Origin of the sequence: Streptomyces sp. NPDC048277, assembly GCF_040652235.1 — a bacterium.
In the GTDB taxonomy this organism is placed as follows: Bacteria; Actinomycetota; Actinomycetes; order Streptomycetales; family Streptomycetaceae; genus Streptomyces.
Genome location: NZ_JBEZLQ010000026.1, coordinates 1 through 57671 on the forward strand (window position 1 = coordinate 1; position 57671 = coordinate 57671).

Below are 57671 nucleotides of genomic sequence, written 5' to 3' on the forward strand. Positions count from 1 at the left end.
CGGCGGAAAAGGGGAAGGAACTGCTGGCGAGCCTCGCCGATTCCTTCGGCGCGGTTTTCGAACTGCTCACCGCCGGGCGGGAGTAGCGCAGCCCGGCGTACCAGCGGACCACCAGGACCACCAGACCCGGCAGGGCCGCCACGAAGCTGAGGACGCCGTAGACGACGGCGGTGGCGAGCCCGGTGTCCGCGCCGAGACCGGCCGCGGCGAACGCCCAGGCGGTGACGCCCTCGCGGGGCCCCCAGCCGCCGACGTTCAGCGGCAGGCCCATCGCGACCAGCGCCAGGACCGCGATCGGCGTCAGTGCCGCCACCGAGGCGCCGGAACCGGCGACCCGGGCGGCGACCACGAACATCCCGACGTGCCCGGCGAGGATGACCGCCGAGGACAGGGCGACGCCCGGCCCGTTCTCCCGCGACAGCAGCGCCCGGCGGGCCTCCGCGAGGGTCGCGCGAAGCGCCCCGCCGCGCTTGCCCGGGGCCTTGTTCATCCGCAGCGCCAGCACGACCGCGCACGCGCCCACCACGCCGGCCGCGACCAGCGGGGCGAAGCTGCGCACGTCGGCGCGGACCGGCGAGGGCAGGATCAGCAGCGCGCTCACGCCGAACACCGTCAACGCGACCTGCCCCGCGGTCCGTTCGAGGACGACCGCGCGGACCCCGCGCCCGATGTCGCCCTCGCTCTGCCCGTGCCGCACCGCCCGGTGCACGTCCCCGAGCACCCCGCCGGGCAGGGCCGCGTTGAGGAACAGCGCCCGGTAGTAGTCGCCGACGGCGGGCCCCAGCGGCAGCCGCAGGTTGAGGCTGCGGGCCACCAACTGCCAGCGCCAGGCGCTCAGTACGGTGGTGATGACACCGATCACCAGGCCGGCCACCAGGGTCGGGGTGTCGATGCGGCGCAGTCCGTCGAGGAAGACGCCGGTGCCGAGCCGCCACAGCAGCACGCCGATGATGGCGACTCCGGCGACCGTGCCCAAGTGGGTGCGGACGGCCCGGAAGTTGAGGCGCCGGGGCAGGCTCACGGAGGCGACGGGGGCGGTCTCCCGCACCAGCGTGGGGGTGGTCATGAGGTGCCTCCGGTCGGCCTGGCGAGCGCGAGCAGGTCGCTGTGGTGCAGGACGACCCGCAGGTCACCGGCCGCGTTGGCGGCGAGCCGCTCGGCCAGGTAGGCCTCGGCGCGCTCGGCCAGTTCGGGGCGCTGCTCGACGGCCGCGCCGACCCAGCCGCGCAGCCACTGCTCGGTGAGCGCCTTCTCCTCGGGGCCGAGCCGCCAGGGGCTGGGGTGCACCTTCACGGTGGCGCCCCGGTCGGAGAAGGCCTCGCAGGCGGCGGTGATCGCGTCCGGTCCGAGCATCCCGCCGTGCCGCTGGTGGGCGTTGAACGCCTCGGCGATCTCCTTGTCCAGCGGGTGGGACGGGGTGAGGTCGACGCGTCCGGCGACGGACAGGGTGAGCAGCGCGGGGCAGCCGGCCCCGGCGCAGGCCTCGGCGAGGGTGTCGACCTCCTCCCGGGTGAGCACGTCCAGGAGCGCGGAGGCGGTGACCAGCGAGGCGCCGATCAGCGCGTCGGAGGTGAGGCGGGCGACGTCACCGCGGCGGGTCTCCACCGTGACCCGGCTGCCGTCGGCGGCGGCCCGGGGCGAGGCGACGGCGGCGAAGTGCAGCAGGTAGGGGTCGCGGTCGTGCAGGATCCAGTGCTGGGCGCCGTCCAGGCGGGGTGCCAGCCAGCGGCCCATCGACCCCGTCCCGCAGCCCAGGTCGTGCACGACCAGACCGCCCGCCTTGCCGGGCAGGTTGGCGAGCCGGATCCGCAGCGGGTCCAGCAGATCGTGCGCGCGGGCGGCCGCGTCCGCGCTCTCCCGCAGCTCCAGCCACTCGGGGGCGTACCGCGGCGGTTCCTCGGGCCCGGACTCGCGCAGTCGTACGGTGGCCCGCTCGCCCGGACGCACCACGGGTCCGGCCCCGGGGATCACCTCGGCGGGCGGCTGTTCGCGCTCTCGTGCCACTGCTGCATCCGTAACATCCATCGGCCCCGGCTGCGCGGGGATCGCGCCGACCGGAGTAGTGGTCGTGGTCTCGCTGTTCATGCCGCCCTCCTGGGTTCGTCGGGGAGCCGCAGCAGGACTCCGGCCAGGCTGCGGGCGGTGGTCGCCCAGCCGTCGAGCGCCGCCCGCCGGCCGCGCGCGGCGGCCTTGAGGCGACGGCGTACGTCCGCCTCGCCGAACCAGCCGCGCAGTTCGACGGCGAGTGCGGCGGGGTTCTCCGGCGGCACGAGGATGCCGGGTACCCCGCCGTCGGGGGCGCGGCCGACCGCCTCGGGCAGTCCGCCGACGTCGGTGGCGAGCACCGGGATGCCCCGGGCGAGGGCCTCGGTGACCGCCATGCCGTAGGTCTCGGCGTACGAGGTGAGGACCATCAGGTCGGCGGCCGCGTAACTGGCGTCGAGTTCGGCGCCGGAGCGGGGACCGACGAGGTGCAGCCGGTCGGTCAGCCCGTGCTCGGCGATGAGCGACCGCAGATGGGCGACGTACTCGGGGTCCTGGCCGAGCCCGCCCACACAGGTGCAGGTCCACGGCAGGTCCCGGACCGCGGCGAGGGCCTCGACCAGCCGGTGCTGGCCCTTGCGCGGGGTGACTGCGGCGACGCACACGAGGTGCGAGACCCCGTCGGTGCCGCCGGCCAGCGGGGCGATGTCGGCGCCCGGGGCGGCGACATGGACGCGGTCGGGGGCCAGGCCGTGGTGCGAGACCAGCCGTCGTACCGCCCAGTCGCTGGTGGCGATCACGGCGGGCACGGCGCGCAGCACCGTGCGCTCACGGGCGTCCAGGTCGGCGGCCACGGCCGCGTCGAGCCCGGTCTCGTCGCCGAGCGGGAGGTGCACGAGGACCGCGAGGCGCAGCCGTTCGGCCTCCGGTACGACGATCTCGGGGACCCCGCAGGCGACCAGGCCGTCCAGGAGGACGACCGCGCCGTCGGGCAGCTCCCGCAGGGTGCGGGCGAGGCTGTCCCGGGCCGCCTGCTCGGGGCGCGGCCAGGAGCCGGAGGCCACGTGGCGGGTCACCTGCCAGCCGAAGCCGGGCAGGTCCAGGCAGACCCGCCGGTCGTAGGCGTTGCCGCCGCTCGGCTGGGCCGGGTCGTCGACGCCGCCCGGCATGACGAAGTGCACGGTGCGCAGGGACATGGGGAGGATCCCGATGTTCGCGGGTGCCGCGGCGCGTTGCGCGGGCACGTAGGTGAGGGCGGGCTTGCGGTCGATGGTCATGTCGGTCACAGGGCACGCTCGTAACTCGCCCAGGCAACATGCGACTCGTGGAGGGTGACGGTCAGTCCGGCGAGCCCCCTGGCGCCCTCGCCCAGGGCGCCCTTCTCGATCCGTTCGGCGAGCCGGTCGGCGATGACCTTGGCGAGGAACTCCGTGGAGGTGTTGATCCCCGCGAAGTCCGGCTCGTTGTCGAGGTTTCTGTAGTTCAGCTCGCTGACCACGGCGCCCAGTTCCTGGGTGGCAAGACCGATGTCGACGACGATGTTGTCGTCGTCCAGCTGCTCACGGCGGAAGGTGGCGTCCACGAGGAACGTGGCACCGTGCAGTCGCTGGGCGGGCCCGAACACCTCGCCGTGGAAGCTGTGGGCGATCATGATGTGATCGCGGACGGTGATGCTGAACAACGGACGACCCTCCAGGTGCGGCGCGTCTGGTCCCTCGGCTGATCCCTGCCGGGGGATGCCCTTAATACGGCTCTTGGCTTCCCCGCGTTCAGTCCACTCTCACTCTTTTCTCAGGTCAGGCGCTCTTGGCGGGCCAATTGGACGTTCCGTCAGCCGACATCGGTGTAGCGGACCCGGTGACAGAGGGCGGGGACCTCCCCGGAGGCGAGCTTCGGAAGCACCTCCGGCAGCTCTTCGAACTCGCTTTCCCCCGTGATGAGGGCGTCCAGCGCCGGATCGGCCAGCAGGTCCAGGGACAGGGCGAGCCGGTCGGCGTAGCTGCGGCCGGCCCGGCGCGGGGAGACGGTGCCGACCTGGCTGCTGCGCACGGTGAGGCGGCGGGAGTGGAAGGCCTCGCCGAGCGGAAGGGCGATCCGCCGGTCGCCGTACCAGCTCAGTTCGAGGACCGTGCCCTCGGGGGCGAGGAGTTCCAGGGCGCGGGTGAGGCCCTGTTCGGTGGCGCTGGCGTGCACGACCAGGTCGCAGTCGCCGAGGGCGTCCTCAGGGGCCGCGAAGCCGACGCCGAGCGCCTCGGCCGTCTTCGCGCGGGCCGGGTCGGCGTCGACCAGCTGGAGCCGTACGCCCGGGAAGCGGGCCAGCAGCGCGGCCACCGAGCAGCCGACCATCCCGCCGCCGATCACCGCGATCCGGTCGCCGACCAGGGGCGCGGCGTCCCAGAGGGCGTTCACGGCGGTCTCGACGGTGCCCGCGAGCACCGCGCGCGCCGCCGGTACGTGCTCGGGTACCACCGTCACCGCGCTCACCGGAACGACGTAACGCGTCTGATGCGGATACAGGCAGAAGACCGTACGCCCGATCAGCTCATCGGGGCCCTCCTCCACGATGCCGACGTTGAGGTAGCCGTACTTCACCGGTCCGGGGAACTCGCCCTCCTGGAACGGCGCCCGCATCACGGCGTGTTGGCTCTCCGGCACCCCGCCGCGGAACACGAGTGTCTCCGTGCCCCGGCTGACTCCCGAGTACAGCGAACGCACCAGGACCTCGCCCTCACCGGGCGCCGCGAGGGTGACGTCACGCAGCTCTCCATGGCCCGGAGAGCGGAGCCAGAACGCGCGGGCCGAGCAGTTCATCGGCATCCTCCTGAACGATCGGGAAGTGGTTCACGTACGGAGATGTGCACAGCAACAAGTGCACAGGCCGCGCACAGTACGCGGCGTTGATCGACTCTGTCACTCGGCCGGAGGACGTGCGGTGGCCCTGAACAACACTTACGAAGCCAGGCTGGTCCAGCAGGAGACCGCTGTGGGAGCGGGCGTACAGATCCTGTTGCTGGCACTGCTCGGCTCGGCGATCGGCATGGGTCCGGCCGGCTGGTTGACGGGTCTCGCGTTCGCGATAGCCACCTGGGCGGTGCTCTCCCGGGCCCTGCACCGCACCAGGCCGCGCTCCTTCGGCCCCGCCAACCGGGTCACCCTCGGCCGCGCGATCCTGGTCGGCGGTGTGACGGCCCTGGTCGCCGACTCCTTCGAGAGCTCCCCGCCGGTCACCCTCCTGGTCGGCCTGACGGCCGTGGCCCTCATCCTCGACGGCGTCGACGGCCAGGTGGCCCGCCGCACGGGCACGTCGACCGCGCTGGGCGCCCGCTTCGACATGGAGGTCGACGCGTTCCTGATCCTGGTGCTGAGCGTGTACGTCTCGACGCAGCTGGGGCCGTGGGTGCTGCTGATCGGCGGGATGCGCTACGCGTTCGTCGCGGCGGCGAAGGCCGCGCCCTGGCTGAACGCGCCGCTGCCGCACTCCATGGCCCGCAAGACGGTCGCCGCGATGCAGGGCGTCTGCCTGCTGCTGGCGGGCGCGGACCTGCTCCCGTACCTGGCCAACCTGGCCGTGGTGGCGCTGGCGCTGGGCTCGCTGCTGTGGTCGTTCGGACGGGATGTGCTGTGGCTGTGGCGGAACTCCCGGCTGGCGGTGCCCGCGGAGGTGGAGGCCTCCGTCGAGGAACTGGCGGTGCTGGAGCTGGCGGTGCGCTGAACTCGCCGCCAGACGTCAGGGGCCCGGATCGATCTCTCGATCCGGGCCCCTGTCGCATGTGCCTACGACCGTGCGCCGCGCGTCCGTACGAAGGTGAACGCGGCCGCCGCCAGGCCCAGGACGCCGACGATCAGGCCCGCGATGCCGAGGCCCCGGGCGGTGGAGTCGCTGGTGTCGGCGGAGGCGGTCGCCGCCTTGGCGCTGCTCTTCGTCGCCGACGCGGTGGAGGTCCCGGCCTCGTCGCCCGCCGCCGTCAGCTTGAGCGTCGGCGCCGGGTTCTCCGGCTCCTCGTCACCGCTCTGGGCCTCCTCGATCCAGCGGACGACCTTGCCGTCGGAGTAGGTCTGCAGGGTCTTGAAGGCCAGCTGGTCGGTGTCCTCCGGCAGCTGCCCGAACGCGATGTCGAAGTCCTCGTACTGGCCGGCGCCGATCTTGCCGCCGGTCCAGGTGACCTCGGAGACGGCCTCGGTGATGGTGCCGTCGTCGGTCTTCACGGGCGTCTTGAGCTTGGTGGTGGTCACCTTGGCGGTCCAGCCGTCCTGCGGGGTGACGAGGACGCCCAGGACCGGGTGGTCGGTGGGCAGGTAGACCTGGACCTTGGTGGTGGAGGCGGTGTCCTCCTCGTTGGGCACGCGGAAGGTGAGCACGCCGTCGGTGGCGCCCTTGGCGTAGCTCTCGGGGTGGACGGTGACATGCGCGGCGGCGACACCGGCGGCGACGAGGACCGAGGCGGCGGTGAGCGCGGTGACGGTGCCGACGCGGCGCAGGGTGAGGCGACTTGCCGACATGGCAGACATGGCAGACATGGCAGACATAGTGGACATGACTGAGCGGATCTCCGTACGGCTGAAGTGTGTGAGAGGTTGTTACTGCTGTTGGGCCGTATACGGGATCGGAGGGCCGCGTCGGTTCACGGCATGCCGCAGCACCAGCAGCCGGGGCCGGGCCGGGCGGGCCGGAGCGGGGAGGCGGCTGTCGAACGGCGCGGCCAGCGGGGCGTCACGCCACCAGGCGGCCAGCCCGGGCACGAACGCGACGGCCCGGCGCAGCAGCGACCACAGCGCGGCCTCGCCGCACCGCAGCCACCAGGAGGCGACCAGGGCGGCGAGGACGTGGGCGACGGTGGCGTGGGCGGTCACGGTGTGCGGCTGCTGCGCCATACCGGCCATGACATGACCGTGCATGCCGGCCATGCGCATGGGCTGCGCGGATGTGGCCGCGCGCGCCGCGTCGAAGCCGAAGTGCAGTCCGGCCTGGGTGAGGAGCATCCCGGCACCGATCTCCGGCAGCCCGCGCTCCCGCCCCGCGAGGGCGCGCCCCAGGGCGAACACGACGGCGAATCCCGCCGCGTCGGCCCACAGCGGCGGCATGTCCCCCATGGCGAGACCGTGCCCGGCGGCAGCCAGCAGCACGCACACCGCGGCGAACACCGCGGCACGCAGGCTCCGTACCGCCGGCGACGCACTCATGGTGAGCGATCCTCCCACGGTGGGGTGGTACGCAGGGCAAGGACGCCCCGTTCACTCCCGGATTGACCGGAGCGCCCCTTTACTGGAGCGCCCCGTTTTACTGGAGCGCCCCGTCAGGGGCGCGGGGCTGTGTTTGATCTGCGGCTGCCGCCGCGTGGGCGCGACCAGCCACGACGAGCCCGCAGCCGCAAACCGACCGCCGCCCCCTCCGTCCCCACCCGAGGCAGCAGACCCACGGCCACCCCCGTCACCCCGCCCAGCACCAGCCACGGCACAGCCGGCGGCAGCCACCCCGTATCGAGCAGCGTGCCGGTCGCCGCGCTCCCGACGAGGACGATCAGGCCGGAGACGGAGGAGAGCGCGCCGGTGTAGAGGCCGAGCCTGCCGTCCTCGGCGAGGTCGGGGACCCAGGCGCGGGCGACGGGCGCGACGAGCATCTGGCCGAGGGTGAGCAGGACCACGAGGAGCGCGGCGGGCAGCAGTCCGGCCGCTCCGGTCCAGCCGGCCGGCCGCGCCGCCGCGACGGCCAAGAACCCCGCGGCGGTCAGCAGCAGCCCGGCGGCCATGGACCGGCGCGGCGCCAGCCGCTCCCCCGCCCAGCGCGTGACGGGCAGCTGCGCGCAGACGACGAGCAGCGAGGACAGCGCGAACAGCCAGGCGAGCGGCGCCTGCGAACCGGCGGCGCGCTCCACCTCGGCGGGGAGGGCGAGATAGAGCTGGTTGTAGGCGAGCAGATAGGCGCCGTATCCGCAGCACAGGCGGAGGAAGGTCCGGTTGCGCGCCAGGTTCCGCAGGCCGCCGCGGACCTGGACGTGCCGTCGGCCGGGAATGTGCTGCGGGAGCAGCACCGCGTGCCCGGCGAGGACGAGGACGAAGACACCGGCCCCGGCGAGGCACACCGCGCGGAAGTCGACGGCGAGCAACAGCGCCCCGAGCAGCGGTCCGACGAACGCGCCGGCCTGTCCGGCGGCCGTGAACAGTGCGAGGACCCGGGTGCGCGGCCCCCCGCCCGTCTCCTCCCGGAGCACCGCCTGCCGGGCCACTTCGGACTCCACGGCGGGTGAGAACAGTGCCGCCGCGAACCCGATCAGCAGCACCGCCCCGATCACCGCCCAGGTCCGTTCGGCGTACCCGAGCCAGCCGAACCCGGCGATCCGCAGCGCGCACCCGGCGAGGACGACGGGCCGTACCCCGTACCGGTCGGTGAGCGCCCCGCCCACCAGGAACAGCCCCTGCTGGCTGAAGGTCCGCAGCCCCAGGACCAGGCCGACCAGCCACCCCGCCATCCCGATCGCCTGCCCGAGATGCTCGGCGAGGAAGGGCAGCACGGCGAAGAAGCCGATGTTGAAGGCGAGTTGGGTGAGGATCAGCAGCCGCAGCAGCGGGGTCACGTCGGCTCCCGGGGCACGGCGGACGTACGCAGACCGCCCGCCGCCGTCACCGCGAGCGCCCCGAGCAGGGCGAGCAAGGCGGCGGGGGCGAGGACCGCCCAGGGGGCGCGTTCGGCGTACGGCTGGTTCTCGGCGAGGAGTTGGCCCCAGGCCGGGGAGGGCGGCTGGGCGCCGAGACCGAGGAAGCCGAGCGAGGCGAGCGCCAGGGCGACACCGGGCAGCCGGAGCAGGGCGTGGCGGGCGACGGGCGGGAGCACGGCGGGGAGCAGTTCATGGCGGAGCAGATAGGGGCGGCCGGCGCCGAGGGCGCGGGTGGCGGTGATGTGGAGGGTGGCGCGTTCCTGTCGTAGCAGCGCGGAGGTGTGCGCGGCGAGGGGTGCCCAGGCCACGGCGGCGACGGCGGCGGCGGGAGTCCGCGCCCCGCCGCCCACGACCGCCGCGACCAGCAGGGCGGCCAGTACGGGAGGTACGGCGTTCACGGTGTCGGCGAGCGGCCCGGACAGCCGGGGCACCGACCCGAGGAGCACCCCGGCGAGCAGGGCGGCGGCGCTGATCGCGAGGGCGGGCAGCAGGGTGTCGAGGGCGCCGTGCGCGACGCGGGCGAGGAGGTCACGGCCGAGGGCGTCGGTACCGAACGGGTGCGTCGGAGAAGGGGGTTGGAGTCGTTCGCCGGTGTCGAGGACGAAGGGGTCGCGGGGCAGGCCGGCGGTGAGGACCGTGAACAGTACGGCGGCGAGCGCGACCGGCACGGCACGGGACGTCGCCGGGTGCGGCCGGAGTAGGGCGGGCAGAGCGCCGTCGCGCAGGGCGGGGCCGATGAGGAGCCGTACCAGGAGCTGGGAGATGGCCGCGGCGGTCGTGGCGAGCAGGAGGAGGACGAGGGTGCCGGCCTGGAGGACGGGCAGGTCCTGGGCGAGGGCGGCCTGGAGGGTGGTGCGGCCGAGGCCCGGGATGTCGAAGATCTGCTCCACGGCGACGGCACCGCCGGTCAGACCGACCACGAACAGCCCGGCGTTGGGGAGCAGTCCGGGCACACAGCGGCGCACGGCCTGGCGGGCGATGCTCCGGGCGGGCAGGCCGCGGGCGGCGGCGGCCCGGGCCCAGGTCTCGGCGAAGGCGCCGGGCAGCAGGTCGTCGAGGAGCCGGCCGAGCACGGCACCGGCGGGCAGGCCGAGGGCGAGCGCGGGCAGCACGGTCCACCGGGGGCCGTACCAGCCGAGGGCGGGCAGCCAGCCGAGCCGGACACCGACGACGGTGGCGAGGACGGACGCGATCAGGAACTCGGGCAGCGCGGCGAGTACGGCGGAGACCGTGCCGCCGGAGCCTCGCCTCCCACCCGTGCACAGGGTTCGGGCGCACACCGCGCCGGCGGCGCAGACGGCGACCGCGAAGGCGATCGCCATGAGGAGCAGGGAGGTGCCGAGTGCCTGGAGCACGGCCGGAGTCACGTCCGCGCCGGAGATCCACGACCGCCCGGCGTCACCGCGCACCAGCCCGCCGGCCCACTCCCGGAGAGGAGGGAACGGACCGGCGTCCAGGCCGAGTTGGGTGCGTATGTCGGCGAGCACCTCGGGCGTGGGATCACGGTCCTGCGAGCGCGCCTTGAGGACGGTGAGCGCCGGGTCGGTGCGGGTGAGCCAGGGCAGCAACCCGATCCCGCACACCAGGGCGACCGCGAGCCCGGCCCGCCAGAACAGGGTTCTCATCCGTCAGCGCCGTGTGCCGGTGGTGACGAGGGCGCGCTCGTACGGGTCGAGACGCACGCCCCGTACGTCCGCGCCGACGCCGGTGATCACGCGCTGGTGGACCAGCGGCACGACGGCGTCGGTGCCGAGGACCCGGGCCTCGGCGGCCATCGCCGCGTCCTGCCGCTTCCCCGCGTCGGCGGCGGCCTCGGCCCTGGCGACGGCCCGGTCGACGTCGGCGTCGCACAGTTGGGCGAGGTTGTAGCCGCCGTCGCAGGTGTAGTCGCTCGCGAGCACGGCGACCGGGTCGCCGGTGTCGACGAGGGTGTTGCGGGCGAGGACGAAGGCGTCGAACTTCCCGGCGAGGGCGTCGCTCTCCAGCCGCGCGTAGTCGCGTACGACCAACTGGACGGCGAATCCTGCCTTCTCCAGCTGCTGCTTCAACACCTGGGCGACTTCGGGGAGTTCCGGCCGGTTGTCGTATGTGGCGAGGGTCATGGAGGCACCGGCGGGCCGGGTGGCACCGGCACGCCCCACCACCGGGACCCGCCTGCCCTCGGCCCAGGTGACGGCGGGACCGTAGATCCCGGCTCCGGCGTCGGCGTGCCCCTCGTACACGCCCTTGGCGAGCACGGAGGTGTCGACGGCGGCGCGGGCGGCGGCCCGCAGTCCGGCGTTCTTGAACGGGCCGGTGGCGGAGTTGAGGAGGAGGCTGGTGGTGCGGGTGGTGGCGGCTTCGCGCCGGGTGCCCCGGTCCAGGGTGGCGGCCTGGGCCACCGGCACCGCCTCGGCGATGTCGACATCCCCGGTGCGCAGGGCGTTGGCGCGGGCGGTGCCGTCGGCGACGAAACGGACGTCGATGCCGGAGGCCTGGGCGAGGCCGCCCCAGTAGCCGTCGTACCGGTCGAGGGTGGCGGCGGTGGAGCCGGTGACACCGGTGAGTTCGAACGGGCCGGTGGCCGTGCCGACCGGGTCGACACGGCCCTTCGCCGCGTACGCCTTGGCGGACAGGACGGCGAGTCCGGGGCCGGCCAGCCGCAGCGGCAGCACGGGGTCGGTGGCGCCGGTGGTGACGCGTACGGCGTGGTCGCCCTCGGCCTCGGCGGTCAGGCTGACGCCGGTCAGGGCGGCGGGGGCCGGCTCGGCCCGGGCGGCGTGCGTGAGCGCGCCGGCCACGGCGGCCGGGGTGACGTCGGTGCCGTCCTGGAATTCGGCCTCGCGCAGGGTGAACACCCAGCTGCGCGGCCCCTCCCGCCGCCAGGACTCGGCGAGCGCGGGCGCGGCGGCGCCGTTGGCGTCGAGCGAGGTCAGCCCCTCGGTCACACCGAGCCGGCTGAGGATCGTGGCGTCGGCGCCGTACGGCGAGAGCCGCTCGGCGGGCGGGAAGGCGAGGGCGACCCGGAGCCGGGAGCCGCCCTTGCCGTCGGCGGCCGGTCCGGCGCCTGATTCCGCGAAACAGCCGGTGAGCAGCGGGGTGAGCAGGAGTGCGGTGAGCAGCCGGGGACGGCGCGTGGGACGCGGGAGCGACATGTTCCTCGGTTCGGTGCGAGACGGACGCGGGCGAGATCGATCACCACACTACATGACAATCATTTTCATCAAACCCTGGCCGTCCGCCCCAGCGGAATCTCGAAATGCACGATCCCCTGCCCCCCGCCCGGCGCCTCGCGCTCGTCGAGCACGACCTCGCCGAGCGACCGCCAGAACGCCTCCGCGCCCGGCACGGCGGGATCGGTGTGCAGATAGACGGCCCGGTAACCCCCGTCGGCGGCGGCGAAGTCGACCAGTTCGGCCACCAGTCGCCGGGCGATCCCCCGCCGGCGATGCCCGGGCCGCACATACAGCCGCCGCACCTGAGCGGTCTCCCCCGACGGATAGCGCTCGGCCAACTCCCGGGGATTCGGCGGGTGCAGAGGTCCCCGCGAGTCGAGCGCCCCGGTCCCCACGACCTGCCCGTCCCCGTCGACCGCGACCAACAGCGTGTGCCGACGGTCGGCGAGATAGGCCCGCCCGGGATCGACCAGGTCCCCGTGCCACCGGGGCACGTATCCGGTCCCGAAGTCCCGGTAGACGGTGTCGAGCATGACGGCACGCGCGCCGTCGAGGTCGCCGGGGTTCGCTGTCCTGATGCTATAGCTCTGCACTTGCACAGCATATGCAGTAAGGCCGTACCGGGACGGACGCCGGGGGTGCGGTGGGCGCGGAACTCCCCTGTGCCGCGCCCACCGCGGCTCGTGTCAGGCCGCCCGGCGGGCCGGGCCGCGGTGTTCGCGGATGATGTCCGCGTACCGGCGGCCGCTGCCCTTGATCGTGCGGACCTGGGTGTCGTAGTCGACGTGGACGAGGCCGAAGCGCTTTTCGTAGCCGTACGCCCACTCGAAGTTGTCCAGCAGCGACCAGGCGAAGTAGCCGGCCAGCGGGGCGCCCTTGCGGGCCGCCGAGGCGCAGGCGGCGAGGTGGGTGAGGAGGTACTCCTGGCGTTCGGGGTCGTCGACCGTGCCGTCGGGGCGGACCACGTCCGGGTAGGCGGAGCCGTTCTCCGTGACGTACAGCCTGCGGGCCCCGTACTCGTTCGTGAGGCGCAGCAGCAGTGTCTCGATGCCGGTCGCGTCGATCTCCCAGTCCATGCCGGTGCGCGGCACGCCGGGGCGGCGGACCGAACGGGCGTAGGGCGCGGGGCCTTCGGGGTCGTCCTCGATGTACGCCGGGAAGTAGTAGTTGAGGCCCAGCCAGTCCAGCGGGGTGGCGATGGTCGCCAGGTCGCCCGGCCGTTCGGGGAGTTCGACGCCGTACGTCTCGACCATGTCGGCCGGGAAGCCGCGGCCGTGGATGGGGTCGAGCCACCAGCGGTTGACGTGTCCGTCGTGGCGGCGGGCGGCGGCCTCGTCCTCGGGGCGGTCCGTCGTCGCGAACACGGTGGAGAGGTTGTTGACGATCCCGACCTCGGCGCCGGGCGCGGCGGCGCGGATCGCCTGGGCGGCGAGGCCGTGGCCGAGGAGGAGGTGGTAGGAGGCGCGGACGGCGGCCGTGAGGTCGGTCCAGCCGGGGGCCATCGTGCCCTCCAGATGGCCGATCCAGGCCGAGCAGGAGGGCTCGTTGAGGGTCGTCCAGTGGTGGACGCGGTCACCGAGGCGCTCGGCGACGACGGAGGCGTACGCGGCGAAGTGCTCGGCGGTGTCCCGTTCGGGCCAGCCGCCCCGGTCCTGGAGCGCCTGGGGCAGGTCCCAGTGGTAGAGGGTGACCGAAGGGGTGATGCCGGCCTCCAGCAGGCCGTCGATCAACCCGTCGTAGAAGTCGAGGCCCTTGGGGTTGACCGGGCCGTCGCCGCCGGGCCGGACACGCGGCCAGGCGATCGACAACCGGTAGGCGTTGGTGCCCAGTTGACGCATCAGGCCGATGTCCTCGCGCCAGCGGTGGTAGTGGTCGCAGGCGATGTCGCCGTTGTCGCCGCCCGCGATCTTCCCCGGGGTGTGCGAGAAGGTGTCCCAGATGGAGGGTGAGCGGCCGTCCACGGCGACGGCTCCCTCGATCTGGTACGCCGCGGTTGCCGTGCCCCACAGGAAGTCGTGCGGGAGTGCGGCGAGGTCGATGGTCACGAAAGTCCTTTCAAGGTCGGTCACTTGACGGCGCCCGCCGTGAGCCCGGCGACGAGATAGCGCTGGAGGAGCAGGAAGCCGGCCACCACGGGCACGCTCACCACCAGCGAGGCGGCCATGATCTGGTTCCAGTACACGTCGTTGAGCGTGGAGTAGCCCTGGAGGCCGACGGCGAGGGTGCGGGTGGTGTCGTTGGTCATGACGGAGGCGAAGAGGACCTCGCCCCAGGCGGTCATGAAGGCGTAGACGGCGACCGCGACGATGCCGGGGATCGCGGCCGGGACCACGATCCGGAACAGCGCGCCGAGCGGGCCGCAGCCGTCCACCAGCGCCGCCTCGTCCAAGTCCCGTGGTACGGAGTCGAGATACCCGATCAGCATCCAGATGGAGAAGGGGAGGGAGAAGGTCAGGTACGTGAGGATCAGGCCGCCGCGGGAGCCGAAGAGGGCGATGCCGGTGGCGTTGCCGATGTTGACGTAGAGGAGGAACAGCGGGAGCAGGAAGAGGATGCCGGGGAACATCTGCGTGGACAGCACGGTGACCGTGAAGACGCGTTTGCCGCGGAAGTCGTAGCGGCTGACGGCGTAGGCGGCGAACACCGCGACCACGACCGAGCAGACGGTCGCCGAGACCGACACGATCAGCGAGTTCACGAAGTACTTCGCGAGCGGGACCGTCGACCAGATGTCGATGTACGGGCGGACGGTCAGCCCGCTCGGCAGCCAGCGGAACTTGCCGGTGACGTCCGCGAGGGGTTTGAGCGAGCTGGAGATCATCACGTACACGGGGATCAGCACGAACCCGGTGAGCAGCGTGAGGAAGATCCGCCGGGACCAGAGGAAGGAGCGCGGCGGGGCCATCGGCGAGCCGGACGGGCTAGACATCGGCGGTCCTCCGTCCGCGCGAGGTGAACACCAGGTACGCACCGGTCACCACCAGCAGGAAGAGCAACAGGAGCACGGACATGGCCGAGCCGGTGCCGAAGTTCCAGGTGACGAAGGACGCTTGGTAGATGTGGACCGAGATCAGGTCGGCGGCCTCCGGGGCGGACTTGCCGAACAGGACGTACGGCGTGTTGAAGTCGTTGAACGTCCAGAGGAACAGGACGAGGACCAGCACCTGGTTGACCGGGCGCAGGGACGGGAGCGTGATGCGGCGGATCTGCTGCCACATGCCCGCGCCGTCCAGGGCGGCCGCCTCGTACAGCTCCCTCGGGATGTTCTGCAGACCGGCCATCACGATCAGGAAGGCGAACGGCCAGCCCTTCCACACGGACACGATGAGCAGCGCCCAGAAGCTGTTGTCGCCGATCAGCCAGAAGGACGGCTTGCCGGTGAGGTGCAGCTGGTCGTGCAGGACGTGGTTCACCAGGCCGTTGTCGTGCTGGAACATGAACACCCAGGTGATGACGGCCGCGTAGACGGGCAGCGCGTACGGGATCAGGAACAGGGCGCGCAGCAGGCCCCGGCCCCGGAAGGTGTCCTGCATGAAGACCGCCGCCGCCGTGCCGATCAGCCAGCACAGGCCGACGGAGAGCAGGGTGAATTCGACGGTGACGAAGAAGGAGTGCAACAGGGCGTTGCCGACAGGGGCGTTGAAGTCGACCGACATCCTGTAGTTGTCGAACCCGGACCAGGGGGCGGTGCCCCAGTCGCGGATGTAGAACTGGGTGAGCTCCTTGAAGCTCATCACGACGCCGATGACCATCGGCACGAGATGGACGAGGAGTTCGAGCAGCAGCGCGGGCAGGAGCAGCAGGTACGGCAGCCCGATCCGGCGGATCCGCCCGGGGCGGCGGCCCGAGCCGCCCGCCGCCCCGGGGGAGTTCGCACGCACCGGCTCTTTCACAGCGGTGGTGGTCGTCGTCATCGTGCTCAGGCCGCCGGCATCTGCTGCTGGGCCTTCTCCAGCTCGGCCTTGACGGAGTCGGCGGTGACGGCGCGTCCGGCGGCCGCGTCGGCGAACAGGTTCTTCACGGCCGTACCGACCGTCGTCTCGAACTGCGACTCCGAGGCCACCTGGGGCAGGGCCGCGGCGCTGGTGGCGAGGGTGTTCTTCAGGACGGAGTTGGCGGGGGTGTTGAAGGCCGCGTCCTCCTGAGCGGCCTTGACCGGCGGGATCGAGCTGTACGCGGTGTTGAGGACCTTCTGTTCCGCGTCGCTGGTCATGAACTTCACGAACTTCGCGGCGCCGTCGAGGTTCTTGGTGTTCTTGAAGACCGCCAGGTTGATGCCGGCGACCATCGAGTTGACCTGGGTGCCGGTGCCGGGGGTGCCGGACTGCACGGGCACCGGCGCGATGCCGTAGTCGCTGTCGCTCATGCCCTGCGACTTGAGGTTGGCGGAGGCCGACTGCCACAGCAGCATGGCCTGCTTGCCCTTGGCGAAGTCGCTCACCGACTGGTTCTGCGCGTACTCGGCGTCGCCGGTCGGGATGACCTTGTCCTTGGCCATCAGGCCGACGTACTGCTGCACCGCGGCCACGATCTTGTCGTTGGTGAAGTCCGGCTTGCCGTCCGGGGTGAAGAAGTCGGCGCCGTGCTGCTTGGCGAAGACGAAGACGTGGTGGATGTTCTCCGACACGTTCCCGCCCTCGGCGCCGAGCACCGACTTGCCCTTCGCCGATATCTTCTTGCCGTCGGCGACCAACTCGTCCCAGGTGACCGGGGGCTGGGCGATCCCGGCGTCCGCGAAGATCTTCTTGTTGTAGTAGAGCGCGTACGCCATCGAGTACAGCGGTACGGCCGCCGGGTCCTTGCCCGCCGCTCCCGTGGAGCCCATCGCCGAGTCGACGAAGCGGTCCTTGCCGCCGATCTTGGCGAAGTTCTTGGCGTCCCAGGGCAGCAGCGCGCCGGTCGCCTGCAGCGAGGCGCTCCAGGTGTTGCCGATGTTCAGCACGTCGGGGCCCTGTCCGGACGTGGTCGCGGTCAGGATCCGGTTGAGCAGGTCCGACCAGGGCACGACCTCCAGCTTGACCTTGATGCCGGTCTGCTTCTGGAACTTGTCGAGCTCCGGCTGGAGCACCTGCTTGTCGACCTCGATGCTGGCGCCCTGGTTGGAGGCCCAGTAAGTCAGCGTCTTCGGGGAGTCGTTCGACCCGCCACCGGTGGACGAACCGCCACCGCAGGCCGTGGCCGCGAGGGCGAGGGACATGGAGACGGCGCCTACGGCCGCGGCTCGGATGCTGCGCATGGCTCCTGCTGTGCCTTTCCGGGAGTCGAGAACCCCGAGAGGGCTTCGCGAAGGCCGGCGCCCGCGTGAGCGGAGGCCGAGACCGACGTTCGGCTCCCGAAGCCCCTCATGGCTTAATTTAGGACGTGAGTTAAACCGCGGAAGGCGGGCCCGTCAAGGGCTCCGGCACGGGTATCCGCGCAGGCAGGCCGGGGAACAGCCAGTTCCGCGCCGGCCCCGCGGCCGGGCCCGGCTGTGTGACCTGGGCCGGAGCCGTGCGACCTGGGCGGACAGGGGGCGGACGCCGTTCCACAACGGTTGTGTTTCGACGGGCCGTTGCGGGTGGGAGAGGGCGAGTGCGGGCAGGCCGTTGCCCGTGAGGGTGGGGGCCGGGGAGGTTGTCCCCGGCCCCCACTCGGTGTCACCCGCCGCCCCGGTGGCACCGGATGGACTCGGTGCACCCGCCCCCACCCGGCGCCACCGGACGGTCCCGATGTCACCGGACGGTAGCCGTGGCCGGTGCCGGTGCGTAGCCGACGCCACCGCACGGTCGCCGTAGCCGACACCGGGGCGCAGCCGACGCCACCGCACGGTCGCCGTAGCCGACACCGGGGCGCAGCCGACGCCACCGCACGGTCGCCGTGGCCAGGGCCGGGGCGTAGCCGGTCGGTCGGGTGGTGAAGGTGCCCCGGCCCTGGGTGCGGCCGCGCAACCGGGTCGCGTAGCCGAACAGTTCGGCCAGCGGCACGGTGGCGGTCAGCACCGCGGCGCCGCCCCGGCCGGCGGAGCCGGTGACCCGGCCGCGCCGGGCGGCCAGGTCGCCGAGCACACCGCCCACCGCGTCCTCGGGCACGGTCACCGTGACCTCGGCGACCGGCTCCAGCAAGGCCATCACGCTGCCGCGCAGGGCCTCCCGGAGTCCGAGCTTCCCGGCCGTGCGGAAGGCCGTGTCCGAGGAGTCCTTCACATGTGTCGAGCCGTCGGTCAGGGTGACCCGGAGCCCGGTGACCGGATGCCCGCCGAGGGGGCCCTCGGCGAGGGCGTCCCGGCAGCCGGCCTCGACCGCGCGGACGTACTCCTGCGGCACCCGGCCGCCGACGACCGCCGACCGGAACTCGAAGCCGGCCTCGTGGTCGAGCGGTTCGACGTCCAGGACGACATGCGCGAACTGCCCCGCCCCGCCGGTCTGGTGAACGTGCCGGTAGACGAGACCGGTGACCCCGTGGACCACCGTCTCCCGGAGGGCGACGCGCGGCCGGCCCACCGTGACCTCGGGGCCGCCGTCCCGGCGGATCTTCTCCACCGCGACCTCCAGATGCAGTTCGCCCATCCCGGACAGCACGGTCTGCCCGGTCTCGGCGTCGGTGCGCACCACCAGCGAGGGGTCCTCCTCGGCGAGCCGGGCCAGCGCCTGGGCCAGCCGGTCGGTGTCGGTACGGCGGCGGGCCTCGACGGCGACGGAGACCACCGGGTCCGGGGCGACGGGCGGTTCCAGCAGCAGCGGGGCGCCGGGATCGCACAGCGTGGCGCCCGGGCGGGCCGACTTCAGTCCCACGACGGCGACGATGTCACCGGCCACCGCCCGGTCGAGGGGTTCGTGCCGGTCGGCCATGACGCGGAGGATGCGGGCGACGCGCTCGGTGCGCCGGTTCGCCGGGTTCCACACGGTGTCTCCTTTCTCGATCGTGCCCGAGTAGACGCGGACATGGGTGAGGCGTCCGGTGGCGGTCGCGGTCACCTTGAACGCGAGCGCCGCGAACGGCCCTTCGGGGGCGGCGGCCCGTCGCTGCTCGGCGCCCTGGTGGGTGCCGAGCACGGCGGGGACGTCGAGCGGCGAGGGCAGATACGCCACGGCCGCGTCGAGGAGCGGTTCGATGCCCCGGTTGCGGTAGGCGGAGCCGCACAGGACGACGATGCCGTCGCCGGTGCGGGTGAGGTCGCGCAGGGCGGTGACCAGCGTGCCCGTGGACAGCCGGCCGGGTGGCGCGCAGAACTCCTCCAGCGCGGCCGGGTGCAGTCCGGCCACCGTCTCCTCCAGCGTGTGCCGCCGGCGCTCCGCCTCCTCCCTGAGCGACGCGGGCACCGGTCCCGCCACCGCCGTACCGCCGCCGTCCGCCCAGACCAGCGCGCGCATGCGCACGAGGTCGACGACTCCGGTGAAGCCGTCCTCCCGGCCGATGGGCACCTGGACGACGAGCGGGGCCGGGTGCAGGCGGGTGCGGATCGACTCGACGGCTCGGTCGAGGTCGGCGCCCGCGCGGTCCATCTTGTTGACGAAGGCGATCCTGGGGACGCCGTGCCGGTCGGCCTGCCGCCACACCGACTCGCTCTGCGGCTCCACGCCGGCGACCGCGTCGAACACGGCGATCGCGCCGTCGAGGACGCGCAGGGAGCGTTCGACCTCGTCGGCGAAGTCGACATGGCCGGGGGTGTCGATGAGGTTGACGCGGTGGCCGTCCCAGGCGCAGCTGACGGCCGCGGCGAAGATGGTGATCCCGCGGTCGCGTTCCTGGGAGTCGAAATCCGTGACGGTGGTGCCGTCGTGGACCTCGCCGCGTTTGTGGATGGTGCCGGTGGCGAAGAGGATGCGTTCGGTGACGGTGGTCATTCCGGCGTCGACGTGGGCGAGGATGCCCAGGTTGCGAACGGCGGCAAGGGGGTTGACGGAGTTCGGGTGGAGTTCGGTGCGCACGGCCCGAGGCCTTTCGATTGCGGTTCCCGGAAGGTTCCGGAATGGGCAGCGCAATTTCCCGTGCGGCGAGTTCACCGGAGCGGAACTGACGGAACGTCAATGATCTGGCATATGCCAGGAGTTGATCGGGTCAGCCGCGTGTCACGGAGTCCGGTACCGGCCGCGCGGCGGGCACCGGAGGGCCGGGGACACGAGGATCACCTCGTAACGGGAACAGGGAGAGACGACAGCGGTACGGTCACGCATCGCCCTCTCCCCTCATTCGTCCGAACTCGTCACGGCAAAGCCCCGCGACCGCGTTCCGCGGCTACGGTGCGTGATACTCGGCGAGTGTAGGCAGGCGACCGGGGGTCCGGCACCCGGTTTTCCGACCAGGGGACATGCCCTTCCCCGAGATGCCGGTTCGTTCCCTTTTCTCCACCCCTCGGGGAATGCGGCGGCTCGTTGTCCCGACATTTTCCGGACATTCATCCGGCCGACCTCGATAACTCCATGGACCCGGAAGGCGCTTTCCGGATCGACGGACGGAGATGGGGCGGTTCACCGGCCGAGACCGCCGCAACTCCAGCGATTGGCCGAAAAACACGCTTTACGACTCCCAGCCGGACATCAAGGCGCCCATCACCTTCCCCCGCATCACCGACCCGGGAAAGGACGCCCGGAACGCCCCGGATGCACATCATCCCGGGTGAGATGCGGCACCCACCTTCCCCGAAGGGCAGAGCGGGAGTTGATGTGGAACATGCGTGGACATTCGGTGAAGTACTGCTCATGGCCGAGAAATTGGGATCCCGTAACGGGTTCCGGCAGGACACACAATGGCCGGGAAGCACTATGTACCGGTGGCCGGTGAACGCTCTCCCACTCAGCGAGCAGGCCTAATCTGATGCGCGAGCAGGCCGAATGGGCCCGGCAAGCGGACGGATTGGACTCGATTGGACACGCAAAGGACGCGGAGAGCGCCGTTCGCCGCGCTGCGCCGGGGTACCGCGATGCCGGTCGCCGCGCAGGTACTCCTCGCGGGAACGGTCCTCTCCCGTCTCGGTGACATCCTGGCCTCCCTGGGGCTGGTGCTGCACGCGGCGGACCGGGGCATCCACTTCGGGGTGACCGAGGTGATGCTCGCCGAGCTCATCCCCACCGTGCTCGCGGCGCCGTTGATCGGCTCCGTGGTGGACCGGTTCAGCGCTCGCACGGTGTGCCTGTGGGCGCTGCTCGTCCAGTCGTCGTCCCTCGGCGCGGCCACCGCGGTCGGCGGGTTCCATGCGAAGGTGGCGCTGATCGCGCTGTCGGCCCTGGCCGGAGTGGGCTCGGTGGCCGCCGGGTTCAAGATGCTGCCCGTCGTCGCCGGGGAGAAGCACACCGGACGGGCGAACAGCCTGCTGACGGCGAGCCTGTCCGCCGCGGGCCTGGCCGGGCCGCCCCTGGCCGGTTTCCTGAACTCCCTGTGGGGCACCGGCGTGCTGCTCGCCACCGACGCGCTCTCCTTCCTCGTGCTCGCGGGCTGCACGATGCTGGCGGTGCCGCGCAGCGTGGACGTGGCGATCGGCCGCCGCCCCGCCACGAGGCTCGCGGACGGCTACCGGGCACTGCGCGACGCACCGGTCGTGGGCACGCTGATGCCGGCGCTGGCGGCCGCGATGCTGGCCACCAGCATCGAGAGTGTCGCGGGCGTCTACTACCTGCGGGGCGTCGCCGACGGCAACGACACCGTCTTCGGCCTCTTCCTGGCGGCCTGGGCGCTGGGGGCCATCCCGGGCGCGCTGCTCGCGGGCCGCGCGGGATGGGCCGAGCGGCACACCCCGCTGATCCTCGGCGGTGTCTCGGGCATCGGCCTCGGCCTGCTCCTCGCCGGCCTGATCCCGGTCGCCGCGGCGATGTTCCCGCTGTTCCTCGTGGGAGGTTTCAGCAACGGCGCGTGCAACGTCGGCCTGCGCAACGCGGTGCACGCGCACGTACCGGCCGAGGTGCACGGCAGCGCCTGGGCCTGCTTCCAGGCGCTGTCCCGCAGCTGCATCGGCCTGGGCTATCTGCTGGGCACCCCGAACGGCCTGGTCTCCAGCCGGGGACAGGTGATCGTCTCCGGCATCATCCCGCTGGTGGCCATGGCGTGGGCGTCGCTGGCCGTCGTCCGGCGCGGCCGGTCCACCGTGACGGAGCCCTCCGCCTGAGACACCGACCGACTGGTCGGAAAGTAACGGAGCGCCGTGCGGCCGCGCGGAGTCGACCGTCCGGCCCGATCGGAACCCGTTGGTCTAGTCCTCTTGACGGAGTGTCCTGCGGGCGGTTTGGTATGTACCAAATCCGTCCCGGCCCACCCCCACCACTCCGCCCCCGAAGGGCATCCCGAAAGGGCCAATGTCATGCACCTGGCGAGATTTGCGGCTTCCGCGTGTGCCCTCGCGCTCACGGCCACCGGCGTCGCCGTCGCGCTGGCCCCCGCCGGCAACGCCGCGGCGGGCAGCGTCTACTCCGTGGCTCCCTACGTCGACATGTCGAACAGTCAGGAAGGACTGCTCGACACCGCCGTCACCGGACACGGGCTCAAGGCCTACACCGCGGCCTTCGTGCTCGGTGAGGGCTGCACCCAGATCTGGGGCGACACGCTCCCCATCGGCAACGACTCCTACACCGACCCGGAGATCGCCAGGGCGAAGTCCGAGGGCGCCTCGGTGATCATCTCCTCCGGCGGAGCCAGCGGCGAGCCGCTCGCCTGGACGTGCTCCACGCAGAGCAGCATCGACGCCGGATACCAGGTCATCATCGATGACTACGGCGTCACCCAGCTCGACTTCGACGTGGAGGGCGCCGCCATCGCGGACACCGCGGCAGCGGCCCGTCAGATGCAGGCGATGAAGGACCTCAAGGCGTCCAACCCGAACCTGCGGTTCTCCATGACCCTGCCGGTGCTGACGAGCGGGCTGACCGGCGACGGCGTCAACATCCTCAAGGCCGCCGAGAACGCGGGCATCAAGATCGACGTGGTCAACATCATGACCATGGACTACTACGCGGGCACCGGCACCGAGATGGGCCAGGCCGCCCTCTCCGCGGCCCGGGCCACGCTGGCCCAGATGCAGTCCGTCGACTCCGGCTACACCTACGCCAACCTCGGCATCACCCCGATGATCGGGAAGAACGACGACGGGTCCACCTTCACCCTCGCGGACGCCCAGACGGTGGAGGGCTTCGCCGCGCAGAACGGGGTCGGACGGCTGGCGTTCTGGTCGGCCAACCGGGACCAGCCGTGCAGCGGCAGCGCCAACTCCCTGTCCACGTGCAGCGAGATCAGCCAGAACAGTCTCGCGTTCACCGACGCGTTCGTGCCCTACGAGGGCAGCTCGGGCGGCGGCGGAGGCACCACCACCGACTTCTCCCTGTCCCTGTCCCCGGGGTCCGCCTCGGTCGCCCAGGGCGGTTCGGCGACCGCCGCCGTCTCCACCGCCGTCGCCTCCGGCAGCGCCGAGTCCGTCAGTCTCTCCGCCTCCGGCGCACCCTCCGGCGTGAGCGTCTCCTTCAGCCCCGGGTCCGTGACGTCCGGCGGCAGTTCGACGCTGACGGCGACGGTCGGCTCGTCCGTGGCCGCCGGCACCTATCCGATCACCGTCACCGGCACCGCCGCGAGCGGCAGCCACAGCGCCACCTACACGCTCACCGTCACCACCAGTGGCAGCGGGGGCGGCGGGGGCTCGCTGACCAACGCGGGCTTCGAGACGGGCAGTTCGAGCCCCTGGACCTGTACAGGCGGCAGTTCGGTGGTCTCCTCCCCGGTCCACAGCGGCAGCCACAGCCTGCAGGTCGCCCCGAGCTCCAGCAGCACCGGCGAATGCGACCAGACCGTCACCCTCTCCCCCAACCACACCTACACGCTCACCGGTTGGGTGCAGGGACCGTACGCGTACATCGGAGTCGGCGGCGGCGCCACGGCGAGCACCTGGTCGAACAGCAGCAGCTGGAACCAGCTCACGGTCGGCTTCACCACCGGCAGCAGCGGAACGGTCACCGTCTACGTCCACGGCTGGTACGGCCAGTCCGACGTCTACGCCGACGACTTCACCCTCGGCTGAGCGCAGCACACGGCTGAGGGGGCCGGTTCCCCGGGCGTGTGCCCGGGGAACCGGCCCCCTCGTTCGTGCCGTCGTGCCCCTTACTGGCCGAAGCCGTAGGCGAACAGGTGGTCGGTGCCCGTCGAGCCGGTCACCGGCAGCGTCACCGAGGCCACCTGCTTGGAGGGATCCAGCGGGACCTTCGTGGCGAAGACATAGGTCTTCACGCTGTCCCGGCCCCCGCTCCCGGTGTTGCGGTAGGCCGTCGTGACGGCCGTCGTGTCACCCGGCAGCGGCTGGCTCGACCCGGCGCCGAGTGTCCAGTCGGAGAAACCGACCGTCGCCTGGGAGGTGGTGCCGTCGGTGTAGGTGACGGTCAACGTGCCCGAGACCCCGCTGCTCGACGCGTTGGTCGCCGCGCCCAGCAGTCCCAGCGACGCCCCCGACGTGCCGGCCGGCATCGGGAGGGTCTGGCCGGCCATCTCCAGGTTGTCGAGCTGACCCGACGCCACCGTGGGCCAGGTGTAGGAGATGCCGTCGACCGTGAGGGTGGAGCCGCTCGTGACACCGGCCGCCGACAGCGCGTTCTGCGAGAAGGCCCAGCCGCCGCCGTCGAAGCCGCCCGAATAGCTGGTGCCGTCGGGGTAGATGCCCTCGTTGGTGGCGTACGGCCACAGCGCCCCGGGCTTGGCGACGGCCACCCGCAGGGCCGCCCCGGACAGGGCCGTACCGGTGCTGTGGTCGGTCAGTGCGAAGGTGACCGGGAACGTCCCCTCGTCGGCGCCGGCCGTCACCCGGACCTTCGCCTCGGCGCTGCCCGAGGCGGGCACGGTCAGCGAGCCGGACGCCGTGTCCACGGTGACCCCGGAGGGCGCCGTCGCCGTCCAGTCGACCGTGACGGGCTCGCCGCCGAGGTTGGTCAGGTCGAGGGTGCTGTCACCGCTCGTGCCCGGCTGGAGGACCAGACCGTTGCTGGGACCGGTCGCCGCCAGCACCCGGCCGCCGCCCGTGGTGTCCGACGGCGGCACCGCCGACGGGCCGGACGCCCAGGAGGTGTTCGGCTGGGTGCCGAGCGTGAAGTCGAGCGTGCCCGCGCCCTTGAGCTGCCGGTACGTCAGCCAGGAGGTGTTCCACGCCTTGCCCTTGACGTTCAGCGACTGCACGTACGGCGCGTCGGTCGCGGCCTGCGGCGCGTTGATCCGCACCGCCTTGCCGCCGTCGAGGCTCACCTGGGCCACCGGGAACGCCGGGCTGCCGAGCACCAGCGTGTCCGTGCCCGGGGTCTCCGGGTACATGCCGAGTTCGGACCAGACGTACCAGGAGCTCATGGCGCCCAGGTCGTCGTTGCCGAAGGAGCCGACCGGAGCGTTGAAGTACAGGCCCTGCTGGGCCTCGCGGACGGCCGCCTGGGTCTTCCAGGGCTCACCCGTGTAGTTGTACTCCCAGGGGATCTCCACGCTGGGCTCGTTGCTCAGGTCCGCGTTCGTGCCGCCGGGGTCGGTGATGTCGTCGAGCAGGCTGTCCAGGTAGGACGAGTACGCCTTGGCGCCGCCGCGTGCCTGGATGAGCTCCTGCAGGTTGAACGGGACCATGGGGGTGTACTGGGCGGAGGTGCCCTCCACGAAGCCGTTGGAGGTGCCGGGGGTGAAACCGCCCACGAACTGGCCGTCCTTGTTCTTCGCCTGCATATAGCCGGTCTGCGGGTTGAAGACGTTCATCCAGTCCTGGGCACGGGTGGCGAACTTCTCGTAGACGGACGCCTTTCCGAGCGACTTCGCGAAGGCCGCGAGGGCGTAGTCGGCGGAGTCGTACTCCAGTTGGGTGGAGACCGGGCCGTAGAAGTTGCAGCAGTTGTAGTCGTTCTCGTCGAGCGGGAGGTAGCCCTTGGCGTCCCGCACCGACTCGCCGGGGCGGTCGTTGTTCGGGACGGTGGCCTCGTGCTGGAGGGCGGCAAGCGCCTTGGCCGTGTCGAAGCCCTTCGCGCCGAAGGCGTACGCGTCGGTGATGATGCCGGCGGCCGGGTCGCCGACCATCACATAGCTCTCGCCGTTGTTCGAGGCCCACTTGGGCAGCAGGCCCGTCTGGTCGTAGCCGTTGAGCATCGAGGTGACGACGTCGCTCGCGACCTTGGGCTCGACCATCGCCATCAGCTGGGTCTGGGAGCGGTAGGTGTCCCAGCCGGAGTAGTTGGCGTACTGGGCGTGCTGTCCCTTGGCCAGCTTGTGGATCTGGTTGTCCATGCCCATGTACTGGCCGTTGTCGTCCGAGAAGACGTTCGGGTGCAGCAGGGCGTGGTAGAGCGCGGTGTAGAACTGCGTCTGCTGGTCGGCGGAACCGCCACCCACCCGGATGTTCTTCAGCACCGCGTTCCAGGCGTCGTGGTTGGCCCGCTCGACCGCGCCGACGTTCCAGTTCCCGATCTCGGTGCGGAGGTTGGCCGCCGCGTTGGCGTCACTCGTGTACGAGACACCGACCTTCGCCGTCACCGTGGGGTTCGAGGAGGTGTCGAAGGTCAGGTACATGCCGTTAGCACCGGTCGTGGGCGGCTGGGCGGCCTCGGCCGTGGCGCCGCCCTGCACGGAGCTGTGGGCCGAGGCCTTGGCACCGCTCCCGTGGATCGTCGGGGCCGGTCTCACCGGGACGGTGAAGTGCTTCTCCTTCAGCCGCGCCGTGCTGGACGGCTGCGGGGTCTGCCGGACCTTTCCCGCCTCCAGCGAGGTCGCGTCGGGGGTGATGGTGCTGCCGACCCAGGTGCCGCTCGCCGTGAACGGCCGGTCGAACTTGATGTCGAAGTGCAGCGTGTACCTGTTGCCCGCGCCGCAGAAGTGACCGCTGTCGATCGCGCCGCTGATCTCCTTGCTGTTCACCACCTGGACGCGGGTTCCGTCCACCTGGGTGGCGCCCCCGCTGAGCTTGAACAGCAGGTTCGCCTGCTGACCCGCGGGGAAGGTGAAGCTGCCCAGCCCGGCGCGGGTGGTGTCGGTCAGTTCGGTCCTGACCCCGGACGCGTCGGTGACCTTGTAGGACCCGATGGCGGCCTGCTCGTCGGCGTGGCTGAAGCCGACGGAGGTGCTGCCGAGGTCGCCCGACAGCGCGCCGGTCACCGGCAGGACGGGCAGGTCGCCCGCGACCGGGCAGCCGGGTCCGGACACATGGGTGAGGCTGAAGCCGGAGATCTTCTTGTCGGCGTACTCGTAGCCGCCGCCGTCGGGGCGGTTGGGCGTCGTGTCCGGGCCCCACTGCACCATGCCGGCCGGCATGTCGGGTCCGGGGAAGGTGTCCACCGCACCGGAGGTGCCGATCAGGGGGTTGACGAGGGACGCGGGATCCTTCACCAGGGCCGGCGTCGCGGTGCTCGCGGCGTCGGCGCTTCCGATCGCCGGAAGCGGAAGGACTGCCATGCCCAGGACGCAGATCACGGCCAGGCGTTGACGGAATCTCGCGCGGTCGGGTGGTGCGGCTGAACGTCGGGGTCTCACCATCGGTTGCCTCCGCAGCAACTCGTGCTTCGCACATCAGGTGTCGGCGCGCCGAAAAACACCGGAATGCCGGCGACAGGCAACGGTTCTGGTCGCCCTAACGGCCTGACAACGTTGCCATGCACGAGTGTTGAGTGAAACGCCTGTGCTTGCGGCATGTCAACGAGGCCAACAAGACTTTCTGGGCGCGACGTTCGGCCCTACGACGTCCGGGTGAGGAGACTCAGCGCCTCGGCGAGCTGTTCGCGGTGCCGACGCAGCGCCTCGGGGGTGATGCCCCGCTCGGCCACGGCCTGGGCGAAGTCGTCGGTCGCCACCTTGAGCACGGCGCTCATGGCGGCGGCCCGCATCCGCACGTCGAGCGCGTCGGCGGGCCTGCCCGCGTGTTCGGCGAGCACCTCGGTGAACGTCTCCTCCGCGCGCTCCCGGAGCACCAGATAGACGGCTCGCAGCCCGGGTTCGTCGTGCGTCATCCGGACCACGGCGAGAACCGCCTCGGCGTCCCCGTCGGACGGCGAGTCGAGTGCGGGTCGATAGGCGGCGCGCAGGTGCTCCGTCAGGTCGGCCTCGGGCGGCCAGGCGTACAGGACCGTCTGGAAGGCACCGACCGACTTGGTGAGCAGCGGCTCCACGCAGCTCTCCTTGCTGGGGAAGTAGCGCCACAGCGTACGTTCCGAGACTCCGGCCGCCCGCGCGATCTGCTCGCCGGAGGTGGCGGCCACGCCCTGCTCGGCGAAGAGCCGGACCGCGTGGCGGGAGATGTCGAGGCGCTGCCGCTCCCGTTGCCGGTCGCTCACCGGCGGCCGCCCGCGGCGCGGCGTTATCGGGCCGCTGTCCACCGTCAAGTCCTCCATCGGGCGATCCAAGCACGCCCGCGCCACGGATGGACTGGCCGAAATCATTATTGGCAGTCACTGACAATAAAGTGCTACGGTCGAAATGCCGGAAGATCGCGTTCCGAGGTCCAGGAGGAGGACCATGAGCGTCGCAGCCGAGCCTTCACAACTACCTTTCGCACGGCCGAACGTGCTCGATCTCGCACCTCTGTACGAGGTGCTGCGCCGGGAGGCGCCGATCACGCCAGTCACCACACCGGCCGGGGATCCCGCCTGGCTGGTCACCCGTTTCGAGGAGGTGCGCGACCTCCTCGGCGACAAGCGGTTCGGCCGCTCCCACCCCGAGCCGGAACGGGCGTCCCGCATCACGACCGCCGCGGTCCAGGAGGGCCCCTCCGGCGACTACGCCACGGAGGAGGCCGACCATACGCGGATGCGCCGACTGCTGACCCCGGCCTTCTCGGCCCGGCGCATGATGATGCTCTCCGATCACGTACGCCATCTCGTGGACGGCTGTATCGACCGGCTGGCCGCCGAGCGGGCCGCCGCGCCCGACGGGGTGGTCGACCTGCATGCCGGGCTGGCCTTCCCGGTGCCGGTCGCGGTCATCTGCCGACTGCTCGGAGCGCCCGAGAGCGACCGCGAGTACTTCGCCTCGCTGTCGGAGCGGATGGCGAACCACGCCATCGGCGACGAGGCGGCCCACCGGGCACGGGACGAGTTCAACGACTACATGACCGGCCTCGCCGAGGCCAAGCGCGCCCGGCCCGGCGAGGACGTCATCTCCGACCTCGTACGCGCCCAGGACGCCGACCAGGACTTCGACTACGCCGAGATGATCCGGCTCTGCGTCGGACTGCTGTTCGCGGGGCACGAGACCACCGTCAACCGTATCGGCCTGGGCACGCTCTTCCTGCTCACCCGGCCCGAGCAGTGGCAGGCGCTGACCGCCGACCCGGCCGGCCGGGTCAACGCCACCGTCGAGGAGATCCTGCGCCTGGGCGCGCCCGGCGACCTCGGTCTGCTGCGCTACGCCCACACCGACGTCGACATCGCCGGAGTCACCGTCCGGCGCGGCGACGCCGTGATCATCTCGATCAACTCGGCCAACCGCGACGCGGCCGTCTACACCGACGCCGAGACCTTCGACCCCGACCGTCCGGAACGCAACCATCTCGGATTCGGCCACGGCCCGCACTTCTGCATCGGGGCGAGCCTGGCCCGCACGGAACTGCGCATCGTGTTCGCCACCCTGGCCGAGCGCCTGCCCGGTCTCCGCCTCGCCAAGAACATCGACGAACTCAAGATCCGCACCACCCTCACCGGCGGCGTCAGCGAGCTTCCCGTGACCTGGTGAACGCGCGCGGTGCCGGCCGGGAGCGATCCCGGTCGGCACCGCGCCGACGGCCGCTCCCCGTGGAGAAGTACGGCCCCTGCCGCTTGATCGAACTCCTCCTCCAGGGGCTGCGGCAACCGCGGTCACCCTGGTGTCGGCACCTTGCGGGTCATGGCGGTCAGTTCGGTACGACGGTGGCGGCGATGCGTGGTTTGCCCTCGCCGGCCGCGTTCCAGGTGTCCATGAACACCCGGTAGTGGTGGCCCGGGGTGAGCCCGTCGACATGGGCGGTGCGTGCCGAGGCCGGGTAGCCGATGATGCGGGAGTGCACCAGTGGGGTGGGCGATGCCGCTGACCGGGTCCGACCACGGCGACTTCAGGTCCCCGGCGGCCGCACGCACCCGCACCTCGTAGCGGTGGCCGTCGTACGGCTGGTTGGTGAACTGCCGGCCCAGGTCCCACCGGTTGGCCTCGGCACCGGGACTGCTGTCCGTCCAGTCGGACGTGCCGCCGTCGGTGACTTCGCGCCACTGGACGTCGTAGCCGTGCGCGCCGAAGACCTTGGGCCAGGTCACGGTCACACCCTGCTGCGTGCCGTCGAACTTCAGGTCGGTCGGGGTGGCCGATGACCGATCGGGCACACCGGCCGGCACCGTGAGCGCGGCCGAGCCGACCCCGAGCCTCTCGTGCAGCACGGAGCTGAACGCGCCGGCGAGGCGGTACTCGCCCAGCGGGTCGGGGTGCAGCCCGTCGTACGCGGTCGCGCACGTGGCCGCGGTCGAATCGCAGCCCATCGCGATGTCGAGGTCGGCGATCACGACCGGGGAGGTGCCGGTGTTCCAGGTGGGAAGCGCCTCGGCCAGGGCCCAGTTGCCGGGCACTGGCCGCGGAGATCCACTGCACCCGCGGGGACACCGCCTCCGCCCGCGCCTGGCTCGACCTGGTCCCCGACACCCTCACCCATCCCCTGGCGGCGCGCGCCCGCCTGGCCCTGCGCTACTGGACGGGCCACACCGAGGAGGCGCTGGAAAGGGCCTGGGACGACGTGCGGCAGGCACGCAAGAACGGCCAACTCGCCGGTGTCGAACGGCTACTGCTGCGCGTCCTGTCGCTCGCCGCCCACCAGGACGACCGACCGCAGCTGGTCCGGCAGGCTCTGGAAGAACTGGAGACCCTGCACGAGGAGGCGGCCACACCCCTGACCCAGGAGGCCCTCCTCCTCGGGCGGGGCATCGCACACCGCGACGCGGACAGCGCGCTGACCGCCCACCGGCTGGTCGAACGCCGAGGCGACCTTCACCTGAGCATCATCAGCAGCCTGTGCCTGACCCACACCGCGGACGACCCCCGCCCCTGGCTGACCGAAGCCATGCAGAGCGCACGCAGCCTCGGTCTCGGACAGCCCTTCCGCGTCGCCGTGGCCCGCGCCGCCAAGCAGCGCGACATCCCGGTTCCGAGACTCCGTCAGACCACCGAGGAACTGACCGAACTCGACATCACCCTGGTACGGATGGTCAGCGACGGTGCGACCAACCGGCAGATCGCCACGGAACTCGCCTGCAGCCACAAGACCGTGGAACAGCGCCTGACCCGACTGTTCCAGCGCACCGGCACCCGCTCCCGCGCAGAACCCGCCAGCGCCTGGCTGAACGGAACCCTCACCCGCCCCGGCACCGCCGACGACCCAGCCGCCTGAAACGGCAAAGCACCCGCGCCCGGCCGGAAGCCGGAGGCGATCCCTCCCGGACGACCGGATTGGCCCGCGGGGCAGGGCAACCTGAGGGGCCGACCGCAGCCGCCACCTCGGCCTGAAAGTCGCCGTCGTCCTGAGCAAGGCACACGACGCCGCCCTCCTGCGTGCGGCAGGCCGGCTTCTTGGCCGCCGCGCGGCCGGCAAGCAGTCGCCCCGTCACCCGGGCCCGAACTCCGACTCGGTGGCCCGGACGACCACGTCGTCGTTTGGCTGTTGCGGATCAGGACGTTGGTGACGGCGCATAGTGGTGGGCAAGGTTGGTGGCGAGGTCACGGAGGTGAGCCCTGGCTTCGGTGGGGCCGTGCACAGTGATGGCGCTCCCGAACGGCAGTAGTGCTCGCACGTCCTCCAGATGCAGGAAGCGGATCGTCACCTTGTGGCCGGTGGCGGATTCCTCATGGTCGTCCTGGACGAGTCGTCGGCCAAGGATCCGTCGCGCTCGCTCGATCTGGGTCTGGTCGATGGTGGCGCTGACCTCTATCGCATGGCTGTCTTCCCACTGCTCAACGAGCGCTGCAGCGGCGGTGGCCAGGGTCTGGTTCTCGCGGATCCGTCGTGGCTGGTCGACTTCCTTCCACGCCGTGATCCGTTCGAGTCGGTACATCCGTGGCAGTCGGGCACAGTCGGCGACGAGGTACCAGATGCCGGCCTTGGCGAACAGCCCGTAGGGATCCACGACCAGGTCGCGTGGGCATGACTCGCGTGGGCTGTCGTACTCGATCCGTAGCCGGCGACCGCGCCGCACTGCGCCGATCAGCGAAGCCGGAGTCGTGCCGGAAGCACGGGCCTGGAGCCAGGGACGACTGTCCACGTGCACTACGTCGGTGAGCGGCAGGAGCTCATGAACCTGACGTGACTGTGTAGCGGCGATCTTGGAGAGCGCGCGCCGGCTTTCGACCGATGCGTCGAGCTCCGCGCGTTGCTTCTCGTCCAGCCCGGTGAGCGACAGATGATCACGCTCGCCCGGTGTGAGTCGCGTGAGGTCGGGCCCGGACCCGGGCAGCATGGTCACGCCTCCGAGGCGGCCCCGTTGCGCGGTCACCGGCAGACCGGCGTCGCGGAGCCAGTTCAGGTCCCGGGTGATGGTTCGAAGGGACACCCCGAGCGCCGAGGCAAGTTCCTGTGTGGTCACGGCATTCCTTGATGCGAGGAGCAGCATCAGGGAGAAGAAACGGTCTGGGGTCACACACCAAGTTTTTCAGGAATTACGACAGGATACGGCGCATATCCCGATCAGGCTGGTGGATGCGTACCTGCGACCTCTGAGAAGGACCAACCATGACCACATCCGTCGTGTCCATCGTCTACGTGAACGACGCTCCCGCCGCAGCGCGTTTCTACGGCGACCTCCTCGACATGAGGCCGTCGTTCGAGACGCCGGGATACATCACCTTCGACCTCGGGCCAGGCGCTGACCTCGGTCTGTGGTCCGGCCAGTTCGAGAATCTGTCAGCGGACGTCCCACGTACCGGTGAGGTGTGTCTGGCCATCAACGGTGGGCCCGACGAGCTCAATGCGATCTTCGAGCAGTGGCAGTCCAAGGGCGTCACGATCCTGCGCGAGCCGCATGATGCGGGGTTCGGGCTGACCTTCCTCGCAGCCGATCCTGACGGGAACCGTATCCGCGTCGCACCGCGGGACTGAAAAGCCACAACGCGGCAGGCGCACACGATAGGTGTCGCGCCTGCCGTCGTCTGACGTCGGGAGGACGACGAGTGCCCCACGCGAATACGCCCCTGAGCGCCCAGGGCCGTAGGCGGCTCGTGAGGCGGTGCCAGACACGTCCCATCGCCCACGTCGCCGCTGAGATGGGCATCTCCCGCGCATGCGCCGGCAAGTGGGTCAATCGCCGGCGGCTACACGGTGATACGGGCTCGCAAGACCGGCCGTCGAGCCCGCACCGGAGTCCGAACGCGACTCCAGCATGGGTCATCGAGCGGATCGGGTCCTGGCGCCGCGAGAGTGTCACCGACGTCGAGCCCGCATACACGGCGAACCCGGGCAGGAGCGCCTTCCCACAAGCGCGGCCGGCCCGACACGCCCGCCCTCTGGATCCGGGGCATCACCGCGACGCCCCGCTCCTACCGGGAACTTGTGAGGACGACGCGACGGCTCGTTCGGCCGACTGACGGATCTTCGCGTGGAAGCAGTCGACTGCCTTCTGCACCGCGGTCGGGCGCTATCAGCGCCTCGAAGGCAGGGGCGACTGAGACTCGTGGCGACCGTCCTGCCACGGGCGAGTTCGGTGTCCACGGGCCCGGCCTTGTCGAGTGCCGCTGCGAACAGCAGCTCATGTTTGGGTAGTTGAGTGTTCGCAAGGGTGAGGAGGCGTTCTCGCTCCAACCTGGACGGCACCTCGTGGTCCTGCCGGTGGAACGAGTGCCGGGCGGGGCCGATAGGCGTCATGGTTGGCCTGGTACCTGTCGGCATGCTTCGGTGGGTGCTGGGCCCTCACCGATGAATCAGGAAGATCTCGGATATTTCGTCTCGTTCCGCTTCGCCGATCTCCGCAGCCAGCGCCTCCCGAACCGCCCTCCAGTGATTGGGCCTGCTCGGAGAGACAATTGGCGCCGTGACCGCCGGGTGGGCAATAAGCCAAGCCAATGCCATCGCCGACACACTGATGTCACGTTCGCGTGCGCGCATGCGAAGTGCGTCAACGCACTTCAGATTTTCAGGCGTGTAGATGTTCGGGTAGTACAGGTCACCGGCTACCGCGATACGACTTCCTGGAGCCGCGGCCCTGCCATCCAGATAACGTTCGGAGAGCACACCTCCCGCCAGCGGGGAGAAAGGAGTGAAACCGAGCCCTTCCTGAGCAATGAGCGGGAGAAGGTCTCGCTCCACTCCACGGTCCAGGAGGCTGAAGCCGTTCTGCACCCATTCAGGACGGTCGAGACCTTCTGAGGCTGCCACTGAAAGCAGCTCTTCGAGTAGGCGGACACCCACATTGCTGACGCCAAAGGCCCTGATGGTGCCATTCTCGCGTGCGGCCGTGAAGGCTTCCAGGGTCTCGGTGACCGGCGTAGCCGGATCCGGCGAGTGCGACAGGTACAGGTCGACACGCCCAAGACGCTTGACGCTTTGGGCCAGTTGGCGCTCGATGTGAGGGCGTGAAAGATTTGCCCCTTGCGGCGAGTTTCCTACCTTGGTGGCCACGAGCATGCCGCTTCCAGCCCGCCCAGCCAGCCAATCCCCGACCACCCTTTCACTTTCCCCCGCGCCATAACTGTCAGCCGTGTCAACGACCCGAATCCCGAGTTGCTCCGCTTCATCAAGGCGACGCATTCCTTGCTCTGCACTGATTCCACGCCCGAGAGTCTTCGCCGAACTGCCCACTCCACCGATAGCGCCGGCCCCGAATATGAACTGGCTCGTCAAGACGCCACTGCGCCCCAGTTCCTTGGTTTTCATGGTCACCCTGCCCCCTCCGCCCATGGCGCTCAAATCAAATACAAGAGTGCTGTGCGTGATAATTCACGGAGACCTGGAATGCCCACCTGTCAATGGGTTCTCAGACGGCTACATGGTGTTTGTCACCGGCACACCACACACTCACGATCCTCCGAACGGCGCGGATGTCGTCTCGTGGGTCGCCGTCGATCAGTACAAGGTCAGCACGCATGCCGGGCCTGATCGCGCCGCGGTCGTTCAGGTCGAAGCACCGGGCCGGCACGCTGGTCGCCGCCCGCAGCGCAGCCAGGGGCGTCAACCCTGCCTCAACGAGGAGTTCGAGTTCGTCGTGAAGGCTGGATCCGTGCGGGATGACAGCTGGTCCGGGCCCTACGTTCGCATCGGTGCCTGCCAGGACGGGTATGCCCGCCGCATGCATTGCGCTGACGCTGGCGCGCGCCGCCCCGTAGTCGCCGCCCGCCCCGTTCGCGTTCTCGCAGACTCTCTTCATCATGATCAGCGTGGGGACGACGATGTGATTCCCGCGTGCCATGCGTGCCACCGTCTCGGGGCTGAGTGGCCGGTCGAGCGGAACGTGGGTCAGCACATCGACGCCGGCTTCGACGGCCATTTCGTAGGCTTCGGCCGCAACGGCATGGGCGACGACGCGTTTGCCGTGCTGATGAGCGGCCGCGACCAGGGCGTCGAGCGTGGGCTGTTCGATATTTCCAGTGCCGGGGCGTTCTGTGACGACCTTGATGTAATCCACCCCCTCTGCCACGCGCTCAGCTACGAACTTCCGCGCTTCTTCGGGTTCGGAGATTATGCCTTCCGCGGGAAATCCTGGGATTTTCGCGTGGCCACCGCCGGGGCCGACGGCGGGGAGGCCGGCCGTACGAAGATCGGTGGCACCAGGAAGGTTGCGCAGGCCGTCGACGACCGCTGGCGGCCAGGAGGCCATCACCAGGCCGGTCGTGATGCCATGAGAGCGCAACTGCGCTTGTTCGGCCGGGGTATTGACGTGCACGTGGGCGTCGATCAGGCCAGGTATGAGCGTGGCTCCCTGAGCATCGAATGTCTGCGCCCTTGACGGGTCATCGGTGATGAGTCCGTCGTCGATGGTGATGGCACTGCGGGGGCCGATGGCGGCGCCGTCACATACACGGACGTTGGCCAGGGTGATTTTCGGCATGACGAGATCTTCCTGATCGAGGCGAAGGACCAGGCCTGGACCGAGACGCCTTTGAAATGTGGGGCTTCGATCTCGTGCCCTGGTCTGGGGCGTCGAGAGAATCGACCGTTCGCTCACGAAGCCAGGCAGCTATGTCGCACGCGTGCCGCGCTCGCAGGCTGAACCGAGCGCGGGACGAAGCCCGTTAACGGGTCAGACGTGCTTCGGAGCGCGTATGAACAGGTGGTGCGCGGCGGGACCGGCGACAGCAAGGACAGCGAAGAGGCCGACGGCGACGATGATGTCCGGGTGCGCGTTGCCTGCCTGCTGGAGGATCCACTGCACGCCGGCCGCGACGACGAGGAGCCCGAGCTTGGCACCGATGATCCAGCTGTACGAGACCTCCGGCATCGGAGTGGCACCGGGCCTGGCCGCCCGCTTGCCCAGGCGGCTGCGGACGACGACGAGCATGACGATGAGGATGGCGAGGTCGTGCCAGATGTGAGAGATGAGGGACTCGCCGCTGCTGGCGATCCACACGCCGCCGAGGATGAGACCCATGGCGATGTAGACGAGGCGGATCATCAACGGCGAGTTGGTCGGGCTCTTTGGCTGCTGGGGAGCCTGCTCGCCGTAGGACGTGTAGGTGGTGTCGGCCGGACCGCCGGGAGAGAAGGACATGCGTGTGCTCCGGAGTTCGAGTCCCTTAAGAGACAAACTTGTTCACTAATGAGTGACGCTACCACCGTGCGGCCGTAGCTGTAGCCGAAACGCCGATCCGCCACGCAGGCACGCCGGGAAGTGCCGAGGGCGGCGTTCAGCGGCTACACCAGGGCGGCCCCGACCGACGCCGCAAGCGCGAGGTCCGCTTCGGCCCTGATGGCGAAGACGTGGCTGCGGATGCACTCGGCCTGGATGACCATCCACAGGTTCTCCACCAGACGCTGTCGAACGAGTCGCCGACCGAGCCCATGGACGCCTGAATACCGGCCCTGGCCAGGCGCGTTGTGAGCTTCACGGACATGTACCGAACGCATCGCGGATCACGGACAGCCACAGCAGCCCCTCCCCACCAGGGGTCACAGTCAGGTCGCTGACCAACTGCCGGTTCGGCCCGTTCGCGGCGAAGTCGCCTTGCACCAGAGCAGAGACCTGGACACCCTCACGCTTGAGGACGGCGTGCACGCGGGGTGAGCCGTAGATCCCACCGCACTCGTCGTGGACCTGCCGGATTCCGCCCGACAGTTCGGCGTCCCGGCGGCGCCGGCCGAACGGCTCGGCCCCGACCTGGCGCCACCACTAGCCTCGGGCTTTCACGAGTGGTGGCGTCTACCGCTTGCTCACAGACGCGGGTAGTGCTCCTGACCTGCAACGATGAGACCCGTGGAGGGTCCTGGCCGTTGGTGTCGAAGGAGCACTTCTCAGGTGAAGACCGCATGTCCGCGTCCAGCGCCACGGGTGGGGTCGGACGTGTGGGGTGCTGTTGGTCGAGACGGTCCGCAGTACGGGCCCGCATCAGGCGATAATGATCGTTAGCTGCCTGTGCGTATTACTTGGGGGTCTTGTGAGTCTGAGTCCGCGCGAGGTGTTTCTCCGGCTTGTTCATGGTGTCGCCGACGGGAACTCAAGCGGGTTGCCTGACCTGTATGGCGAGGTCACCGATGTCCGGCATCCGATGGCGACGCCGGAGTCCGAGCCGTTGACGAGTCGGCGGGCGCTCCGGGAGCACTTCACGGTGCCGCCGGAAGTTCGGGAGTCCTTGCCGAAGAGGACTGTCGTCGATGTCGTCGTCCACGAGACCGCCGATCCTGAAGTGATCGTCGCCGAGTTCGCTTACGAGTTCACGTTGCCGGACGGATCCGTGGCCAAGGTGCCCTGCGTCTTCGTCATGCGTGTGCGGGACGGTCAGATCATCGAGTCACGCGACTACATCGACCCGATCCGTACGTACACGGCACGCGGGGACCTTGACCGCCTCATCGCGTCGTTGCGCAAGGGCGTTTCCTGAACCCGCGCTTGCCGAGGTGGGCTGTCCAAGAGTTGACCAGAAACACGGAAAGTGCTCTTGACCTGCAACGATAGGACTTGCTGAGGATCCTGTTGGCTGCGAGGGAAAGAGTACTTTCCAGGTGAGAGAGCCTATCGCGTCCTACCCACGCGTCCGTGTCCAGGGTGACGGCCGGCAGGTGGTCTCGCAGGCCGGTGCGGCCCTGTTGGCGGAGACGGTCCGCAAGACCGGTCTTGACCGGGCGATATCCGCGGCATTGGCGCCCTGGCAGAAACCGCGGGCCGTCCACGACCCGGGCAAGGTCCTCCTGGACCTCGCGCTGGCGGTCGCGCTCGGCGGGGACTGCCTCGCCGACGTCGCACTGCTGCGGTCCGAGCCGGCCGTGTTCGGACCGGTGGCCTCCGACCCGACGGTCTCCCGCCTGATCGACACCCTCGCCACCGCCGGCGGGAAGGCACTGACCGCGATCCGCGCGGCTCGGGCCGAAGTCCGCAGCCGGGTCTGGGAGTTGGCTGCAGGTCGGGCTCCGGACGCCGACGGGCGGGTGACCGTGGACCTGGACGGAGTGCTGGTCCTCGCGCACTCGGACAAGCAGGACGCCGCCCCGACCTGGAAGAAGACCTAAGGCCACCACCCGCTGATGGGATTCGTCGACCACGGACCGGGCGGAACCGCCGAGGCCGCCGCGGCCCTGCTGAGGCCGGGCAACGCGGGCTCGAACACGGCCGCCGACCACATCAGTGCCGCCCGCCTCGCTCTGGCCCAACTGCCGAAGAAGTACCGGCGCGGGCGGCAGACCCTCATCCGCTGCGATTCCGCAGGCGGCACTCACGAGTTCGTCGCCTGGCTCGCCCAGCGCGGGCGCTGGTTGTCCTACTCGGTCGGCATGGTGATCACCGAGGCCATCCACAGCCACGTCCTCAAGATCCCAGCATCAGCCTGGACCCCGGCCGTCGAGACGGACGGCGAGGTCCGCGACGGCGCCTGGGTCGCCGAACTCGCCGGCGACGTCCTGGACGGCTGGCCCAAGGGCCTGCGGCTGATCGTCCGCAGGGAACGGCCACACCCCGGTGCCCAGTTGAGAATCACGGACGCCGACGGCATGCGGATCACCTGTTTCGCCACGAACACCCTCGACCGGCCGATCGCCGAGCTCCGCCACCGGCTGCGGGCCCGCGCGGAGGACCGCATCCGGGCCGCGCGTTCGACCGGCCTGCGCAACCTTCCCCTGCACGACACCGCGCAGAACGGCATCTGGCTGGAGATCGTCCAGATCGCTCTCGACCTGCTGGCCTGGATGCCCATGCTCGCCCTGACCGGCCAGGCAAGGCTCTGGGAACCGCGCCGCCTGCGGTTCCGCCTGTTCTCCGCCGCCGGCCAACTCGTCACCACCGGCCGGCGCCGCATCCTCCGCCTCGCCCGCCACTGGCCCTGGGCCCACGAGATCACAGGCGCCCTCGAACGGCTCACCCTCCTGCCGAACCCCGGCTGACCAACAGATTCACCTGTCCCTACGAAAAGAGGACCCAGCCCGGAGCAGTGGAACCCGGCGCCCACCCGACGCGACACTCGGGCCGCCAGCATGCCCACCATCAGCCACAGAAAGCGAAACGGCCCACCCACTCCGTTGGCGGACCGTCATGCAAGATCGAGGCTAGTTCAGTTGGAGGGGCTTGACGAGATCCCAAATGAACGGATTTCCCCGGGAATTGATCTTCTGGGATGCTATCTCGTTCGAAGTGATTTCCAGGTAGGAGCTGTTCCCGCCGGCGGAGGCAACAACCCGGAGGATGTCGTAACCCTTCCATTGTTGGCCGGGCGCGGCCTTGTCGTACGAGGTGGTATGCCCGATTTTCACCTGCGCCTGGAGGTAGTTCGAGAACTTCAGCCAACTTGCCGCACCGGGGTTGAAGTTCGCCTGGTATGGGGGCGGACTGGGCAGCAGTTGTGCGCCCGGTGTGCTGTTCACGATGTTGACCAAGATCGTGGATTCCACGACGTTGATCCATTCCTGCCATTCGATGGACAGTGCATATCCTGCGGCCTTCTTGACGTCGCCCGTCAAGGAAGCGAGGTTGTAGCCGGTGGCACCGCGGATGGTGTCGAAGGCCATGCTCTTCTTCGCGTTGTGAAGCTCGAAGAAGAGGTCGTCGCGGACCTGCTCGTCCGTCTTGTTGCCCCCGCCCCCGCCGCTGTTCTGCCGCCAGACCGTGATCGAGTTGTCTGTCGGGTCATAATGTGCCGCCCCGGCCCCCGGGTTCAGATTGAGCTTGAGGGCACGCATGCTGGTGACGACGTTGTGAAGGAGTGACCTGAATTCGCTACTCCGGTTGTATAACTCGTCGTAGCGCTGGATCAGATACGCATCTGACGTGTTGTCGATCTTCGGTGCCATTGCAGGACCCCCAGTCCAGAAGCAGTTGCACGCGAGATGAGCAGTCGCGCGGTTCCTGCCGGGCACAGCCGAATCTCCCGGCGCTCGGCCCGAGATCGCCCGAGCGGTTTCCGGGTGCAGATCCGCCCCCTTTGCGGTACCGCGTCCCGGCAGGCTACCCCGGACCGTGGGGTGGCAATCCCGGCATTGTGTGGTCAAGTCGGGTAGCAGGGGTGATGCGCTCAGCGGGTGAGACCGAGCTCGCGTAGGGCGTCGGCCGGGTGGTAGTGGTCGTGGGCGGCGGCATTGTTCTTCCATCCGGCGAGGTGGGCGAGGCTGATCGCCAGGCTGCGGAAGGTGGCGAGGGCCCGGGGAAGGCTGCCGGCGCGGGCCCGGCCGGCGTCTTCGCCGACGGTCATATCTCGTGGGAGAGCTGTCAGTCAGCGATTGAGCGCTCCCGTGTTGGCCCTATGCCCATGGGCGTAGTCGCTGATCGAAGGTGAGGAGACGCGGCCTCTTCTTCGCTCTGGCCGCCGACAAGAGACGGCTTGCTACTCGCATGCCGGCCGAGCGCTTGGAGGTACACGCGCCCGGCATTCTGGTGGGCTGGAGATCACGGCAGACAGCCCGCGCCTGGAGTCCAACGACGTAGAGGACGGCGTGATGGTTCAGTTGGAGGGGCCCAGTAGTCCAAGCCGTCAGCTCCCCTCCCCCGAAAGAGACAGTCGGTGAGATGCTCCCAGTCGGGAGAACGGAACTCCGTGAGATGAACACCACGACGGCCTGGTCCTGTCGCAGAAAGGACGCCGGACCACCTGAACCCGAGCGTTCGCGTCCGGCCTGGGGAAGGACAACCGGCTTCCGTCACAGCCGGATTCGAATCAGCTCGGCCAGTGACTACATCACCTCACAGGACGTGATCCGGGTGCGGCCTACCCACCCACTGCGGCACGACGGCCAGGAATCCTGCTGCTCCGACCGCATTGGGTGTGCCCTCTGAGGACCCGGATCTTCTCAGGCCCCAACCCCGGCTGTCGCTCCGCCTGGAACGGCTGGGCTGCTCCCCAGCCGTGCAAGCCGTGGCCAGCTGCTGTGACAGGTGACTACGCATGGTTTCGCGCCACTACCAGTTATAAAGGAACCATGTCTTCGCAGTCCGCACCGCAGGATTCCGCATCGTCACCGAAGGCGACGCGCCGCCGAGGGGAGTCGTTGACCCGGGCCATCTATCTGACGACCTTGCGGGACCTCGCGGAGAACGGCTTCGACAAGCTGAGCTTCGACAAGATCGCGTCCAGCGCCGGGACCGGCAAGGCATCGCTGTATCGAAGGTGGTCGACGCCTGCTCAGCTCGTACTGGCGGCGCTCACTGATCCCGTCTCCGGTTTCGGTGCCCCGGCGGAGCCCAACACGGGCAGCCTGCGAAGTGACCTTGTGGCCATGCTCAACTCGTTGGCAGGCACAGTGGCCGAGCAGCCCCACGGCCGTGCGTTTCTGCCGTTGATCACGCAACGGCCACGGAACGCCGAACTGTACGCCAGTGTGCGTCGCCTCGTCATCGAGCCGCGTCGGCAGCAGTTCATGAACGTTCTGCGTGCCGCCGTGGACCGCGGAGAAGCTGATCCCGGAGCCGTTACCCCGTTGGTCGCGGCGGTCGGACCGGGCCTTGTCATTCAGGCGCTGATGGATCACGACCATGTGTCCCCGGCGGAAGTGAACGCCATCGTCGACGAAGTCCTGATGCCCTTGATCACTGCGCCTCGGCGCTGATCAGGGGTACCGGTCGCTGGGCAAGCCGGCTGGGCGAGCCGGCTTGGTGACCCGGCCACGCGCCCTTGGCACGGCGTACGAGATCACAGCACTGGTCATGAGGCTGTGGCCGTCACATCCGCTCGTCGGACGACCGCGCGACCATGCGCTGGGCGGCGTTGACGACGGCAGCCCGGCGGTTCGCCTGTGCTGAGCTGCCCGTGGTGAGCATACGGGCGATCTGAGGTGCGGCTGCCCAGTAGCTGGCGAGTGCAATGACCAGGAATACGAGGGTGCCCGGGTCGATGCTGTCGTCGATTACTCCGGCCCGCTGGGCTGCCTCGATGGTTGCGGCTTTGCCCGCATACAGCTCCGTCCGGCCCGGTTCCTCAGGAACGCTGCCGGTGTCGGCAAGCCCTTCCCAGAGGACCAGACGGGCAAGGTCGGGGTGCTCCTGCTGGTAGTCGAAGGTGCGTCCGGCGAAGTCACCGATGTCCGTGGGACCGGTGATGATCAACGGTACGGCTTCGGCGATCTTCTCCAGTTCGGTACGGATGACGACGGTGAAGAGGTGACTCTTGTCGCCGAAGTACGCATAGACACGCTCTCGGTTGACCGCGGCCCGCCCGGCGATGCGGTCGATCGTTGTGCCGTGCATGCCGAATTCAGCGAACTCTGCCAGTGCCGCCTCGTAGATGCGCCGCTTGGTCGCCTCGATGTCTCTGACCACAAAGCAACCCTATCGCCAACACCAACGTTGCCGTTGGTCGTCCGTGGGCATACCGTGAGCACTCGCCAACAGTAGTGTTGGCAGACGAGTGGGTGATGATGAATATCGATCAGTTAGGCAAAACGGACAGTCGAGGTGACTGTCCCGTTGAGCCGCAGAAGAGCCCTTCACGGCGGCTCGTGCTCCTGCTTGCGGCAGTCACCGGCACTGCGGCGGCCAACCTCTACTACGCGCAGCCTCTGCTGCCGGAGATCGCTCACGCGTTGTCCGTCTCGGAGGGCAGGACTGCACTGCTCGTGGCCGCGGCCCAGGTGGGCTACGCCCTGGCGCTCGCGTTCGTCGTGCCATTGGGCGATCTGACCGATCGCCGTCGACTGCTGACGGCGCTGCTTGCATCGAGCGCAGTCGCATTGAGCGTGGCCGCCTGTGCACCCGCGTTCAGTGCACTGGCCATGGCACTTGTCGTCGTCGGGGTGACTTCGTCAGCCGCGATGATCGCTGTCCCGCTTGCGGCATCGCTTGCCGGGGACGCGCTCCGCGGGCAGGTCGTCGGCACGGTCATGAGTGGCCTGCTGATCGGAATCCTGGTGGCACGGACCTTCTCCGGCCTGCTGGCCGACGTAGCGGGATGGAGATCCGTGTACGTGGTCGCTGCCGCGCTCATGGCCGTGATGGCAGTCGCCGTGCGGTCGATGGTGCCGGCCGTACCTGCGGTGGACGCCTTGTCGTATCGACGGGCGCTGCGCTCGATTCTCGAACTGGTGGCGACCCAGGCCGTACTCCGGCAGCGCATGGTGCTGGCAGCGATGGGCATGGCATGTTTCACCCTGCTGTGGACGTCGCTGGCTTTCCTCCTCGCGGGACCTGGTTACCGCTACTCACCAGTGACCATCGGCCTGTTCGGCCTGGCCGGGCTCGCCGGGGCGGTGGCCGCGCCACTGGCCGGCCGTCTCACAGATGCCGGGCATGCTCGTCGCCTCATGTCGGCTGCCCTGGGCGCCCTCCTGATCAGCTGGGGGCTTCTCGCCCTGGGGCAGCAGTGGCTGACTGCACTGATAGCGGGGATCGTTCTGCTTGATTTCGCCCTGCAAGGCTTGTCGATAAGCCATCAGACAGCCGTATACGCCCTCGTGCCCGAGGCGCGTAGCCGCTTGACGACGGCCCTGGTCGTGTCGCAGTTCATCGGCGGGGCCCTCGCCTCCGGCGCCGTCTCGCTTGTCTGTCCCGCAGCGGGATGGCCTGGCATCTGCGGTGCGGGGACTGTTCTTGCCGTCATGGCAACTGCCTGGTGGTTCCTCACCCAGAAGCGGTTGAACCGCGCCTGACCGAAACAGGTCGTCGTCTCATCTCACGCGTGCAGTAGGAAGGTCATAATGCTCGCAAACACAACAGCCGTGGTCACGGGGGCGTCCAGCGGCATCGGCGCCGCGACCGCCCGAGCGCTCGCCGCCGAAGGTGCCGACGTCGCGCTCATCGCACGGCGTCAGAGCCAGCTCAGCCAACTCGCCGACTCCATCAACGGACAGGGGGGCGGCTATGCACGGTGCTATCCGGCAGACGTCACCGACGCCGACGCCGTCCGCACGGCAATCGACGAGGCAGCAGCCGACTGCGGTGGGATCGACATCCTGATCAACAACGCGGGCAGCGGAACCTGGGGCCCCGCGATGACCGCCGACCTGGCCGACTGGCATGCGACAGTCGAGGTGAATCTCACCGGCGTACTCAACACCACGCACGCCGCGCTGCCTCATTTGTGCCGAGCCGCGGCCAACAGCGATCGAGGTGTCGCCGACCTCGTCACCATCAGTTCCATCGCAGGCCGCAAAATTCCAGGTGCGCACAGCAATGTCTACGCAGCCACCAAGCACGCCGTCTGTGCCTTCACCGAAGCCCTGCGTCAGGAACTCGCAGGCACACATGTACGTGCCGGCCTCGTGGAACCCGGCCTGGTGGTCACCGAACTCACCACCAGCGGGCGACGCCACGCACCCGACGCGACGCACCCCACTGGATACGGCCTGCTCCAGCCCGAGGACATCGCACACACCGTCACCTTCATGGTCACCCGGCCATCCCACGTAGCCCTCAACGAACTACTGGTACGCCCCACCGAGCAAACCATCTGACCCCACGAACCGATGGAAAGTGGCTGCCGAGAGGGGCCTGGACATCACGCTCTGCCCCATGCCTCCCGAAACCTCGAAGTCGAAAAACATCGAGCGCCGGCCGTTCAAACTCGGTACACGAGAGCTGCTCGCTCAGCACTTTGACCATGCGGGCGCGCCGGATTCGGCAACGTAGGCCACGTAGTTCTTCGTGAGAATGGCGCGGCCGGCCTCTGTGAACGTGATCAGTTCATTCCGGCAGGTCGGCTCGGCGACGAAGCCGGTGAGCCGACTCGACCAGCAGTCTCCCGTCGCTCCACGAGGAGCGCGGTGCCGACCGATGCCTGCGCCGCGGCGGTTCGTTGCCGGAAATGCTGCGCGACTGTGCGGCAGCGCCGAGTTCTCGGCCGGGCCCGAGACTTCCAGTGTTTCCGCAGTACAAGAAGATGTGCAGGCGGACATCTACCAGAACCTTGGACTCAAGCTGACGGTCGAGCCCGCAAAACAGCTTGTGCGGGCCGAGCATCGGCTCGACCCGCACAGGCAGGGTTCTCATCTGTGTCCGAGGGGGGACTTGAACCCCCACGCCCGTTAAAGGGCACTAGCACCTCAAGCTAGCGCGTCTGCCATTCCGCCACCCGGACTAGGTGTCTGCCGCCTGACCGGGGGTGTTCCCCGCGGCGACATGGACAACAATACCAAGCTTTCGGAGCGCCCTTCACCTGCGTTTCCGTCGATGTATCCGCAGGTCGGCGAGGTGTCACCGGCCGTGACCCGGCCGTTACCGGACGGGGAGCAGCGCGCGCAGGGCGCGGACGAGGGTCGCGGCCGTCTCCTCGTCCAGCGGGGCGAGGAAGCGGCGCTCGGCGGCCAGCCGGGCCTCCTCGGCCCGCGCCATCCGCTCGCGTCCGGTCTCGGTCAGTTCGACGATGTTGCGCCGCCGGTCCTGCGAGCTGCGCCGGCGGGCGACCAGTCCGCGCCGTTCCAGACCGTCGAGCAGGGCGACCATCGTCGTGCGGTCCACTCCGAGCCGCCCGGCCACCTCGATCTGGGACAGCGGCTCGGCTCCGGCCAGCACCACGAGCACTGCCAGTTCGTGCCCGTCCATGCCGTACGGCGCGAGGGTCTCGGCCGAGGTCCGGGCCAGCTCCGCCTGGACGTGCTTGAGGAGGTAGCCGAGCCGGGATTCGAGGGGGTCGTTGATCATGTCGTAGACGATATCGAAAACTGATCGTCAGCTCGGCTGATGATTTACTACGCTGACGGACATGACGACGACTGCGACGACGGTGCCGACCGTGCGTTTCGGCATCAAGACCACCCCCATGCACGTCCCCTACGACGACATCCGCCGTGTCTGGCAGGAGGCCGACGCGATACCGGAGATCGCGGACGCCTGGCTCTGGGACCATCTGCTGCCGGTGGCCGGGCCGAAGGACGGCGCCGTCCATGAGGGCTGGACGCTGCTCGCCGCCCTGGCCGCGCAGACCGAGCGGTTGCGGCTCGGTCTGCTGGTGACCAGCAACCGGATCCGGCCGCCCGCGCTGCTCGGCAAGATGGCCTCGACCGTGGACGTGGTCTCGGGTGGCCGGCTGGTGCTCGGCCTGGGTGTCGGCGGGACGCACCAGCCGCCGGGGGCGGGCGGGATCCCGGGCCCGAATCCGGCGGTCGCGGAGTACGAGGCGTACGGCCTCACGCTGGTGCCGCCCGCCGAAGGCATCGCCCGGCTCGACGAGACCGTACGCATCCTGAAGCTGATGTGGACCCGGGACGTCTTCGACTTCGACGGCGCGCACTACCGGCTCAGGGGGACCCGGAACGAGCCCAAGCCGGTGCAGCGCCCGGGGCCTCCGCTGCTGATCGGCGGCTGGGGCACCCGGCTGCTGCGGCTGGCCGCCGAGCACGCCGACGTCTGGAACGTGCCCGGGCCGCCGCACAACACCGTGGAGTTCGTCGCCGGGCGGGCCAGGGTGCTGGACGCGCACTGCGCCGAACTGGGCCGGGATCCGGCGGAGATCGTCCGCTCGGTACAGGTCCTGGTGTCGTACGACGACCCGGCGGCGACCCGGGCCACGGTCCTCGGCCTGGTTCGCGCGGGCATGAACCACATCGTGCTGAGCCTGCCGCGCCCCTATCCCGAGGGTGTGGTGCGCAGGCTCGCCGAGGAGGTCGTCGCGCCTGTGCTCACCGCCGTCACGGCATGAGCTGATACTCCGCGAAGTTCCCCGGCAGCCGCTCCCCCGCCGGGCCGCGCGTCACCGCCCGCACCAGCAGGTCGCCGCCGACGAAGGCGCCCCGCCAGGACGCGCCGAATCCGCCGAACAGTTCGTCGCGGTCCCCGCGCGACCGCGGCTTTCCGTGGCCGACCTTGAAGGCGCGGATGTGCGGGGCCAGCCGCGCGAAGGTGGCTTCGTCGTCGGTGGAGAGCGTGGCGACCAGCGCGCCGTTGGACGCGTTCATGGCGGCCAGCAGTTCGGCCTCCGTGTCGACCAGGACGATCGTGTCGACCGGGCCGAAGGGTTCCGCGTGGTGCAGCGGGGAGGACGGGGGCGGGTTGAGGAGCGTGACCGGGTGGAGGTACGCCGAGGTGTCCTGGCCGGGCAGGAAGCGCGCGTCGGCCGGGCTGCCGCGGTGCAGTGGGACCGCGCCGCGGTCCACGGCCTCGGCCACCTGGTCGGTCAGGTCCTTGGCCTTGGCCGCGTTGATCACCGGCCCGAAGTCCAGTTCGGGGAGCGGGTCCCCGGGGTCGGAGACCGCGAGGGGGTGGCCGATCCGCAGCTCGCGGACCGCCGGGAGGTAGGCGGTGAGGAACTCGTCGAACAGTTGGCGCTGGACGACGAAGCGGGGGTAGGCGGTGCAGCGCTGTTTTCCGTAGTCGAAGAGCTTGGGGACTACGGCCGTCAGCGCGGCCCAGTCGGTGAAGTTCCAGATGCCCCAGGTGTTGAGTCCCTCCTGTTCGAGTACATGCCGTTTGCCGAGGTCGGCGACGGCCGTGGCCACCGCGGCTCCCGTGTCCCGGCCGCCGACGAAGGAGACGCAGCCGATCTCGGGTGCCCGCACCAGCGCCTCGGACAGCTCGCCCCCGCTGCCGCTGAGGAGGGTGACCGGCAGACCCTCCCGGGCGGCCAGGGCGCAGGCCAGGGTGAGACAGGCGACCCCGCCGTCGGTCGGGGTCTTCGCGACGACCGCGTTGCCCGCCAGTGCCTGGACCAGTACCGCGTGAACGAGCACGCTCATCGGGTAGTTCCAGCTGGCGATGTTGGACACCGGCCCGTCCAGCGGGGCCCGGCCGGCGAGCATCGGCTCGATGCCGTCGACGTACCAGCGGACCCCGTCGATCGCGCGGTCCACGTCCGCCTGGGCCAGCCGCCAGGGCTTGCCGATCTCCCAGACGAGGAGCAGGGCGAGGAGTTCGCGGTGTTCGGTGAGGGCGTCGAGCGTGGCGGCGACCCGGGCCCTGCGCTCCTCCAGTGGGACGTACCGCCAGGCGCGGTGCTGGTCGAGGGAGGCGCGGACGGCCTGCCGGGCGGTGTCCCGGTCGAGCCGCGGGGCGCCGGCGATGGGGCTGCCGTCGACGGGGCTGGTCGCGGGCAGCGGGCGGCCGTCGGGCTGCCAGGCGGCGGCCCAGAGGTTGAGGACGCGGTCGTCCCGGAAGGCCTCGGGGGCGACGGCGAGGCAGCGCGCCCAGGCGTCGTGCCAGCCGGTGCCGGGCTTGCGGACGAGGGCCATGGTCATCCCCCCGCTGCCAGGAGTTCGAGGACGAGCCGGGCCGTCTCGGTGGGTGTGCTCCCCACCCGCACCCCGGCCGCTTCCAGCGCCTCCTGCTTGGCCCGCGCGGTGCCGGCCGAGCCGGAGACGATGGCGCCCGCGTGCCCCATGGTGCGGCCCTCGGGCGCGGTGAACCCGGCGATGTAGCCGACGACCGGCTTGGTGACGTGGTCCCGGACGTACGCGGCGGCCCGTTCCTCCGCGTCACCGCCGATCTCCCCGATGAGGACGACGAGTTCGGTGTCGGGGTCCTCCTGGAACGCGGCCAGGCAGTCGATGTGGTTGGTGCCGACGACCGGGTCACCGCCGATGCCCACACAGGTGGAGAAGCCGATGTCCCGCAGCTCGTACATGAGTTGGTAGGTCAGTGTGCCCGACTTGGAGACGAGCCCGATCCGGCCCGGCTTGGTGATGTCGGCCGGGATGATGCCCGCGTTGGACTGACCCGGGGTGATCAGGCCGGGGCAGTTGGGCCCGATGATCCGGGTGCCGTTCCGCTTCGCGTACGAGGTGAAGGCCACCGAGTCGTGGACCGGGATGCCCTCGGTGATCACGACCGCGAGGCCGATACCGGCGTCGGCGGCCTCCAGCACCGCCGCCTTGGCGAACGCGGGCGGCACGAAGACGACGGTGACATCGGCGCCGGTCGCCGCCATGCCCTCGGCGACCGTGCCGTAGACGGGGACGGCCCGGTCGTCGAAGTCGACGCTCCGGCCGGCCTTGCGCGGGTTGACCCCGCCGACGACATCGGTGCCGGCGGCGAGCATCCGCCGGGTGTGCTTCATGCCCTCGGCGCCGGTCATGCCCTGGACGAGGACCTTGCTCTCCTTGGTGAGGTAGATCGCCATGACACAACTCCTCAGACGGCGTGGGCGAGTTCGGCGGCACGGCGGGCGGCGCCGTCCATGGTGGCGGCCTGTTCGACCAGGGGGTGCGCGCGTGCGTCGAGGATCGCCCGGCCGCGTGCCGCGTTGTTGCCGTCGAGGCGGACCACCAGCGGCTTGGTCAACCGGACGGTCTCCAGGGCCTGCACGATGCCGTCGGCGACCGCGTCGCACGCCGTGATCCCGCCGAAGACGTTGACGAACACGGACTTCACGGCCGGGTCGGAGAGGATCACCGACAGCCCGTCGGCCATGATCCGGGCGGACGCCCCGCCGCCGATGTCCAGGAAGTCGGCGGGCCGCGCGCCGCAGCCGGCCACCACGTCCAGGGTGGACATCACCAGCCCCGCACCGTTGCCGATGATGCCGACCTCGCCGTCGAGCTTGACGTAGTTGAGTCCCTTCGCGGCGGCCGCCGCCTCCAGCGGGTCGTGGTGCTCGCCCTCCTCCGCGCCCCAACGTGACTGCCGGAAGCGGGCGTTGTCATCGAGGGTGACCTTGCCGTCGAGGGCCAGGATCCGGCCCTCTTCGGTGCGCACGAGCGGGTTCACCTCGACGAGCACCGCATCCTCGCGGACCAGCACCTGCCAGAGCCGTACGAGGACGTCGACGGTCTGCGGCGGCAGTCCGGCGGCCGTGGCGATCTCCTGGGCCTTGGCGGAGGTCACGCCGACCGCGGGGTCGACGCGGACCCGGGCCACCGCCTCCGGCCGGGTCGCGGCCACCTCCTCGATCTCCATGCCGCCCTCGGCGGAGGCGATGGCGAGGAAGCCGCCGGCCGCCCGGTCGAGGACGTACGAGACGTAGAACTCGCTGTCGATGGCGACGGGTTGGGCCAGCATCACCTTGCCGACCGTGTGTCCCTTGATGTCCATGCCGAGAATCTGACGTGCCGTGAGCTCCGCCGCGGCCGGGTCGGCGGCGAGCTTCACCCCGCCCGCCTTGCCCCGGCCACCGGTCTTGACCTGCGCCTTCACGACGACCTTCCCGCCGAGTCGGCGGGCGATCTCGCGGGCCTCCTTGGGTGAGTCGGTTACCTCTGCCCTCGGCACCACGATGCCGTGTTCCTCGAAGAGTTCCCTTGCCTGGTGCTCGTACAGGTCCATTTCGGCTCCTGTCTTGAAAGTGCCGCACGCCCCCTGGACACCACCCACCGGATGCGGGATAACAAGGTTCATACAGTATCCGTCGACTGTATGCAATGTACCGCGAGAGCGTTCCAACCCCCTACGAAGGGACAGGACTTCGCCATGCCCGACGACACCCAGGACGTGATTTCCGGTGGTCATCTCGTTGCCAAGGCGCTGAAGGCCGAGGGGGTCGACCGTATCTACACCCTGTGCGGCGGCCACATCATCGACATCTACGACGGCTGCGTCGACGAGGGCATAGAAGTCGTCGACGTCCGCCATGAGCAGGTGGCCGCCCATGCCGCCGACGGCTACGCGCGCATCACCGGCAGGCCCGGTTGCGCGGTCGTCACCGCCGGTCCGGGTACGACCGACGCCGTCACCGGGGTCGCCAACGCCTTCCGCGCGGAGTCCCCGATGCTGCTGATCGGCGGCCAGGGGGCGCACAGCCAGCACAAGATGGGGTCCCTCCAGGACCTGCCGCACGTCGACATGATGACGCCGATCACCAAGTTCGCGGCGACCGTCCCGGACACCGCGCGCGCCGCCGACATGGTGTCGATGGCGTTCCGCGAGTGCTACCACGGCGCACCCGGCCCCTCCTTCCTGGAGATCCCGCGCGACGTGCTGGACGCCAAGGTCCCGGCGGAGAAGGCGCGGGTACCGAAGGCGGGCGCCTACCGCGCCTCCACCCGCTCGGCCGGCGACCCCGAGTCGATCGAGAAGCTCGCCGACCTGCTCGTGCACGCGGAGAAGCCGGCCATCCTGCTGGGCAGCCAGGTCTGGACGACCCGGGGCACCGCGGCGGCCATCGACCTCGTCCGCACCCTCAACATCCCGGCCTACATGAACGGCGCGGGACGCGGCACCCTGCCGCCCGGCGACCCGCACCACTTCCAGCTCTCGCGCCGGTACGCCTTCTCCAACGCCGACGTGATCGTGATCGTCGGCACGCCCTTCGACTTCCGGATGGGCTACGGCAAGCGACTCTCCCCCACCGCGACCGTCGTCCAGATCGACCTCGACTACCGCACGGTCGGCAAGAACCGGGACATCGACCTCGGGATCGTCGGGGACGCGGGCCTGGTCCTGAAGTCGGTGACCGAGGCCGCCTCCGGCCGGGTCAACGGCGGGGCGTCGCGGCGCAAGGAGTGGCTCGACGAGCTGCGCGCCGCCGAACAGACCGCACTGGAGAAGCGGTTGCCGAGCCTGCGCTCGGACGCCTCCCCCATCCACCCGTACCGCCTGGTCAGCGAGATCAACGACTTCCTCACCGAGGACTCCATCTACATCGGCGACGGCGGCGACATCGTCACGTTCTCCGGGCAGGTCGTGCAGCCCAAGTCGCCAGGGCACTGGATGGACCCCGGGCCGCTCGGCACCCTCGGTGTCGGCGTCCCCTTCGTGCTCGCCGCCAAGCAGGCCCGCCCCGACAAGGAGGTGGTCGCCCTCTTCGGCGACGGCGCCTTCTCGCTCACCGGCTGGGACTTCGAGACCCTGGTCCGCTACGACCTGCCCTTCGTCGGGATCGTCGGCAACAACTCCTCGATGAACCAGATCCGTTACGGCCAGGCCGCCAAGTACGGCAAGGAGCGCGAGCGGGTCGGCAACACCCTCGGGGACGTCCACTACGACAAGTTCGCCCAGATGCTGGGCGGTTACGGCGAGGAGGTCCGCGACCCCGCCGACATCGGCCCCGCCCTGCGCCGGGCCCGCGAGTCGGGCAAGCCCTCGCTGATCAACGTCTGGGTCGACCCGGACGCGTACGCCCCCGGAACCATGAACCAGACCATGTACAAGTGAGGTGGAACGCCCATGACCACCAAGGCACTTGAGGGCATTCGCGTCCTCGACATGACCCATGTCCAGTCGGGCCCCTCCGCCACCCAGCTGCTCGCCTGGCTCGGTGCGGACGTCGTCAAGCTGGAGGCGCCGACCGGTGACATCACGCGCAAGCAGCTGCGCGACCTCCCGGACGTCGACTCCCTCTACTTCACGATGCTCAACTGCAACAAGCGGAGCATCACCCTCAACACCAAGACCGAGCGCGGCAAGCAGCTGCTGACCGAGCTGATCCGCCGCTCGGACGTCATGGTGGAGAACTTCGGGCCGGGCGCGGTCGACCGGATGGGGTTCACCTGGGACCGCATCAAGGAGATCAACCCCCGGATCGTGTACGCCTCCATCAAGGGGTTCGGGGACGGCCCGTACACCAACTTCAAGGCCTACGAGGTCGTCGCCCAGGCGATGGGTGGGTCGATGTCGACCACCGGATTCGAGGACGGGCCGCCGCTGGCCACGGGCGCTCAGATCGGCGACTCGGGCACCGGAGTGCATACAGTAGCCGGGATACTGGCGGCACTCTTCCAGCGCGAGCGCACCGGCCGCGGGCAGCGCGTCAACGTCGCCATGCAGCACGCCGTGCTCAACCTCTGCCGGGTGAAGCTGCGCGACCAGCAGCGCCTCACCCACGGCCGGCTCGCCGAGTACCCGAACGAGGACTTCGGCGACGAGGTGCCCCGCTCCGGCAACGCCTCCGGCGGCGGCCAGCCCGGCTGGGCGGTCCAGTGCGCACCGGGCGGCCCGAACGACTACGTCTACGTGATCGTGCAGCCCGTCGGCTGGCAGCCGATCACCCAGCTCATCGGCCGGCCCGAGCTCGCGGACGACCCCGAGTGGGCGACGCCGGAGTCCCGTCTGCCCAAGCTGAACAAGATGTTCCAGCTGATCGAGGAGTGGTCCTCGACGCTCCCCAAGTGGGAGGTGCTGGAGCGGCTCAACGCCCACAACATCCCGTGCGGGCCGATCCTCTCCACCAAGGAGATCATCGAGGACGAGTCGCTGGTCGCCAACGAGATGGTGGTCACCGTCCCGCACCCCGAGCGCGGTGAGTTCGTGACCGTCGGCAGCCCGCTCAAGCTCTCCGACTCCCCTGTCGAAGTGGTCAGTTCACCCCTCCTCGGCGAGCACAACGAAGAGGTCTACATCGGCGAACTGGGCCTCGGCGACGAGGAGCTGCGCCTGCTCAAGTCGAACGGAGTGATCTGACGTGATGGCAGAGGACCGGGAGCTGCGGGTCCGCGCGCTCCTCGACTCCGTGCGCGCGGAGGGCCGTACGGCACTCACCGCGCCGGAGGGCAAGGTGATCGCCGACGCGTACGGGATCGCCGTACCGGGCGAGGAGCTGGCCACCGACGTCGACGAGGCGGTGGCGTACGCGGCGCGCTTCGGCGGACCGGTCGTCATGAAGATCGTCTCACCGGACATCCTGCACAAGACCGACGCGGGCGGGGTGATCGTCGGCGTCGAGGGCGCCGCGGACGTGCGCGCGGCCTTCCACCGGATCGTCGAGAACGCGCGCGGCTACAACGCCGATGCCCGTATCGAGGGCGTCCAGGTCCAGGAGTTGCTGCCGAAGGGCACGGAGGTGATCGTCGGCGCGGTCACCGACCCGACCTTCGGGAAGGTGGTCGCCTTCGGGCTCGGCGGGGTGCTGGTCGAGGTGCTGAAGGACGTGACCTTCCGGCTCGCGCCCGTCTCCGCCGACGAGGCGCTGTCGATGCTGGACTCCATCAAGGCGGCCGAGGTGCTGCGCGGGGTGCGCGGGCAGGCCGGGGTGGACCGCTGGGCGGTCGCCGAGCAGATCCGCCGGGTGTCCCAACTGGTCGCGGACTTCCCGGAGATAGCCGAGGTGGACCTGAATCCGGTGATCGCCACGCCGGAGGGCGCGGTCGCCGCCGACATCCGGATCATCCTGGCGGAGCACCAGCCGCCACCGCGCCGGACGTACACACGCGACGAGATTCTGGGAACGATGCGGCGGCTGATGCAGCCCCGTTCGGTCGCCGTGATCGGTGCCTCCAACGAGCAGGGCAAGATCGGCAATTCGGTGATGCGCAACCTCGTGGACGGCGGCTTCGCCGGGGAGATCCATCCGGTGAACCCCAAGGCCGATGACATTCTCGGCCGCAAGGCGTACAAGAGTGTCACGGACGTTCCCGGTGAGGTGGATGTGGCCGTCTTCGCCATTCCCGCCAAGTTCGTGGCAGCGGCGCTGGAGGAGGTGGGCCGGAAGAGGATCCCCAACGCCGTCCTGATCCCGTCCGGTTTCGCGGAGACCGGCGAGCACGAGCTCCAGGCCGAGATCGTCGCGATCGGCGAGCGGTACGGCATCCGTCTTCTCGGCCCCAACATCTACGGCTACTACTCCACCTGGCAGGACCTGTGCGCCACGTTCTGCACGCCGTACGACGTGAAGGGCGGGGTGGCGCTGACGTCCCAGTCGGGCGGGATCGGCATGGCGATCCTGGGCTTCGCCCGCACCACCAAGACAGGCGTGTCGGCGATCGTCGGACTCGGCAACAAGTCGGACCTGGACGAGGACGACCTGCTGACCTGGTTCGGCGAGGACCCGCGCACCGAGTGCATCGCGATGCACCTGGAGGACCTCAAGGACGGCCGCGCGTTCGTCGAGGCCGCGCGAAACACCGTACCCAGGAAGCCTGTTGTGGTCCTGAAGGCGGGGCGTACGGCCGCCGGTGCGAAGGCGGCCGGTTCGCACACGGGCGCGCTCGCGGGCGACGACGCGGTGTACGACGACATCCTGCGGCAGGCGGGTGTCATCCGGGCGCCGGGCCTGAACGACATGCTGGAGTACGCGCGCGGCCTGCCGGCGCTGCCGGCCCCGCAGGGCGACAACGTCGTGATCATCACGGGTGCGGGTGGCAGTGGTGTGCTGCTCTCGGACGCCATCACCGACAACGGTCTGACCCTGATGGAGATACCGCCGGACCTGGACGAGGCGTTCCGGCGCTTCATCCCGCCCTTCGGAGCCGCGGGCAACCCGGTGGACATCACGGGCGGCGAGCCGCCGTCGACGTACGAGGCGACGATCCGGCTCGGTCTGGAGGACCCGCGGATCCATGCGCTGGTGCTCGGTTACTGGCACACCATCGTCACCCCGCCGATGGTGTTCGCGGAGCTGACCGCGCGGGTGGTCGCGGAGTTCCGGGAGCGGGGCATCGAGAAGCCGGTCGTCGCCTCGCTCGCGGGGGACGTCGAGGTCGAGGAGGCCTGCCAGTACCTGTACGAGCGGGGGGTCGTGGCGTACCCGTACACGACCGAACGGCCGGTGGCGGTGCTCGGCGCCAAGTACCGCTGGGCGCGGGCGGCCGGGCTGCTGGGGGGCGCGTCATGACGTAGCCGAGGAAGGGGCCGGCCGGCGGAGCGCGTCCTCGGCCGGCCCCGGGACCCGTGCGCGCACGAAAGGCATTGGACAGGGGGCGCTGGCCAGAACTTTCGACGCAAGGGGTGCTGAGCGAACATGTCATCCATCGATCTATCGGCGTCCGTCCCCTTCAGGGAGGTGACGGACCGCAACGGCCGCAGATACCGGATCGGCGAGACAGATGTCGATCTCATGGGCCGCACAAGGAAATGGATGGTCATCCTGCCCTGGGTGGGCATGATGGGCATCAGCTCCGCCGAGTACGCGTTCACGTCGGCGGAGGAGACGCTCCACGAGGCGCATCTGTGGAGCAGTGGGCACATCTTCTGGCTGATGGGCGTCTGGGTGTTCTTCCAGGCGGCCGTGGCCTTTCCGGCCGGGCAGCTGCGGGAGAGCGGACGGCTCCCCGCCCGTACGGCCATGCTGATCGGCGCGGCCGGCACGCTGCTGGGCTATCTGGCGCTGGCGTTCGCGCCGAACGTCGTCGTCGCCTATCTCGGCTTCGGCATGTGCAGCGGGATCGGCGCCGGTCTCGTCTACGCGAGCTGCGTGAACATGGTCGGCAAGTGGTACCCGGAGCGCAAGGGCGGCAAGACGGGCTTCGTGAACGGCGGTTTCGCCTACGGCTCCGTGCCGTTCGTGTTCCTCTTCACCTCGGTCCTCGACCTGAGCAACTACCAGGTCGTGCTCTCCGCGGTCGGCGTCGGACTGTGTCTGGTGGTGGCGTCGGCGGGCTGGTTCTTCCAGGACCCGCCGAAGAACTGGTGGCCGCCGCACGTCGATCCGCTGAAGGCCACTCAGGATCCGCGCATCCGGCGGGCGTTGGAGAAGAACCCGCCGGCGGTCAAGCAGTACACCCCCAAGGAGGCCGCCCGTACGCCCGTCCTGTGGATGATGTGGTTCTGTCTGCTGTGCACGGCCGGGATCAATATCTTCGGCATCGCCTTCCAGGTGCCGTTCGGCAAGGACATGGGGTTCGCGGGCGGGATCGTCGCCACCGCGATGTCGTTGAAGGCCATCGTCAACGGCACCGGGCGCGGCGTCATCGGCTGGATCTCCGACCGCTACGGCCGCCGCAACACCCTGATCATCGTCTGCATCGTGCTCGGCACGGCACAGTTCGGAGTTCTGGTCTCCGGCCAGATGCACAGCATGCCGTTCTTCCTGTTCTGCTCGATGGTCTCCGGTTTCGGCGGCGGGGCGATCTTCCCGCTCTTCGCGGCCATGACGGCGGACTACTTCGGTGAGAACAACAACGCCACCAACTACGGGATGGTCTACAGCTCCAAGCTGATCTCCGGCCTGGTGGGCTCCGGTCTGGGCGCGGTCGTCGTGGGTGAGTGGGACTACCACGGCGCGTTCGTCCTCGCGGGCTCCGTCGGCCTGGCCTCCGCAGTGCTGGCCCTCTTCCTCAAGGCACCGGGCAGGCCCAGCGCCCGGCGCATCGTCCCCAACCCGCATCCGCTCGGCGAGGAGATGGCGTGACATGTCGGCAGACCCTGTAGCCACGAACAGCACCGGCGCCGAACGACGTCCGTACCGTGAGGTGACGGACGCCCGCGGCCGTGTGTACCGGATCGGCGAGACCGACCGGGACATCCTCGGCCACTCCCGCAACCTCATGGTGTACCTGCCGTGGATCGCCATGATGGCGATCAGCGTCTTCGAGTACGCGTACGGCTCCGCGGAGGACACCCTGTCCCACGCGCACGGCTGGACGCAGTCCAACACCTTCTGGATCCTGAGCATCTGGGTGTTCTTCCAGGCCGGCATCGCCTTCCCGGCGGGCTGGCTGCGCGAGAAGGGCATCCTGACCGCACGGCGCGCCATGTACACCGGGTCCGTGATGTGTCTGATCGGCTTCCTGGCCCTCTCCCACATCAGCGAGATCTGGCTGGCGATCATAGGCTTCGGCGTGATCGGCGGCCTCGGTTCCGGCCTGGTCTACGCGACCTGCATCAACATGGTCGGCAAGTGGTTC

General features: G+C 70.0%; 47 protein-coding genes, 1 tRNA gene and 2 pseudogenes (1 of these 50 running past the window's edge). 18 read left to right on the forward strand and 32 right to left on the reverse strand.

The window, feature by feature from the left end:
* The 5 genes from AB0D85_RS40045 to AB0D85_RS40065 form a co-directional block, all read right to left on the reverse strand.
* Nucleotides 1-1066: lysylphosphatidylglycerol synthase transmembrane domain-containing protein (locus AB0D85_RS40045; RefSeq protein WP_362331914.1), on the reverse strand; the 1066-nt coding region annotated here is incomplete at its 3' end.
* Nucleotides 1063-2025: an SAM-dependent methyltransferase gene (locus AB0D85_RS40050; protein WP_362332297.1), complete on the reverse strand. Its 963-nt coding sequence runs from the start codon at nucleotides 2023-2025 to the stop codon at nucleotides 1063-1065. The genes AB0D85_RS40050 and AB0D85_RS40045, both read right to left, overlap by 4 nt.
* 56 nt (nucleotides 2026-2081) lie before the next feature.
* Nucleotides 2082-3269 (reverse strand): glycosyltransferase family 4 protein, encoded by a 1188-nt coding sequence (locus AB0D85_RS40055; protein ID WP_362331917.1) that lies wholly within the window; start codon nucleotides 3267-3269, stop codon nucleotides 2082-2084.
* Entirely contained in the window at nucleotides 3266-3664 is a 399-nt protein-coding gene (locus tag AB0D85_RS40060; protein WP_362331920.1) for a 6-carboxytetrahydropterin synthase, read from the reverse strand. The genes AB0D85_RS40055 and AB0D85_RS40060 overlap by 4 nt, the downstream gene beginning before the upstream one ends.
* A 149-nt stretch (nucleotides 3665-3813) precedes the next feature.
* On the reverse strand, nucleotides 3814-4794 hold the full coding sequence (locus AB0D85_RS40065; RefSeq protein ID WP_362331923.1) for a zinc-binding alcohol dehydrogenase: 981 nt from the start codon (nucleotides 4792-4794) through the stop codon (nucleotides 3814-3816).
* Between the two features lie 121 nt (nucleotides 4795-4915).
* Between AB0D85_RS40065 and AB0D85_RS40070 the strand changes: the two genes are divergently transcribed.
* The gene (locus AB0D85_RS40070; RefSeq protein WP_362331926.1) at nucleotides 4916-5695 is read left to right on the forward strand and encodes a CDP-alcohol phosphatidyltransferase family protein; all 780 of its coding nucleotides are present in this window, start codon (nucleotides 4916-4918) and stop codon (nucleotides 5693-5695) included.
* 62 nt (nucleotides 5696-5757) lie between these two features.
* On the opposite strand, the gene AB0D85_RS40075 is transcribed toward AB0D85_RS40070, so the two are convergent.
* The 11 genes from AB0D85_RS40075 to fusA all read right to left on the reverse strand — a co-directional run bounded on the left by AB0D85_RS40075 (nucleotide 5758) and on the right by fusA (nucleotide 19698).
* Nucleotides 5758-6483, reverse strand: coding sequence for a YcnI family protein (locus AB0D85_RS40075; protein WP_362332300.1), 726 nt, complete (start codon nucleotides 6481-6483; stop codon nucleotides 5758-5760).
* A 78-nt stretch (nucleotides 6484-6561) separates the two neighbouring features.
* Nucleotides 6562-7164 (reverse strand): hypothetical protein, encoded by a 603-nt coding sequence (locus AB0D85_RS40080; protein ID WP_362331929.1) that lies wholly within the window; start codon nucleotides 7162-7164, stop codon nucleotides 6562-6564.
* A gap of 113 nt (nucleotides 7165-7277) precedes the next feature.
* Nucleotides 7278-8555, reverse strand: coding sequence for an MFS transporter (locus AB0D85_RS40085; RefSeq protein WP_362331932.1), 1278 nt, complete (start codon nucleotides 8553-8555; stop codon nucleotides 7278-7280).
* The gene (locus tag AB0D85_RS40090; protein WP_362331935.1) at nucleotides 8552-10261 is read right to left on the reverse strand and encodes an ABC transporter permease subunit; all 1710 of its coding nucleotides are present in this window, start codon (nucleotides 10259-10261) and stop codon (nucleotides 8552-8554) included. The genes AB0D85_RS40085 and AB0D85_RS40090 overlap by 4 nt, the downstream gene beginning before the upstream one ends.
* 3 nt (nucleotides 10262-10264) lie before the next feature.
* Nucleotides 10265-11770 carry an ABC transporter substrate-binding protein gene (locus AB0D85_RS40095; RefSeq protein ID WP_362331938.1) on the reverse strand — a complete coding sequence of 502 codons (1506 nt, stop codon included), beginning with the start codon at nucleotides 11768-11770 and terminating at the stop codon, nucleotides 10265-10267.
* 68 nt (nucleotides 11771-11838) lie between these two features.
* Nucleotides 11839-12384 (reverse strand): GNAT family N-acetyltransferase, encoded by a 546-nt coding sequence (locus tag AB0D85_RS40100; RefSeq protein ID WP_362331941.1) that lies wholly within the window; start codon nucleotides 12382-12384, stop codon nucleotides 11839-11841.
* A 93-nt stretch (nucleotides 12385-12477) separates the two neighbouring features.
* On the reverse strand, nucleotides 12478-13836 hold the full coding sequence (locus AB0D85_RS40105) for a GH1 family beta-glucosidase (RefSeq protein WP_362331944.1): 1359 nt from the start codon (nucleotides 13834-13836) through the stop codon (nucleotides 12478-12480).
* A gap of 20 nt (nucleotides 13837-13856) precedes the next feature.
* Nucleotides 13857-14696, reverse strand: a complete 840-nt coding sequence (locus tag AB0D85_RS40110) for a carbohydrate ABC transporter permease (protein ID WP_362332303.1) — start codon at nucleotides 14694-14696, stop codon at nucleotides 13857-13859.
* A 16-nt stretch (nucleotides 14697-14712) separates the two neighbouring features.
* Entirely contained in the window at nucleotides 14713-15705 is a 993-nt protein-coding gene (locus AB0D85_RS40115) for a sugar ABC transporter permease (RefSeq protein WP_362331947.1), read from the reverse strand.
* Between the two features lie 5 nt (nucleotides 15706-15710).
* Nucleotides 15711-17027 (reverse strand): sugar ABC transporter substrate-binding protein, encoded by a 1317-nt coding sequence (locus tag AB0D85_RS40120; RefSeq protein ID WP_362331950.1) that lies wholly within the window; start codon nucleotides 17025-17027, stop codon nucleotides 15711-15713.
* 475 nt (nucleotides 17028-17502) lie between these two features.
* Nucleotides 17503-19698, reverse strand: coding sequence for an elongation factor G (gene fusA / locus AB0D85_RS40125; protein WP_362331953.1), 2196 nt, complete (start codon nucleotides 19696-19698; stop codon nucleotides 17503-17505).
* Nucleotides 19699-20633: 935 nt separating this feature from the next.
* On the opposite strand from fusA, the gene AB0D85_RS40130 reads away from it, so the two are divergent.
* Nucleotides 20634-21869, forward strand: coding sequence for an MFS transporter (locus AB0D85_RS40130; RefSeq protein WP_362331956.1), 1236 nt, complete (start codon nucleotides 20634-20636; stop codon nucleotides 21867-21869).
* A 192-nt stretch (nucleotides 21870-22061) separates the two neighbouring features.
* Entirely contained in the window at nucleotides 22062-23765 is a 1704-nt protein-coding gene (locus tag AB0D85_RS40135; protein ID WP_362331959.1) for a carbohydrate binding domain-containing protein, read from the forward strand.
* Between the two features lie 80 nt (nucleotides 23766-23845).
* Here the strand turns inward: AB0D85_RS40135 and AB0D85_RS40140 are convergent, their stop codons facing one another.
* On the reverse strand, nucleotides 23846-27145 hold the full coding sequence (locus AB0D85_RS40140) for a lectin (protein WP_362331962.1): 3300 nt from the start codon (nucleotides 27143-27145) through the stop codon (nucleotides 23846-23848).
* A gap of 278 nt (nucleotides 27146-27423) precedes the next feature.
* The gene (locus tag AB0D85_RS40145; RefSeq protein WP_362331965.1) at nucleotides 27424-28077 is read right to left on the reverse strand and encodes a helix-turn-helix domain-containing protein; all 654 of its coding nucleotides are present in this window, start codon (nucleotides 28075-28077) and stop codon (nucleotides 27424-27426) included.
* A gap of 124 nt (nucleotides 28078-28201) precedes the next feature.
* On the opposite strand from AB0D85_RS40145, the gene AB0D85_RS40150 reads away from it, so the two are divergent.
* Nucleotides 28202-29416: a cytochrome P450 gene (locus tag AB0D85_RS40150; protein ID WP_362331968.1), complete on the forward strand. Its 1215-nt coding sequence runs from the start codon at nucleotides 28202-28204 to the stop codon at nucleotides 29414-29416.
* A 122-nt stretch (nucleotides 29417-29538) separates the two neighbouring features.
* On the opposite strand, the gene AB0D85_RS40155 is transcribed toward AB0D85_RS40150, so the two are convergent.
* The gene (locus tag AB0D85_RS40155) at nucleotides 29539-30276 is read right to left on the reverse strand and encodes a hypothetical protein (protein ID WP_362331971.1); all 738 of its coding nucleotides are present in this window, start codon (nucleotides 30274-30276) and stop codon (nucleotides 29539-29541) included.
* 164 nt (nucleotides 30277-30440) lie between these two features.
* Between AB0D85_RS40155 and AB0D85_RS40160 the strand changes: the two genes are divergently transcribed.
* Entirely contained in the window at nucleotides 30441-31091 is a 651-nt protein-coding gene (locus AB0D85_RS40160) for a helix-turn-helix transcriptional regulator (protein ID WP_362331974.1), read from the forward strand.
* A 277-nt stretch (nucleotides 31092-31368) separates the two neighbouring features.
* Here AB0D85_RS40160 and AB0D85_RS40165 read toward each other — a convergent pair whose 3' ends face one another.
* Entirely contained in the window at nucleotides 31369-32334 is a 966-nt protein-coding gene (locus AB0D85_RS40165; RefSeq protein WP_362331977.1) for a WYL domain-containing protein, read from the reverse strand.
* 92 nt (nucleotides 32335-32426) lie between these two features.
* On the opposite strand from AB0D85_RS40165, the gene AB0D85_RS40170 reads away from it, so the two are divergent.
* Both AB0D85_RS40170 and AB0D85_RS40175 read left to right on the forward strand, forming a co-directional pair.
* Nucleotides 32427-32792, forward strand: coding sequence for a VOC family protein (locus tag AB0D85_RS40170; protein ID WP_362331980.1), 366 nt, complete (start codon nucleotides 32427-32429; stop codon nucleotides 32790-32792).
* Nucleotides 32793-32863: 71 nt separating this feature from the next.
* A pseudogene (locus AB0D85_RS40175) lies at nucleotides 32864-33109 on the forward strand (leucine zipper domain-containing protein); the annotation flags it as partial.
* Between the two features lie 490 nt (nucleotides 33110-33599).
* Here AB0D85_RS40175 and AB0D85_RS40180 read toward each other — a convergent pair.
* The 4 genes from AB0D85_RS40180 to AB0D85_RS40195 form a co-directional block, all read right to left on the reverse strand.
* On the reverse strand, nucleotides 33600-34562 hold the full coding sequence (locus AB0D85_RS40180; RefSeq protein WP_362331983.1) for an aldo/keto reductase: 963 nt from the start codon (nucleotides 34560-34562) through the stop codon (nucleotides 33600-33602).
* Nucleotides 34563-34662: 100 nt separating this feature from the next.
* Nucleotides 34663-35733 carry an amidohydrolase family protein gene (locus AB0D85_RS40185; protein ID WP_362331986.1) on the reverse strand — a complete coding sequence of 357 codons (1071 nt, stop codon included), beginning with the start codon at nucleotides 35731-35733 and terminating at the stop codon, nucleotides 34663-34665.
* A 192-nt stretch (nucleotides 35734-35925) separates the two neighbouring features.
* On the reverse strand, nucleotides 35926-36393 hold the full coding sequence (locus tag AB0D85_RS40190; RefSeq protein WP_362331989.1) for a hypothetical protein: 468 nt from the start codon (nucleotides 36391-36393) through the stop codon (nucleotides 35926-35928).
* A gap of 333 nt (nucleotides 36394-36726) precedes the next feature.
* Nucleotides 36727-36957 (reverse strand): hypothetical protein, encoded by a 231-nt coding sequence (locus AB0D85_RS40195; RefSeq protein ID WP_362332306.1) that lies wholly within the window; start codon nucleotides 36955-36957, stop codon nucleotides 36727-36729.
* A 319-nt stretch (nucleotides 36958-37276) separates the two neighbouring features.
* Between AB0D85_RS40195 and AB0D85_RS40200 the strand changes: the two genes are divergently transcribed.
* Nucleotides 37277-37720: a nuclear transport factor 2 family protein gene (locus AB0D85_RS40200; protein WP_362331992.1), complete on the forward strand. Its 444-nt coding sequence runs from the start codon at nucleotides 37277-37279 to the stop codon at nucleotides 37718-37720.
* A gap of 121 nt (nucleotides 37721-37841) precedes the next feature.
* A pseudogene (locus AB0D85_RS40205) lies at nucleotides 37842-39212 on the forward strand (IS1380 family transposase).
* Nucleotides 39213-39374: 162 nt separating this feature from the next.
* On the opposite strand, the gene AB0D85_RS40210 reads toward AB0D85_RS40205, so the two are convergent.
* On the reverse strand, nucleotides 39375-40115 hold the full coding sequence (locus tag AB0D85_RS40210; protein ID WP_362331995.1) for a hypothetical protein: 741 nt from the start codon (nucleotides 40113-40115) through the stop codon (nucleotides 39375-39377).
* A 221-nt stretch (nucleotides 40116-40336) separates the two neighbouring features.
* Nucleotides 40337-40513, reverse strand: coding sequence for a hypothetical protein (locus AB0D85_RS40215; RefSeq protein WP_362331998.1), 177 nt, complete (start codon nucleotides 40511-40513; stop codon nucleotides 40337-40339).
* A gap of 724 nt (nucleotides 40514-41237) precedes the next feature.
* Here AB0D85_RS40215 and AB0D85_RS40220 point away from each other — a divergent pair.
* Entirely contained in the window at nucleotides 41238-41864 is a 627-nt protein-coding gene (locus AB0D85_RS40220) for a TetR/AcrR family transcriptional regulator (protein WP_362332002.1), read from the forward strand.
* Nucleotides 41865-41976: 112 nt separating this feature from the next.
* Here the strand turns inward: AB0D85_RS40220 and AB0D85_RS40225 are convergent, their stop codons facing one another.
* The gene (locus AB0D85_RS40225; protein WP_362332005.1) at nucleotides 41977-42573 is read right to left on the reverse strand and encodes a TetR family transcriptional regulator; all 597 of its coding nucleotides are present in this window, start codon (nucleotides 42571-42573) and stop codon (nucleotides 41977-41979) included.
* A gap of 77 nt (nucleotides 42574-42650) precedes the next feature.
* Between AB0D85_RS40225 and AB0D85_RS40230 the strand changes: the two genes are divergently transcribed.
* Complete coding sequence (locus AB0D85_RS40230; protein WP_362332008.1) at nucleotides 42651-43898, forward strand: MFS transporter; 1248 nt, start codon at nucleotides 42651-42653, stop codon at nucleotides 43896-43898.
* 69 nt (nucleotides 43899-43967) lie between these two features.
* Nucleotides 43968-44702, forward strand: a complete 735-nt coding sequence (locus AB0D85_RS40235; protein WP_362332011.1) for an SDR family oxidoreductase — start codon at nucleotides 43968-43970, stop codon at nucleotides 44700-44702.
* A gap of 538 nt (nucleotides 44703-45240) precedes the next feature.
* On the opposite strand, the gene AB0D85_RS40240 is transcribed toward AB0D85_RS40235, so the two are convergent.
* A tRNA-Leu gene (locus AB0D85_RS40240) sits at nucleotides 45241-45325 on the reverse strand.
* Nucleotides 45326-45462: 137 nt separating this feature from the next.
* A complete protein-coding gene (locus AB0D85_RS40245; RefSeq protein ID WP_362332014.1) occupies nucleotides 45463-45888 on the reverse strand; it encodes a MarR family winged helix-turn-helix transcriptional regulator in 426 nt (141 codons plus the stop codon).
* Nucleotides 45889-45949: 61 nt separating this feature from the next.
* On the opposite strand from AB0D85_RS40245, the gene AB0D85_RS40250 reads away from it, so the two are divergent.
* Entirely contained in the window at nucleotides 45950-46885 is a 936-nt protein-coding gene (locus AB0D85_RS40250; RefSeq protein ID WP_362332017.1) for an LLM class flavin-dependent oxidoreductase, read from the forward strand.
* Here the strand turns inward: AB0D85_RS40250 and AB0D85_RS40255 are convergent.
* From AB0D85_RS40255 to sucC, 3 genes are read right to left on the reverse strand one after another with little or no spacing between them, the layout of a single operon-like run.
* Complete coding sequence (locus tag AB0D85_RS40255; protein WP_362332020.1) at nucleotides 46875-48416, reverse strand: aldehyde dehydrogenase family protein; 1542 nt, start codon at nucleotides 48414-48416, stop codon at nucleotides 46875-46877. The two genes, AB0D85_RS40250 and AB0D85_RS40255, sit on opposite strands and share 11 nt — an antisense overlap.
* Nucleotides 48413-49297: a succinate--CoA ligase subunit alpha gene (gene sucD / locus AB0D85_RS40260; RefSeq protein ID WP_362332023.1), complete on the reverse strand. Its 885-nt coding sequence runs from the start codon at nucleotides 49295-49297 to the stop codon at nucleotides 48413-48415. Before sucD ends, AB0D85_RS40255 begins: the two co-directional genes overlap by 4 nt.
* Nucleotides 49298-49308: 11 nt before the next feature.
* Nucleotides 49309-50439 (reverse strand): ADP-forming succinate--CoA ligase subunit beta, encoded by a 1131-nt coding sequence (gene sucC, locus AB0D85_RS40265; protein WP_362332026.1) that lies wholly within the window; start codon nucleotides 50437-50439, stop codon nucleotides 49309-49311.
* A 144-nt stretch (nucleotides 50440-50583) separates the two neighbouring features.
* On the opposite strand from sucC, the gene AB0D85_RS40270 reads away from it, so the two are divergent.
* The 5 genes from AB0D85_RS40270 to AB0D85_RS40290 form a co-directional block, all read left to right on the forward strand.
* Complete coding sequence (locus tag AB0D85_RS40270; protein ID WP_362332029.1) at nucleotides 50584-52266, forward strand: thiamine pyrophosphate-binding protein; 1683 nt, start codon at nucleotides 50584-50586, stop codon at nucleotides 52264-52266.
* 12 nt (nucleotides 52267-52278) lie between these two features.
* Nucleotides 52279-53511, forward strand: a complete 1233-nt coding sequence (gene frc / locus AB0D85_RS40275) for a formyl-CoA transferase (protein WP_362332032.1) — start codon at nucleotides 52279-52281, stop codon at nucleotides 53509-53511.
* 4 nt (nucleotides 53512-53515) lie between these two features.
* Nucleotides 53516-55660 (forward strand): acetate--CoA ligase family protein, encoded by a 2145-nt coding sequence (locus tag AB0D85_RS40280; RefSeq protein ID WP_362332035.1) that lies wholly within the window; start codon nucleotides 53516-53518, stop codon nucleotides 55658-55660.
* Between the two features lie 126 nt (nucleotides 55661-55786).
* Complete coding sequence (locus AB0D85_RS40285) at nucleotides 55787-57175, forward strand: OFA family MFS transporter (protein WP_362332038.1); 1389 nt, start codon at nucleotides 55787-55789, stop codon at nucleotides 57173-57175.
* A 1-nt stretch (nucleotide 57176) separates the two neighbouring features.
* Nucleotides 57177-57671, forward strand: the beginning of a protein-coding gene (locus AB0D85_RS40290) for an OFA family MFS transporter (RefSeq protein ID WP_362332041.1). 909 nt of this gene lie beyond the right edge of the window; 495 of the gene's 1404 nt are visible here — the first part of the coding sequence; the start codon lies at nucleotides 57177-57179; its stop codon lies off the right edge, out of view.

Bases quoted from the DNA above. Each gene is read 5' to 3' on its own strand.
- AB0D85_RS40220 (WP_362332002.1), top strand. From the start codon at position 41,238: ATGTCTTCGCAGTCCGCACCGCAGGATTCCGCATCGTCACCGAAGGCG.
- AB0D85_RS40210 (WP_362331995.1), bottom strand. From the start codon at position 40,115: ATGGCACCGAAGATCGACAACACGTCAGATGCGTATCTGATCCAGCGC.
- frc (WP_362332032.1), top strand. From the start codon at position 52,279: ATGACCACCAAGGCACTTGAGGGCATTCGCGTCCTCGACATGACCCAT.
- AB0D85_RS40280 (WP_362332035.1), top strand. From the start codon at position 53,516: ATGGCAGAGGACCGGGAGCTGCGGGTCCGCGCGCTCCTCGACTCCGTG.
- AB0D85_RS40080 (WP_362331929.1), bottom strand. From the start codon at position 7,164: ATGAGTGCGTCGCCGGCGGTACGGAGCCTGCGTGCCGCGGTGTTCGCC.
- AB0D85_RS40255 (WP_362332020.1), bottom strand. From the start codon at position 48,416: ATGACCATGGCCCTCGTCCGCAAGCCCGGCACCGGCTGGCACGACGCC.
- AB0D85_RS40250 (WP_362332017.1), top strand. From the start codon at position 45,950: ATGACGACGACTGCGACGACGGTGCCGACCGTGCGTTTCGGCATCAAG.
- AB0D85_RS40140 (WP_362331962.1), bottom strand. From the start codon at position 27,145: ATGGCAGTCCTTCCGCTTCCGGCGATCGGAAGCGCCGACGCCGCGAGC.
- AB0D85_RS40185 (WP_362331986.1), bottom strand. From the start codon at position 35,733: ATGCCGAAAATCACCCTGGCCAACGTCCGTGTATGTGACGGCGCCGCC.
- AB0D85_RS40145 (WP_362331965.1), bottom strand. From the start codon at position 28,077: ATGGAGGACTTGACGGTGGACAGCGGCCCGATAACGCCGCGCCGCGGG.
- AB0D85_RS40180 (WP_362331983.1), bottom strand. From the start codon at position 34,562: ATGAAAACCAAGGAACTGGGGCGCAGTGGCGTCTTGACGAGCCAGTTC.
- AB0D85_RS40245 (WP_362332014.1), bottom strand. From the start codon at position 45,888: ATGATCAACGACCCCCTCGAATCCCGGCTCGGCTACCTCCTCAAGCAC.
- AB0D85_RS40120 (WP_362331950.1), bottom strand. From the start codon at position 17,027: ATGCGCAGCATCCGAGCCGCGGCCGTAGGCGCCGTCTCCATGTCCCTC.
- AB0D85_RS40095 (WP_362331938.1), bottom strand. From the start codon at position 11,770: ATGTCGCTCCCGCGTCCCACGCGCCGTCCCCGGCTGCTCACCGCACTC.
- AB0D85_RS40190 (WP_362331989.1), bottom strand. From the start codon at position 36,393: ATGTCCTTCTCTCCCGGCGGTCCGGCCGACACCACCTACACGTCCTAC.
- AB0D85_RS40135 (WP_362331959.1), top strand. From the start codon at position 22,062: ATGCACCTGGCGAGATTTGCGGCTTCCGCGTGTGCCCTCGCGCTCACG.
- AB0D85_RS40115 (WP_362331947.1), bottom strand. From the start codon at position 15,705: ATGACGACGACCACCACCGCTGTGAAAGAGCCGGTGCGTGCGAACTCC.
- sucD (WP_362332023.1), bottom strand. From the start codon at position 49,297: ATGGCGATCTACCTCACCAAGGAGAGCAAGGTCCTCGTCCAGGGCATG.
- AB0D85_RS40090 (WP_362331935.1), bottom strand. From the start codon at position 10,261: ATGAGAACCCTGTTCTGGCGGGCCGGGCTCGCGGTCGCCCTGGTGTGC.
- AB0D85_RS40065 (WP_362331923.1), bottom strand. From the start codon at position 4,794: ATGAACTGCTCGGCCCGCGCGTTCTGGCTCCGCTCTCCGGGCCATGGA.
- AB0D85_RS40110 (WP_362332303.1), bottom strand. From the start codon at position 14,696: ATGGCCCCGCCGCGCTCCTTCCTCTGGTCCCGGCGGATCTTCCTCACG.
- AB0D85_RS40075 (WP_362332300.1), bottom strand. From the start codon at position 6,483: ATGTCGGCAAGTCGCCTCACCCTGCGCCGCGTCGGCACCGTCACCGCG.
- AB0D85_RS40170 (WP_362331980.1), top strand. From the start codon at position 32,427: ATGACCACATCCGTCGTGTCCATCGTCTACGTGAACGACGCTCCCGCC.
- sucC (WP_362332026.1), bottom strand. From the start codon at position 50,439: ATGGACCTGTACGAGCACCAGGCAAGGGAACTCTTCGAGGAACACGGC.
- AB0D85_RS40150 (WP_362331968.1), top strand. From the start codon at position 28,202: ATGAGCGTCGCAGCCGAGCCTTCACAACTACCTTTCGCACGGCCGAAC.
- AB0D85_RS40215 (WP_362331998.1), bottom strand. From the start codon at position 40,513: ATGACCGTCGGCGAAGACGCCGGCCGGGCCCGCGCCGGCAGCCTTCCC.
- AB0D85_RS40050 (WP_362332297.1), bottom strand. From the start codon at position 2,025: ATGGATGTTACGGATGCAGCAGTGGCACGAGAGCGCGAACAGCCGCCC.
- AB0D85_RS40270 (WP_362332029.1), top strand. From the start codon at position 50,584: ATGCCCGACGACACCCAGGACGTGATTTCCGGTGGTCATCTCGTTGCC.
- AB0D85_RS40285 (WP_362332038.1), top strand. From the start codon at position 55,787: ATGTCATCCATCGATCTATCGGCGTCCGTCCCCTTCAGGGAGGTGACG.